General features: G+C 55.9%; 52 protein-coding genes and 1 other RNA gene (2 of these 53 cut by a window edge). 28 read left to right on the forward strand and 25 right to left on the reverse strand.

Annotated features, from left to right (window positions below; genetic code table 11):
• Positions 1–599, forward strand: partial view of a molecular chaperone DnaJ gene (locus A4308_RS03825; protein ID WP_023331343.1) — the 3' portion only. Its footprint begins 571 nt before the window's first position; 599 of the gene's 1,170 nt are visible here — the last part of the coding sequence; its start codon lies beyond the left edge, outside the window; it ends in the stop codon at positions 597–599.
• On the opposite strand, the gene A4308_RS03830 is transcribed toward A4308_RS03825, so the two are convergent.
• Positions 600–1,364 (reverse strand): siderophore-interacting protein, encoded by a 765-nt coding sequence (locus tag A4308_RS03830; protein ID WP_023331344.1) that lies wholly within the window; start codon positions 1,362–1,364, stop codon positions 600–602. It abuts the gene before it with no gap.
• Between the two features lie 147 nt (positions 1,365–1,511).
• Here A4308_RS03830 and A4308_RS03835 point away from each other — a divergent pair, with 147 nt between their 5' ends.
• Positions 1,512–2,006 carry a PadR family transcriptional regulator gene (locus A4308_RS03835; RefSeq protein WP_014885300.1) on the forward strand — a complete coding sequence of 165 codons (495 nt, stop codon included), beginning with the start codon at positions 1,512–1,514 and terminating at the stop codon, positions 2,004–2,006.
• Here the strand turns inward: A4308_RS03835 and A4308_RS03840 are convergent.
• Both A4308_RS03840 and A4308_RS03845 read right to left on the reverse strand, forming a co-directional pair.
• Positions 2,003–3,562: a methyl-accepting chemotaxis protein gene (locus tag A4308_RS03840; protein WP_014885301.1), complete on the reverse strand. Its 1,560-nt coding sequence runs from the start codon at positions 3,560–3,562 to the stop codon at positions 2,003–2,005. The genes A4308_RS03835 and A4308_RS03840 overlap by 4 nt on opposite strands.
• Positions 3,563–3,898: 336 nt before the next feature.
• A complete protein-coding gene (locus A4308_RS03845) occupies positions 3,899–5,419 on the reverse strand; it encodes a methyl-accepting chemotaxis protein (RefSeq protein ID WP_014885302.1) in 1,521 nt (506 codons plus the stop codon).
• A gap of 435 nt (positions 5,420–5,854) precedes the next feature.
• On the opposite strand from A4308_RS03845, the gene ygjG reads away from it, so the two are divergent.
• Positions 5,855–7,234, forward strand: a complete 1,380-nt coding sequence (gene ygjG / locus A4308_RS03850; RefSeq protein ID WP_049010849.1) for a putrescine aminotransferase — start codon at positions 5,855–5,857, stop codon at positions 7,232–7,234.
• 72 nt (positions 7,235–7,306) lie between these two features.
• Here the strand turns inward: ygjG and A4308_RS03855 are convergent, their stop codons facing one another.
• Positions 7,307–7,909 (reverse strand): helix-turn-helix domain-containing protein, encoded by a 603-nt coding sequence (locus A4308_RS03855; protein WP_014885304.1) that lies wholly within the window; start codon positions 7,907–7,909, stop codon positions 7,307–7,309.
• A gap of 42 nt (positions 7,910–7,951) precedes the next feature.
• Between A4308_RS03855 and A4308_RS03860 the strand changes: the two genes are divergently transcribed.
• From A4308_RS03860 to A4308_RS03870, 3 genes are all read left to right on the forward strand, one after another.
• Entirely contained in the window at positions 7,952–8,638 is a 687-nt protein-coding gene (locus A4308_RS03860) for a B3/B4 domain-containing protein (RefSeq protein ID WP_023331348.1), read from the forward strand.
• Positions 8,639–8,650: 12 nt separating this feature from the next.
• Positions 8,651–9,499: a dihydrodipicolinate synthase family protein gene (locus tag A4308_RS03865; protein WP_045281423.1), complete on the forward strand. Its 849-nt coding sequence runs from the start codon at positions 8,651–8,653 to the stop codon at positions 9,497–9,499.
• Positions 9,500–9,649: 150 nt separating this feature from the next.
• Positions 9,650–10,621: a hypothetical protein gene (locus A4308_RS03870; protein ID WP_045134799.1), complete on the forward strand. Its 972-nt coding sequence runs from the start codon at positions 9,650–9,652 to the stop codon at positions 10,619–10,621.
• A 41-nt stretch (positions 10,622–10,662) separates the two neighbouring features.
• On the opposite strand, the gene lsrG is transcribed toward A4308_RS03870, so the two are convergent.
• From lsrG to lsrA, 6 genes are read right to left on the reverse strand one after another with little or no spacing between them, the layout of a single operon-like run.
• On the reverse strand, positions 10,663–10,956 hold the full coding sequence (lsrG, locus tag A4308_RS03875; protein WP_023331350.1) for a (4S)-4-hydroxy-5-phosphonooxypentane-2,3-dione isomerase: 294 nt from the start codon (positions 10,954–10,956) through the stop codon (positions 10,663–10,665).
• Positions 10,953–11,840: a 3-hydroxy-5-phosphonooxypentane-2,4-dione thiolase gene (lsrF, locus tag A4308_RS03880; RefSeq protein WP_014885309.1), complete on the reverse strand. Its 888-nt coding sequence runs from the start codon at positions 11,838–11,840 to the stop codon at positions 10,953–10,955. Before lsrF ends, lsrG begins: the two co-directional genes overlap by 4 nt.
• Before the next feature lie 11 nt (positions 11,841–11,851).
• Complete coding sequence (lsrB, locus tag A4308_RS03885; protein ID WP_014885310.1) at positions 11,852–12,853, reverse strand: autoinducer 2 ABC transporter substrate-binding protein LsrB; 1,002 nt, start codon at positions 12,851–12,853, stop codon at positions 11,852–11,854.
• Between the two features lie 2 nt (positions 12,854–12,855).
• Positions 12,856–13,833, reverse strand: coding sequence for an autoinducer 2 ABC transporter permease LsrD (gene lsrD, locus A4308_RS03890; RefSeq protein ID WP_063308472.1), 978 nt, complete (start codon positions 13,831–13,833; stop codon positions 12,856–12,858).
• Positions 13,834–14,865 carry an autoinducer 2 ABC transporter permease LsrC gene (lsrC, locus tag A4308_RS03895; RefSeq protein WP_023338805.1) on the reverse strand — a complete coding sequence of 344 codons (1,032 nt, stop codon included), beginning with the start codon at positions 14,863–14,865 and terminating at the stop codon, positions 13,834–13,836.
• Positions 14,862–16,349 (reverse strand): autoinducer 2 ABC transporter ATP-binding protein LsrA, encoded by a 1,488-nt coding sequence (gene lsrA, locus A4308_RS03900; protein WP_023331353.1) that lies wholly within the window; start codon positions 16,347–16,349, stop codon positions 14,862–14,864. The genes lsrC and lsrA overlap by 4 nt, the downstream gene beginning before the upstream one ends.
• A 215-nt stretch (positions 16,350–16,564) precedes the next feature.
• Here lsrA and lsrR point away from each other — a divergent pair, with 215 nt between their 5' ends.
• From lsrR to A4308_RS03915, 3 genes are all read left to right on the forward strand, one after another.
• Positions 16,565–17,533: a transcriptional regulator LsrR gene (lsrR, locus tag A4308_RS03905; RefSeq protein WP_063308473.1), complete on the forward strand. Its 969-nt coding sequence runs from the start codon at positions 16,565–16,567 to the stop codon at positions 17,531–17,533.
• 34 nt (positions 17,534–17,567) lie between these two features.
• Complete coding sequence (gene lsrK / locus A4308_RS03910) at positions 17,568–19,148, forward strand: autoinducer-2 kinase (RefSeq protein WP_045281422.1); 1,581 nt, start codon at positions 17,568–17,570, stop codon at positions 19,146–19,148.
• A 185-nt stretch (positions 19,149–19,333) separates the two neighbouring features.
• A complete protein-coding gene (locus A4308_RS03915) occupies positions 19,334–21,355 on the forward strand; it encodes an NADPH-dependent 2,4-dienoyl-CoA reductase (protein ID WP_023338808.1) in 2,022 nt (673 codons plus the stop codon).
• Positions 21,356–21,437: 82 nt separating this feature from the next.
• Here the strand turns inward: A4308_RS03915 and rlmG are convergent, their stop codons facing one another.
• Entirely contained in the window at positions 21,438–22,574 is a 1,137-nt protein-coding gene (gene rlmG, locus A4308_RS03920; protein ID WP_014885317.1) for a 23S rRNA (guanine(1835)-N(2))-methyltransferase RlmG, read from the reverse strand.
• Between the two features lie 83 nt (positions 22,575–22,657).
• Between rlmG and A4308_RS03925 the strand changes: the two genes are divergently transcribed.
• The 4 genes from A4308_RS03925 to sstT all read left to right on the forward strand — a co-directional run bounded on the left by A4308_RS03925 (position 22,658) and on the right by sstT (position 26,900).
• A complete protein-coding gene (locus tag A4308_RS03925; RefSeq protein WP_014885318.1) occupies positions 22,658–23,161 on the forward strand; it encodes a YgjP-like metallopeptidase domain-containing protein in 504 nt (167 codons plus the stop codon).
• A 70-nt stretch (positions 23,162–23,231) separates the two neighbouring features.
• Complete coding sequence (locus tag A4308_RS03930; RefSeq protein WP_014885319.1) at positions 23,232–24,230, forward strand: Gfo/Idh/MocA family protein; 999 nt, start codon at positions 23,232–23,234, stop codon at positions 24,228–24,230.
• 251 nt (positions 24,231–24,481) lie between these two features.
• Complete coding sequence (locus tag A4308_RS03935) at positions 24,482–25,447, forward strand: TerC family protein (protein ID WP_045281421.1); 966 nt, start codon at positions 24,482–24,484, stop codon at positions 25,445–25,447.
• Positions 25,448–25,658: 211 nt separating this feature from the next.
• Entirely contained in the window at positions 25,659–26,900 is a 1,242-nt protein-coding gene (gene sstT, locus A4308_RS03940; protein ID WP_023331360.1) for a serine/threonine transporter SstT, read from the forward strand.
• Positions 26,901–26,993: 93 nt separating this feature from the next.
• On the opposite strand, the gene A4308_RS03945 is transcribed toward sstT, so the two are convergent.
• Both A4308_RS03945 and uxaC read right to left on the reverse strand, forming a co-directional pair.
• Positions 26,994–28,481, reverse strand: coding sequence for a UxaA family hydrolase (locus A4308_RS03945; RefSeq protein ID WP_045281420.1), 1,488 nt, complete (start codon positions 28,479–28,481; stop codon positions 26,994–26,996).
• Between the two features lie 17 nt (positions 28,482–28,498).
• A complete protein-coding gene (gene uxaC / locus A4308_RS03950; protein ID WP_014885323.1) occupies positions 28,499–29,911 on the reverse strand; it encodes a glucuronate isomerase in 1,413 nt (470 codons plus the stop codon).
• 474 nt (positions 29,912–30,385) lie between these two features.
• Between uxaC and A4308_RS03955 the strand changes: the two genes are divergently transcribed.
• The 11 genes from A4308_RS03955 (at position 30,386) to A4308_RS04005 (ending at position 37,778) form a co-directional block, all read left to right on the forward strand.
• Entirely contained in the window at positions 30,386–31,684 is a 1,299-nt protein-coding gene (locus tag A4308_RS03955) for an MFS transporter (protein WP_014885324.1), read from the forward strand.
• Positions 31,685–31,865: 181 nt separating this feature from the next.
• A complete protein-coding gene (gene exuR / locus A4308_RS03960; protein WP_014885325.1) occupies positions 31,866–32,642 on the forward strand; it encodes a transcriptional regulator ExuR in 777 nt (258 codons plus the stop codon).
• A 343-nt stretch (positions 32,643–32,985) separates the two neighbouring features.
• Complete coding sequence (gene yqjA / locus A4308_RS03965) at positions 32,986–33,648, forward strand: DedA family general envelope maintenance protein YqjA (RefSeq protein WP_014885326.1); 663 nt, start codon at positions 32,986–32,988, stop codon at positions 33,646–33,648.
• 2 nt (positions 33,649–33,650) lie between these two features.
• Positions 33,651–34,034: an EnvZ/OmpR regulon moderator MzrA gene (gene mzrA, locus A4308_RS03970; RefSeq protein ID WP_014885327.1), complete on the forward strand. Its 384-nt coding sequence runs from the start codon at positions 33,651–33,653 to the stop codon at positions 34,032–34,034.
• A 143-nt stretch (positions 34,035–34,177) separates the two neighbouring features.
• Positions 34,178–34,546: a DUF1090 domain-containing protein gene (locus A4308_RS03975; RefSeq protein ID WP_014885328.1), complete on the forward strand. Its 369-nt coding sequence runs from the start codon at positions 34,178–34,180 to the stop codon at positions 34,544–34,546.
• A gap of 29 nt (positions 34,547–34,575) precedes the next feature.
• Entirely contained in the window at positions 34,576–34,881 is a 306-nt protein-coding gene (locus tag A4308_RS03980) for a DUF883 family protein (RefSeq protein WP_008503141.1), read from the forward strand.
• A gap of 1 nt (position 34,882) precedes the next feature.
• A complete protein-coding gene (locus tag A4308_RS03985; protein ID WP_014885329.1) occupies positions 34,883–35,281 on the forward strand; it encodes a phage holin family protein in 399 nt (132 codons plus the stop codon).
• Positions 35,278–35,574 (forward strand): YqjK-like family protein, encoded by a 297-nt coding sequence (locus tag A4308_RS03990; RefSeq protein WP_063308474.1) that lies wholly within the window; start codon positions 35,278–35,280, stop codon positions 35,572–35,574. Before A4308_RS03985 ends, A4308_RS03990 begins: the two co-directional genes overlap by 4 nt.
• 280 nt (positions 35,575–35,854) lie before the next feature.
• On the forward strand, positions 35,855–36,247 hold the full coding sequence (locus A4308_RS03995) for a DoxX family protein (protein WP_023338810.1): 393 nt from the start codon (positions 35,855–35,857) through the stop codon (positions 36,245–36,247).
• A 71-nt stretch (positions 36,248–36,318) separates the two neighbouring features.
• A complete protein-coding gene (locus tag A4308_RS04000) occupies positions 36,319–37,305 on the forward strand; it encodes a glutathione S-transferase family protein (protein WP_014885332.1) in 987 nt (328 codons plus the stop codon).
• 107 nt (positions 37,306–37,412) lie between these two features.
• Positions 37,413–37,778 carry a DUF805 domain-containing protein gene (locus A4308_RS04005; RefSeq protein WP_014885333.1) on the forward strand — a complete coding sequence of 122 codons (366 nt, stop codon included), beginning with the start codon at positions 37,413–37,415 and terminating at the stop codon, positions 37,776–37,778.
• Positions 37,779–37,819: 41 nt separating this feature from the next.
• On the opposite strand, the gene A4308_RS04010 is transcribed toward A4308_RS04005, so the two are convergent.
• Positions 37,820–38,722 carry a LysR family transcriptional regulator gene (locus tag A4308_RS04010; RefSeq protein ID WP_014885334.1) on the reverse strand — a complete coding sequence of 301 codons (903 nt, stop codon included), beginning with the start codon at positions 38,720–38,722 and terminating at the stop codon, positions 37,820–37,822.
• A 104-nt stretch (positions 38,723–38,826) separates the two neighbouring features.
• On the opposite strand from A4308_RS04010, the gene A4308_RS04015 reads away from it, so the two are divergent.
• Complete coding sequence (locus tag A4308_RS04015) at positions 38,827–39,528, forward strand: pirin family protein (protein WP_014885335.1); 702 nt, start codon at positions 38,827–38,829, stop codon at positions 39,526–39,528.
• 39 nt (positions 39,529–39,567) lie between these two features.
• On the opposite strand, the gene A4308_RS04020 is transcribed toward A4308_RS04015, so the two are convergent.
• The gene (locus A4308_RS04020; RefSeq protein WP_023338811.1) at positions 39,568–40,869 is read right to left on the reverse strand and encodes an L-cysteine desulfidase family protein; all 1,302 of its coding nucleotides are present in this window, start codon (positions 40,867–40,869) and stop codon (positions 39,568–39,570) included.
• 20 nt (positions 40,870–40,889) lie between these two features.
• Complete coding sequence (locus A4308_RS04025; RefSeq protein WP_014885337.1) at positions 40,890–42,221, reverse strand: amino acid permease; 1,332 nt, start codon at positions 42,219–42,221, stop codon at positions 40,890–40,892.
• Between the two features lie 345 nt (positions 42,222–42,566).
• Between A4308_RS04025 and A4308_RS04030 the strand changes: the two genes are divergently transcribed.
• On the forward strand, positions 42,567–43,724 hold the full coding sequence (locus tag A4308_RS04030) for a DDE-type integrase/transposase/recombinase (protein WP_045282386.1): 1,158 nt from the start codon (positions 42,567–42,569) through the stop codon (positions 43,722–43,724).
• Between the two features lie 55 nt (positions 43,725–43,779).
• On the opposite strand, the gene A4308_RS04035 is transcribed toward A4308_RS04030, so the two are convergent.
• The 9 genes from A4308_RS04035 to garL all read right to left on the reverse strand — a co-directional run bounded on the left by A4308_RS04035 (position 43,780) and on the right by garL (position 54,059).
• Positions 43,780–44,190: a Spy/CpxP family protein refolding chaperone gene (locus A4308_RS04035; protein ID WP_023338812.1), complete on the reverse strand. Its 411-nt coding sequence runs from the start codon at positions 44,188–44,190 to the stop codon at positions 43,780–43,782.
• Between the two features lie 149 nt (positions 44,191–44,339).
• Complete coding sequence (gene pflB / locus A4308_RS04040; protein WP_045281419.1) at positions 44,340–46,634, reverse strand: formate C-acetyltransferase; 2,295 nt, start codon at positions 46,632–46,634, stop codon at positions 44,340–44,342.
• Between the two features lie 15 nt (positions 46,635–46,649).
• Positions 46,650–47,858, reverse strand: coding sequence for a propionate kinase (gene tdcD, locus A4308_RS04045; RefSeq protein ID WP_045281450.1), 1,209 nt, complete (start codon positions 47,856–47,858; stop codon positions 46,650–46,652).
• Positions 47,859–47,888: 30 nt separating this feature from the next.
• A complete protein-coding gene (tdcC, locus tag A4308_RS04050; RefSeq protein ID WP_045281418.1) occupies positions 47,889–49,220 on the reverse strand; it encodes a threonine/serine transporter TdcC in 1,332 nt (443 codons plus the stop codon).
• A gap of 9 nt (positions 49,221–49,229) precedes the next feature.
• Positions 49,230–50,219 carry a bifunctional threonine ammonia-lyase/L-serine ammonia-lyase TdcB gene (gene tdcB, locus A4308_RS04055; protein WP_023331369.1) on the reverse strand — a complete coding sequence of 330 codons (990 nt, stop codon included), beginning with the start codon at positions 50,217–50,219 and terminating at the stop codon, positions 49,230–49,232.
• 114 nt (positions 50,220–50,333) lie between these two features.
• Positions 50,334–51,254: a transcriptional regulator TdcA gene (gene tdcA, locus A4308_RS04060; protein WP_014885345.1), complete on the reverse strand. Its 921-nt coding sequence runs from the start codon at positions 51,252–51,254 to the stop codon at positions 50,334–50,336.
• A gap of 687 nt (positions 51,255–51,941) precedes the next feature.
• Positions 51,942–52,318, reverse strand: an RNA gene (rnpB, locus tag A4308_RS04065) — RNase P RNA component class A.
• Positions 52,319–52,377: 59 nt separating this feature from the next.
• Positions 52,378–53,268, reverse strand: coding sequence for a 2-hydroxy-3-oxopropionate reductase (gene garR, locus A4308_RS04070; protein ID WP_045281417.1), 891 nt, complete (start codon positions 53,266–53,268; stop codon positions 52,378–52,380).
• 20 nt (positions 53,269–53,288) lie between these two features.
• A complete protein-coding gene (gene garL, locus A4308_RS04075; RefSeq protein WP_045281416.1) occupies positions 53,289–54,059 on the reverse strand; it encodes a 2-dehydro-3-deoxyglucarate aldolase in 771 nt (256 codons plus the stop codon).
• 359 nt (positions 54,060–54,418) lie between these two features.
• On the opposite strand from garL, the gene garD reads away from it, so the two are divergent.
• Both garD and A4308_RS04085 read left to right on the forward strand, forming a co-directional pair.
• Positions 54,419–55,990: a galactarate dehydratase gene (gene garD, locus A4308_RS04080; RefSeq protein ID WP_045281415.1), complete on the forward strand. Its 1,572-nt coding sequence runs from the start codon at positions 54,419–54,421 to the stop codon at positions 55,988–55,990.
• Positions 55,991–56,166: 176 nt separating this feature from the next.
• Positions 56,167–56,978: the 5' portion of a tagatose bisphosphate family class II aldolase gene (locus A4308_RS04085; RefSeq protein ID WP_014885349.1), read on the forward strand. 43 nt of this gene lie beyond the right edge of the window; 812 of the gene's 855 nt are visible here — the first part of the coding sequence; its start codon is at positions 56,167–56,169; its stop codon lies beyond the right edge, outside the window.

Below are 56,978 nucleotides of genomic sequence, written 5' to 3' on the forward strand. Positions count from 1 at the left end.
ATCTGATTGCTAATCTGCTGGCCGAGGCGCTGGAGCTGGAGAGCGGCTTAACGCGCGAAGAGGAGCCTGCTCGCCAGGCGCGTGACGAAGCCAACGAAGAGTACGAGAAGTATCGCGAGCAACATCACGATGTCGAAATGCGGCTGCGCAAAGGGAAGCACCTCTCTGAAGAAGATCAGAACGAACTCAAGCGTCTCTGGCGACAGGCGAGCAAACTCTGTCATCCGGACCTGGTGGCGGACGACCTGAAAGAGGAAGCCAACGCGATGATGGTGCAGCTCAACCAGGCCAAACAGCGTGGCGACGTCAAGGCTATTCGCTCGCTGGTCGCCCGCCTGCAGCAGGGCTTCGAGCCGCTGATGGCCAGCGACAGGCTGAACGATCTGGAACGTATCCGCAAAAAAATGGCGCAGGTACGCGAGCAAATCGACACCTTAGTGAACGAGCTGGCGGAGCTGGAGAAAGAAGAGTCCTGGCTGCTGGTGTCGTCGCTGAGCAATATGGAGGCGTACTTTGCTCAGCAGGAGAAAGCCCTGCACGAGGTTCGCGCCTCGCTCGAACACCAGGTGAACGAAGCGCAAATGGATTCAGCAGCCTGATTATTTAGCGTGCCAGTAGGCGCTGGCACGCACCAACTGTTGATCAATCGCGTCAGTGTCAAACTGACGGCTCAGGCTTTTTACTACCTTTCCTTCCCCGGTCAGCCAGATAAAGTACTCTTCCGCCGGAACGGTCAACGCCGCCAGACGATCCGCCACCGCCTGCTCGCTGTGGCCCACTACCCAGGTGATGTCGACGTCGCTCAGGTGCGCCAGATAGTCCTTATATGCGTCGTTCCCGACCGTTACTACCGCGTGAATTTCCGGGCGAACCGGCAGTTTAGCAAGACTCTCTAAGCGTCGACGTAGCGCAGGCATACCGGATTCATCACACACGTACAGTTGCCAGGCGTAATCTTCCGGCACCACCAGCGAACCGCGCGGCCCACCAATGGTCAACGTGTCCCCCGCTTTCGCCTCAACCGCCCAGTTGCTGGCAATGCCGCCGTCATGAATGAAGAAATCGAGCACCAGTTCATGGCGAGACTCATCATACAGCGGCGTATAGTCGCGCGTCTGCGGACGCACGCCGTCGCCCCAGTCGATGCCTTCATCAGTCACCACGGGCGGCACAAACACCGCCCCCGGTGCCGGGAAAAAGACTTTGGTGTGGTCGTCGAAGCCGCGGGAGCTAAACCCCTCCAGCGCCTCGCCACCTAATACAACGCGCTGGAAACCCGCGCTCACGCGTTCCACGCGGAGCACCGTCAGCTCGCGAAAACGCAGGTCATTACGAACACGCTGTGGGTAACGGGTAGATGCCATTTTTAGCCCCTTCTCTGATGAATACGATATATCTAAATTAATTTTTAAATGATAATGATTACTAATCAGTAAAAAAGCAAGATCTTTTAGATTGCATCTGAATATATCTTAGATATAGTTTAGATATATCAAATTGAAGGAATTACTATGCGACACGAACATGATGGCGGCGGACGCCGACCGCGCTTTTTCGGCCACGGCGATCTGCGGCTGGTGATTCTGGATATCCTGACCCGCAATGCGAGCCACGGCTATGAGCTGATCAAAGAGATTGAGAACCTGACCCAGGGTAATTACACCCCGAGCCCTGGGGTGATCTACCCGACGCTGGATTATCTGCAGGATCAGACCTTTATCACCATTACGGAAGAAGAGAACGGCAGAAAGCGAATTGCGATTACCGTGACGGGCCAGCAGTGGCTGGATGAGAACCAGGAACAGCTTGAGCACATACAGGCACGCATCAAAGCGCGTTCTGTCGGCTTCCAGCTGCGCAAAAACCCGCAGATGAAGCGGGCGCTGGATAACTTTAAAGCGGTGTTAGACCTGAAGGTGAATCAGGGAGAGCTCAGCGACGCGCAGCTTAAGCAGATTATCGGCGTCATTGACCGCGCGGCGCTCGAGATCTCCCAGCTGGATTAAGCCGGAGCGTGTTCGCTCACGCGGAAGACGCGTACCAGCTCTTTCAGGTGCATCGCCTGTTCGTTAAGCGATGCCGCCGCGGCGACGGACTCCTCCACCAGCGCGGAGTTCTGCTGGGTGGTGGCATCAATCAGGCCAATCGCGCTGTTAATCTGCGAGATCCCTTCCGTCTGCTCATGGCTGGCCTGGCGGATCTCACGCAGGATGACGTCCATCTCTTCCACGTTGCCCACCATCCCGTTGATCAGCGCGCTCGCTTTTTCCACCAGGTTCATGCCGTCCTGGGTCTGACTGGTGGAGCTCTCAATAAGCTCACGGATTTCGCTGGCCGACGACGCGCTCTTCTGGGCAAGCTGGCGCACCTCACCGGCCACCACCGCAAAGCCACGACCGTGCTCACCGGCGCGCGCTGCTTCCACGGCCGCGTTCAGCGCCAGAATGTTGGTCTGGAAAGCAATGGCGTCGATCAGGTCGATAATGTCGGACATCCGGTTCGACGTCTCGTTAATCAGGCGCATTTTGCTGGTCACCTGCTTCATCATCTCACCGTTGTTTTTGACCACCGTGGCAGCATCTGCCGAGAGGTTGGTCGCTTCGCCAGTGTGCGAGGCGGTGTTTTTCACCGTCGCGGTGATCTGCTCCATCGAGGCTGCTGTCTGTTCAACGGAACTTGCCTGCTCTTCCGTGCGCGCGGCGAGATCCTGGTTACCCGCAACGATCTGCGCGGCTGCGCTGGAGATATTCTCCGAGCCGGTTTGCACCTGCTGCACAATGTCCAGCAGACGGTTTTTCATCTCCATCAACGCATGCAGCAGTAAGCCCGTTTCGTCTTTGCCGTGCGGCGTGATGCTGCCCGTCAGATCGCCCTCTGAAATGGCCTTCGCAAAATTCACCGCCTCGCCGAGCGGACGGGTGATAGCGCGCACGATAAACCAGCCGATCAGGCTGCCTGCCGCGACGCTAAAGAGGGTGATGAGGATCAGCAGCAGTCGGTTAGACCTGAAATCCCCTTCTACCTGCGCGCCTGCACTCTGCATCTCGCTGTTTTGAATGGCAATCAGCTCCTTCACCTTCGCTTTATAAGCCTGCTGCACGGCAAGGGTGGTGGTCATCATCTCTTGAATGGCACCCGCACGATTGTTGTTCTGCACCGCCTGCAGGATGCGATAGCGCGAGTCCAGATACTGCTGGCGCACACTACGGATATCCGCCAGCACCTGCTGAGACTTTTCATCCTGCAACGCGTTGTTCAGCTCGCCCAGGATCACCGTGATGTGCTCGCTGATCTCTTTCAGGTGCTGCTGAGATTGCCCCGTGTAAGTCCCCTGCTCGTCCAGCAGCATCAGCTGTTGAGTGCTAATAAATTCCTGGAAGTTATCGATTAACTGGTTCGCTTTTACCGTGGTCGGATAATCACGGGTAATAATGGATTGCATCCCATTATTTGCCCGGTTCAGACTCAGCAGAGACAGGCTCGCGCTGATTGCCATCAGGACAATAAAGAACCCAAACGCCAGAAATAATTTCGTGCCGATCTTTACGTCATGTAAGAACATATTTACTCCATCGATGTGATTATTTCTCAGACGATCGCTGTTATCGGTAACGAATTCGCTAACTTTATGACTTTGATCGTTTTTTTATTTCATAACCATCACAATGGATAGGCAGAGACTATTAATTTCGTCTCATCGATCGTTACCAGACCACCAGAAGCGTGTTTTGCAAAACAGCATCATGGGAAACTGACTTAGGCAGGAATAAATAACTGAGGTACTTTTTTTAGTTATTTAATATTATATTAACAATAAAGCACATTAATAGTCACAAGCAGCCATAAAAAAGCCGTTTATTCCTTACGGAATAAACGGCTTTTCCGGAACTTTACTGACTCAATGGAGCACGGTTACCGCATCCTTCAGACGCCCGGCACGGTGTTTCACCATGGCAGAAATGTGCGCGCTCTCCTCGACCAGGTCGGCATTTTTCTGCGTGATGCTGTCCAGCTCGGCCACCGCACGGGTTAATTCTGAGAGCCCGGTGGCCTGCTCGGAGGTGGAGTGACTGATCTGAGCGATAAGCTGCGTCACGTTTTTCACCTGCTCGACAATGTCATCCATCGTGCGGCCGGCGGCGTGCACCTGCTCGGAGCCGGACTGCACTTTGCTGGCGCTGGCATCGATGAGTTTACGTATATCGTTAGCCGCACTGGCGCTGCGGCTGGCGAGATGGCGGACTTCGCCCGCGACCACGGCAAACCCTTTCCCCTGCTCACCCGCCCGTGCCGCTTCAACTGCCGCATTGAGCGCCAGGATATTGGTCTGGAAAGCGATGTCGTTTATCAGGGAGGTAATCGAGCCAATTCGCTGCGTGCTGTCGGCGATGTCATCCATGGTTTTGACCACGGTCTGCATCGCATTGCCGCCCTTCGTCGCCGCACTGCTCGCAGCAACGGAGAGTTTATCCACCTCGGCGGCAGTTTCAGAGTTGCTCTGCACGGACGCGGCCATCTGGTTCATCGTTGCGACGGTCTGCTGCACATTCGCTACCGTCTGACGCGTACGATCGTTCAGATCTTCATTACCCCGGGCCAGCCTGTCGCTGCCGTCACGCACGCTCACCACCTGGCTCGAGACGTCGTTGATCAACCAGCGGCACATCAGCCCAAGCTGGCCTATCGCGCGCAGGGTCAGCCCCAGCTCGTCACTGCGGTTCAGATGCTGCACGCTGTTGCGCTCCCCGGTAGCCACCCTCAGGGCCTGTCGCGCCACGTTTTCGACCGGACGCACAATCTGTTGCTCAAACAGCAGCGTCCCCAGCAGCATGACCACCGCAGCCGCAACGAGCGGCATCCACCCTGCGGAGGTGGCGATCAGCGTGGCGGCGAGGACGGCAAAAAGCACCGCCATTACGCTACGCACCCGCCAGCGCAGCGGCATGGCCGGCAGTTTACCCAGCCAGCCCTTTCCCACCACCAGCCCTTTATGAATACGTTTCTTACAGCTGCCGTCATTCAGCGCGCGGTAAAGCGGCTCCACGGTGGCTATCTCTTCCGCCGTGGCTTTGGTGCGGATCGACATATAGCCCGTCACCTTCCCGTGACGCACCATTGGCACCGCATTCGCGCGCACCCAGTAGTGGTCACCGTTTTTGCGCCGATTTTTGACAATCCCGCTCCACGGTTCCCCCTGTTGCAGGGTGTACCACATATCGGCAAAGGCGGCTTTTGGCATATCAGGGTGGCGCACCATATTGTGCGGCTGGCCCGTCAGCTCATCAAGCGGGTAACCGCTCACCTGCACAAACGTGTCGTTGGCGTGAGTAATGTAGCTGTGGATGTCTGTGGTAGACATTAAGGTGGTGTCATCGTCCAGAGGATATTCATTCTGGGTGACATAGGTTGGAGAGGACATTGTGAGCATCCCTTGCAGGTTATTTGAATGTTAAATTTGTGGGTAATTGTTTTTTCGGCGGTAACCAATTTATCTTTAGTTGTTAAACTTGATGGAGATCGCAGATTTCACTTAAACCGCACTTTTTGTGAGAATTTATAATTCATTGATTTGAAATACTTTCTCTTTGAAATTACCTGCAAAGCATGACCTGTTAACGCCCGCTTAAGTGGCATGCAGTGCACTCCTTTCGTGCAATTGCGCTTTTATGCCCCGTCCTGCACGTGCTGTGCCTTATCGCTAAATCCCGTTTCGGTTGTATCGGCATGATTAAATATTGTGCAACATTATTTTAACCTGGCGTTTATCCCGATTTTCGTTAAGTCCTCTGAAGTGGCGTAATCCCTGCAATACTTAAACCAGTATCATGTGATACGCGATCCCCGGGAGCATATTTTGAACAGGTTACCTTCCAGCGCCTCGGCTCTTGCCTGTACCGCGCACGCATTGAATCTCATAGAGAAGCAAACGCTTGATCATGAGGAGATGAAACAACTTAACCGAGAGGTCATCGATTACTTTAAAGAGCACGTCAATCCAGGATTTCTGGAGTATCGCAAATCTGTTACCGCCGGCGGGGATTACGGAGCCGTAGAGTGGCAAGCGGGAAGTCTGAACACGCTTGTCGACACCCAGGGACAGGAGTTTATCGATTGCCTTGGTGGTTTTGGTATCTTCAACGTGGGGCACCGTAATCCAGTTGTGGTTTCCGCCGTACAGAATCAACTTGCGAAACAACCTCTCCATAGCCAGGAACTGCTCGACCCGCTTCGCGCCATGCTCGCGAAAACGCTGGCGGCCTTAACGCCCGGCAAACTGAAATACAGCTTCTTTAGTAACAGCGGCACGGAATCGGTCGAAGCGGCGATTAAACTCGCCAAAGCGTACCAGTCGCCGCGTGGGAAATTCACCTTCATTGCCACCAGCGGCGCGTTCCACGGTAAATCCCTGGGCGCACTGTCGGCGACCGCTAAATCCACCTTCCGCAAGCCGTTTATGCCGCTGCTGCCGGGCTTCCGCCACGTGCCGTTCGGCGACATTAACGCCATGCGCACCGCGCTGAATGAATGCCGTAAAACCGGCGATGACGTGGCGGCGGTGATCCTGGAGCCGATTCAGGGCGAAGGCGGCGTGATCCTGCCTCCGCAGGGCTATTTGCCTGCCGTGCGTCAGCTGTGCGATGAGTTTGGCGCCCTGCTGATCCTCGACGAAGTCCAGACCGGGATGGGACGCACCGGCAAGATGTTTGCCTGCGAGCACGAGAACGTTCAGCCAGACATTCTGTGTCTGGCGAAAGCGCTCGGCGGCGGCGTGATGCCGATTGGTGCTACGGTAGCCACCGAGGAGGTATTCTCGGTGCTGTTCGACAACCCGTTCCTGCATACCACGACCTTTGGCGGTAACCCGCTGGCCTGTGCGGCCGCGCTGGCGACCATCAACGTGCTGCTGGAACAAAACCTGCCTGCGCAGGCGGAGCAGAAAGGCGACATGCTGCTGGATGGCTTCCGCCAGCTGGGCCGGGAATATCCGGATCTGGTGCAGGATGCACGCGGCAGAGGGTTATTGATGGCGATTGAGTTTGTCGACAACGAAATCGGCTATAGCTTCGCGAGCGAGATGTTCCGCCAGCGGGTACTGGTGGCCGGAACGCTCAACAACTCGAAAACCATCCGTATTGAACCGCCGCTGACGCTGACGATTGAGCAGTGCGAGCAGGTGCTGAAAGCGGCACGTAAAGCGCTGGCAGCACTGCGTGTGAGCGTGGAAGAGGCGTAAAAAGCGCCGGGTGACGCTACGCTTACCCGGCCTAAGCAAGCCCGGTAAGCGTTAGCGCCACCGGGCAGTTTTTTACCGGTGAAACTCCGCCACCGTCATGGTGAAGCGAAGCACGGTATCGCCTTCGTTCCCATAGCCGTGCGCCATTTCTGTTTTGGCGACCGCCGACGCGCCAGCCTCAACCTGCGTCACCGTCTCGCCCACCGTCAGCGACAATACCCCCTCGTTCACGTGTAGCAGTTCACATGTGCCTGCCGGGTGCCCCGGTGAAGAGAAGTGTTCCCCCGGCTGCATCTCCCACTGCCACAGTTCAATCATGTCCGGGCCAGCGGTACCCGCCAGTAATCTGGCAGAACCGCCCTTTGCGCCCTGCCACAGAACCGGGATGGCCTGTTTTTCAATAACATGCACGACTGGTTCGCTGGAGACGTTAACAATATCCGCCACGGAAACGCCCAGCGCGGCAGCCAGTTTGCACAGGATAGCGATACTGGGATTGGCGGCCCCCTTTTCGATTTCCACCAGCATGCCTTTGCTGACGCTGGCGCGGCGGGATAGCTCATCCAGCGACAATTTTTTATCTTTACGCCAGTTGCGGATGCGGTTCGCCACGGCCAGGCTTACCTGGGCAACATCGGCCCCCTGCTCAGTCATTATATTGACTTTATCAGTCATTGGTCACTACCATGGTATAAAACAGTCAATACAGGATTATTTATGTCTCTCGTTACGCCGTCAATAGACCCGCGTCTTGCCGGGATTGCCCCGGGCTTTCGGGCGCTGAGCATTCTGGTTGAAGCCGCACAGATTACCCATCCAGAAGTTGCCCCCGCCGCGCTGACGCAGGCTTGCCAGCAGGTGTTGAATGATGATGTACCGTGGGCACAAGCGCATCTCGCTGCCTGGGATGAGGTATTTAAAAACTTTGGCGCGAAGCCAAAACGTACCCCCTGCTCGGCCTCCGCACTGCGAAAGCGGGTGCTTAAAGACGGTTCGCTACCTTCACTCGACCCGGTGGTGGACATCTATAATGCGGTCAGTATTCGCTACGCCATTCCGGTAGGGGGCGAGAATCTCGCGGCCTATTCCGGTGCGCCGCGCCTGACGCTGGCCGAGGGCAATGAACCCTTTGACACCCTGAAAGAGGGCCAGCCGGTGGTGGAATACCCGGATGCTGGCGAGGTCATCTGGCGCGACGATATGGGCGTCACCTGTCGTCGCTGGAACTGGCGACAAGGAATACGTACCCGTCTTGATAGCCAGGCGCAGACCATGTGGTTTATTCTCGAAAGTCTGCCAACGATGCCGTCAGGTGCGCTCGAAGAAGCGGGCGAGGAGCTGGTCAGCAATCTGCAACGATTAATGCCAGGCGCAACGGCTCAGGTTCAACTGCTGGAACTGTAAGAGGACAACACGATGTTTCACGGGTTAAGTGCGTTTCCGTTAACGCCCCTGAAAGAGGGGAAGTTTGACGAGCAGGCCTTTATCAACCTGCTGCGCCCCCTGATCGACGCGGGGGTGGATTCGCTGGGTATTCTGGGTTCAACGGGCAGCTATGCCTACCTCACCGTTGAGGAGCGCACGCACATTACCCGCTGCGCGGTAGAACATGCCAATGACATTCCGGTCATGGTCAGTATTGGCGCACTGAGACTGGATGACATTCTGCGTCTGGCTGAGCACGCGCAGAAGGCAGGTGCATCCAGCGTGCTGATGGCACCGGTGTCGTACCAGCGTTTGACGACGGACGAGGTCTATTCGCTGTATGAGACGGTAACTCGCCAGCTCTCCGTCCCGCTGTGCGTTTATGATAATCCCGCCACCACCGGGTTTGAGTTTAGCGACGAGCTGATGTTTGCCGTGGCGGCGCTGCCCAATATTGGCTCGGTGAAAATGGGCCACATGCCGGAGGATGTGTCGCAGGTGCGGGCGCGTCTTCCGAAGACGGTCACGCTGGGGATAAGCGGCGACTGGCGGGCAGGATCCGCCCTGCAGGCCGGGTTTGACGTCTGGTATTCCGTCGTCGGCGGGCTGTTCCCTCAGGCGGCACTGGCAATTGCGCACTCGAAGGACAGCATGGAATCAGAACGTCTGGAGCCACTGTGGGCGCTGTTCCGCCGTTACGGCAGCTTGCGGGTGATGGCGGCGGCAGCCGAGATGATGGGAAAAGTGGAGGCACCGGCGCTCCCCTTCCCACTGCAGGCGATTCAGGGTGAGCCGCGCGAGGCGCTTGCTGCGATCCTGGCGGACCTTAAGCTGGCCTGAAAAATGCCGGGTGGCGCTAGCGCTTACCCGGCCTACAAAACTTCATCAATCTGTTGCGTCCCCGATCAAACGTGGAATCTCGCAATAATGATTCCTTTTCCAGTATGAGATATCATTTCCCGATAATCGGCCAGCCACCTCTGAGGGACCATGCGCTATTTTTTTCTGGAATGGGTCAATCCTTTCGAAATCATGATGCTTAATTCGCTTGCTCAGGATCATCCCGTTAAGCAAATTAATCGCATTATGCGACGTTATAAATCAATCAATGCCCTGTTACCAGGCAACGCATTAAAAAAATGGCATAAACGCACCCACTGTGCTGTGAAATTATCAGCAATCAAGCCCGATGATATTGCGATTTGCAATGGATACAGCGTCTTTCCATTCCTGGATTATGTCGCCAGTATGCCTTGTAAAAAAGTGCTGATTCTCCGCGACTCCGTTGAAGCCCTGACACGGAAACGACGTCACCTTGGGCAACTGGCTCAGGATCAAGATTACATCGAGACCGTTCGCCCGGTCTTTGATGCTATTTATAGCTTTGATCCCGCCGATTGCGAACGTTATAACCTGCGTGCGATTGAGCAGTTTTTGCCCTTTAGCTGGAAAGAAATCGAGCAGTTTCAAAAACAAAATCCAACTGAAAATAAAAGCTGTTTTTTTGTCGGTGGCTATGAACCCATTCGCGCAAATGTTGTGCGCACATTGACGCCGGTACTCGAAAATTGCGGCTACAAGACAGATTTCTACCTGCTGGATAAGTACGATAACCAGGGTAACTATCCCGATAATTGTCAAAATAAAAAACTGAGTTATCAGGAAAATATTGAAAAAGCCAAACGCTGCTCTGTCATGCTGGAAATAAACAAACCTGAGCAACAGGGATTAACTCTCCGCGCTCTGGAAGCCCTGATTCTGAATAAGAAGCTGATCACCACAAACGCGTCGATTAAAAACATGGCGCTTTACCATCCCGACCGTATTTTCATTTTTAACGGTGTAAATACCGAGAGTCTGGAAGCGTTTCTTCACAGCGACCTGCCTGAAAGAGATGAAAAACTCCTCAGACAATATTGTGCAGACAGCCTGCTCACAACGTTACAAAAGCATCATCCCTGATCGATGCTTGCCCGGCAGACCGGTCTACCGGGCAAAAAAAACTACTCCGGCAACAACCCCACAAAACTGCGTTTTTTGCGCGGCTCCGACATCAGGTCCTCAAGCTTATCCACGCACGCCAGATAGTGCGGCGTCTGCTTATGCGCCAGCACCGCCGCTTCGTCTTTATAGGCTTCGTAGATAAAGAACCGGGTTTTCACCCTCGGATCCTGCAGGACGTCAAAACGCAGGTTTCCCGGCTCCTTAATCGCCCCTTCATGGTTGGCGCGAAACACCGTCAGAAACTCGTCCACCCGCTCGGGTTTGATGTTGATCTCCACTAACGTCACGTTCATTTTGCTTCTCCCTGTTTCTCTTCCTGCCAGAACTGGAACGCTTCACGGGCGCTCATGTTCTCGTGAACCACTTTTTTCACTGCCTTCAGCATGGCGAGCGGCGCGCTGGACTGGAAGATATTGCGCCCCATGTCCACACCGGATGCGCCCTGGTCAATCGCGCGCCAGCACATCTCCAGCGCCTCGTGCTCCGGCAGCTTTTTGCCGCCGGCGATGACGATCGGCACCGGGCAGCTGGCGGTGACTTTTTCAAAGCCCTCATCCACATAATAGGTTTTGACGAACTGCGCCCCCATTTCGGCGGCAATGCGGCTGGCAAGTGAGAAATACCGCGCGTCGCGCGCCATCTCTTTCCCCACCCCTGTCACCGCGAGGGTTGGCATGCCGTAGCGGGCACCGGCGTCGACAAGCTTGATGATGTTGTTGATCGACTGATGCTCGAACTCGCTGCCAATGTAGACCTGTGCTGCGACCGCGCAGACGTTCAGCCGGAGCGCATCTTCCATTGCCACCGCCACGCACTCGTTGGACAATTCGCCCAGAATTGAGTTACCGCCGGAGGCGCGCAGCACAACCGGTTTGTTGGTGGCCGCAGGCACGGTGCTCCGCAGGATACCGCGGGTACACATCAGCACATCGGTTTCGCCAAACAGCGGCGCAATGGAGAGATCGATACGCTCAAGGCCGGTGGTCGGCCCCTGGAAATAACCGTGGTCAAAGGCCAGCATCACCGTGCGGTTGCTTTGCGGGTTGAAGATGCGCGAAAGCCTGGACTGCATCCCCCAGTCCAGCGAACCACAGCCCTTCAGGGTAAACGGCACATTTTGCTGTGGCGTGCCGATGCCAAAATCCTTCCCGTCTTTGATGTCGTCTAAATCAGCCATTTGTTCCCCCGTCAGAAATCGTATTTGTTGATGTTCTCTTTAGTGAACACCACGCGTTCCGGCAGCAGCACGATGCCGTTACCTTTCGCCTCATACTGGTAGCCCTGCACGCTGTTCGGTTCGACCTTCAGCGTACCGATCTCTTTCACGTCCACGCTGTCGCCAACGTTAAGATCGCCTTTTTTCAGTAAACGATCGGCGACATTGACCGCAATTTTGCCCTGTTGCACCACGTCCCACAGGCCGAAGGCTTTTACCGTGCCGCGCTCCACGTATGGACGCATGACGTTTGGCGTGCTGAACCCGACAATCGCCACCCCTTCCCGCTTCAGGTTTTCTGCTGCCTGCGCAGCGGCTGGCAGGGCGTTGGCATCCGGGGCGATGATCGCATCCAGATCCGGATACGCTTTTAAGATCCCCTCGGCGGTTTGCAGGGATTTGGTGGCATCGTTATAGCCAAACTGAGTGGTCACGATCTGCCACTGAGGATGATCTTTCTCGATTTTAGCCTTCGCCTCTTTCACCCACTGGTTCTGGTCGGTGACCGTTGGGCTGGAGTAGAAGAATGCCACTTTGGCATTCGGTTTGGTGACCTGCTTGCCCGCCATCTCCACCAGCAGGCCGCCGAGCTGTTCCGGCGTCCCCTGGTTGATATATATGCTGCGGCACTCCGGTTTGGTGTCGGAATCCCAGGTCAGCACTTTGACGCCGCGCTGCATCGCGCGTTTTAAGGCCGGGCAGAGGCCGTCCGGCGACACGGCAGAGACGATAATCGCGTTGTAGCCCTGGTTAACGAAGTTGTTGATGAGCTGCACCTGGCCGGAAACGCTCGGCTCGGTTGGACCGTCATAGGTGACGTCCACGCCGAGGTCTTTCCCCGCCTCTTTCGCACCGTTGCCGCCGCTGGTGAAGAAGCCAACCCCCACCAGTTTCGGGATAAAGGCAATCCGATCCGCCGCCTGCGCCGAGGCGAAGCTGAGGGCCATTGCCAGGACTATCAGTTTTGTTTTCATCTTTACGCTCCGGAAAGTTTTCTAAAGAGAGAACGCACCCATTCGCGGTGCAGACTCAGCGAACGACCCATCACCACCACAACCAGCAGCGCTTCTGAAAGCGCGCTCGATACCTGGTTGGGGATGCCGACCATCTGTAAACCCTGTTGCAGGTACCCCACCAGCAGCGCTGCCAGCGCCGTACCGACAACCGAACCTGACCCGCCGTAGATATTCGCCCCGCCGAGTACGGCGGCGGTGAGCGCAGGCATCAGCAAATCGCGCCCCAGATCTGACCGCGCGGAACCGAAATAGGAGACCATGACCAGTGCGGCAATGGCCGAGGCCACGCCCACCAGACCATACAGCGCGTAGGGCATACCGTTAACCGACAGCGCCGCATAGCGTGCCGCACGCGGGTTCTGGCCAATCAAAAACAGATGACGGCCAAAGCGCCCGCGGTGGGTAATCAGCCAGAAGAAAACGGTAATCACAGCGAACAGCACCAGCGGGAGCGGCAGGCCAACGACCGTGAGATTCGCGAACGCGGTAAAGCTGTCCGGGAAGCCGCCGATGCCCTCATAGCCCGTCGCCCCCGCCATGCCGGAAAGCAGCAACGCCCCGCCACCGTAGAGATAGAGCGTGCCGAGGGTAATCACCAGTGGACTGATGCCGGTGTAGTGGATCAGCGCCGCATTCACCAACCCGCACAGCAGGCCGAGCAGCAGCGTCAGCGGAATGGCCACCGCCATCGGCCACCCGGCCTGCATCATCACCCCCAGCGCGATGGCGCACAGGCCGATGGTCGAACCCAGCGAGATGTCGATCCCGCCGCTGATAATGACAAGCGTGAGCGGCAGCGCCACGATACCGATACAGATGAAGTCGCTGGTGCTGAACAGCAGCATATTGATGTCGAGCATGCGCGGGTTAATGGCGCCAAAGAGCAGGATCTCCAGCACCAGCAAAACCAGCAGCGCGCTTTCCCAGTTAAGCTTCATTTACGCCACCTCTTTTTTGCGTTTGGGAAAGGGAGTGACGTGCTTTCCCCCTCTGTGACCTGGCTGGAAGCGGCCGTATTTCAGCGCCCGCTGATGGCGCGCCAGCGCCTGACGCAGCCGCCCGTCGAGCACCAGTACGCCCAGCAGCACCAGCCCGGCGATAAAGTCATTCCACCAGGCTGGCAGCCTGAACAGCACCAGTACGGTGTCGATTTGGGTGAGGAAGAAAGCCCCAAGCAAGGCACCGATCAGCGTGCCGGTGCCGCCCAGCAGAGAGATCCCCCCGAGCACGCAGGCGGCGATGGCCTTCATCTCCAGCCCGCTGCCGGTCTGGTTGGGGACAAAACCAATTTGCGCGGCAAAGACAATCCCTGCGCAGGCCGCCAGCATGCCGTTCAGGGTAAAGGCGAGCATGCGGGTGCGGTTCACCGCTACGCCCAGCTGACGCGCGGCGGCGAGGTTATCCCCCACCGCGTAGAAATCACGGCCGAACGCGGTACGCGACAGCGTCCACGCGCCCGCGGCTGCGATAATTAACACCACCATACCGAGTGGCGACATGCCGATGGCAAGCGGTTCAGAGAGAGATTTCAGCCCCGGCGGCAACCCTTCAATCCACTTCCCGCCCGTCCAGAGCAGCATCGCCCCGCGATACAGCCCCAACGTGCCGAGGGTGGCGACAATCGCCGGGATGCGCAGCCCCACCACCAGCACGCCGTTGAACGCCCCGGCCAGTGCGCCAATCGACAGTGCGAAGAGGATGGAAACGGGCAGGCTGTAGCCGCCATTGAGCGCCACGCCGACGGCGATTGCCGACAGCCCAACGGTCGAGCCCACCGAGACGTCAATATTGCGGGTCAGCATGACCAGCGCGGCACCGATGGCCAGCAGGATCAGGATCTGGGCACTGGCGAAGATCATCCCCAGCGTTTGCAGGCTGAAGTAAGACGGGTTCAGCGCCACCAGCACGGCAAACAGTGCCAGAATGGCGAGAAACGCGCTCAACTCACGGTTCTTTAATAAGGTCTTCATGATTGCCCTCCGAACGCCAGCGCCATCATCCTGTCGAGGCTAACGGCATGGCGCGGCAGCTCGCCGCTGAGTACGCCCTGATGCATCACCAGTACGCGATCGGCAAGGCCCGGGAACTCATCGAGATCGCTTGAGATCATCAGTACCGCGACGTTCTGCGCGGCTACGCTTTTGATGAGCTGGTAGATATCGGCGCGCGCGGAGACGTCCACGCCACGCGTCGGTTCATCGACAATAAGAAGTAAAGGATTGGCCTCCAGACAGCGCGCCAGCAGTACCTTCTGCTGGTTGCCGCCGGAGAGCGTACGCACGGTTTGATCCGCATGGTTGAGCTTAATCCCGAGTGCACGGTGATAGCGCTCTACCACCGCCGACTCCCGCTTGCGCTGCTGCCAGAAAGACGGCTCGTTCAGCACCACGGTGTTCCAGCGGATCGGCGCGTCGAGGAACAGGCCGGAAACCTGCCTGTCTTCCGGCAGGTAAACCAGCCCTTTTTCCAGACGTGAACCAGGCGGCTCGGCAGTGATTTCCTGATTCTCCAGCCAGACGCGCCCCCCGCGCACCGGACGCAGGCCGTAAAGCGTTTCGGCAAACTCGGTGCGCCCGGATCCCACCAGCCCGGCCAGGCCGACGATCTCACCGGCGAAGATCTCAAGACTCAGATCGATAAACCCCTCCCCGGTGAGATCCTCCACGCGCAGCACCGGGAAATCCTGCGGCTGGGTGCGGCGGTTGCCCGGCAACGCCAGCCACAGCTTTTGCGTCTCGCTCAGAGATTTTTCCCGACTCACTGGCGTCATGGCGGCAATCAGGGCGTTATCGTCAAACTGCGCGGTTTCACCGCTCAGCACCACTGCACCGTCGCGCATCACCGAGATGTGGCTCGAAAGCAGGCGAATTTCCGGCAGCTTATGCGAGATAAAAACAATGCCGACGCCAAGCGCCTGCAACGCACGGATCTGGCGGAACAGGCGTTCGGTTTCGCCGGGCGTGAGCGAGGCGGTGGGTTCGTCGAGGATCAGGATCCTGGCGTTGCGCATTAATCCGCGGAGGATCTCTACCATCTGCTGATCCGCCACTTCCAGAGTGCTGGCGGTGGCATCAAGGTTAAGCTGGCATTGCAGCTGCTGGAGCTTATCGGCCAGGCGCGGTTCCAGATCCCGTTCACGGGGCAGGCGAAAGAGGATGTTTTCCCGCACCGTCAGGTTGGGGAACAGCAGCGGCTCCTGCGGTACCAGATAAATGCCGAGCTTATGCGCCTGCGCTGGCGTAAGCCGTGCAAAAGACTCCCCCGCAACCGAAAGTTCACCGCTGTCGGGCGTTTCAACTCCGGCGATGATCTTCATCAGCGTCGATTTTCCCGCGCCGTTCCCGCCCATCAGGGCGTGTACCTGGCCCGCGAGCAGCGTGAAATCAATGCCTTTTAACACCGGCACGCCCGAGAACTGCTTGCTGATCCCCCGCGCTTCAATAAGTGGTGTCATCATCGCTCCGCTATTGAACAAATGATTTTTAGATTTAATAATGTTCAAAAGCGTAGACGGTGAACTATATTTACAACCGTGCAGGGATCACAGTTTTATTGATTAAGATCCAGATAAAACAGAAACCCGCTTAAAGATCCGTTTTGTCGCGTGGCTCACATTTTCCCTTCGCGTCATCACGAACATATGATCTAAATTTTTATAAGAGTTCAATTATGAGCGATAAACGCACTGCGGAAGAAGGACGGTTTGCCGGGCTGGCGCTGGCGGAAGAGGAGCTGGTGGCGCGCGTGGCCTGGTGCTATTACCACGACGGGCTGACCCAGAACGACATCGGTGAGCGACTCGGGCTGCCGCGTTTGAAGATCTCCCGTCTGCTGGAGAAAGGCCGCCAGTCCGGGGTGATCCGCGTGCAGATCAACTCCCGTTACGAGGGCTGTCTGGCGCTGGAAACCGAACTACAGCAGCGCTTTGGGCTGAAGCTGGTGCGCGTGATGCCCGCCCTGAATACGCCGCCGATGAACGTGCGGCTGGGCATTGGCGCGGCGCAGTCGCTAATGGGCGTGCTGGAGCCCGGCCAGCTGTTGGCGGTGGGATTTGGTGAAACGACCATGAGCAGCCTGCAGCACCTGAGCGGCTTTATCAGCTCGCAGCAGATCCGCCTGGTGACGCTCTCCGGCGGCGTCGGGCCGTATATGACCGGTATCGGCCAGCTGGACGCGGCCTGCAGCGTCAGCATGATCCCCGCCCCGCTGCGCGTGTCATCCGCCTCCGTTGCCGGGATCTTAAAACGTGAAACCAGCGTGCGGGACGTGATCCTCGCCGCCACCGCCGCCGACGTGGCGGTGGTTGGCATTGGTTCGGTGAACCAGCGCCGTGACGCCACGATACTGCGCTCCGGCTATATCAGCGAAGGTGAACAGCTGATGTACGCCCGCAAAGGCGCAGTCGGCGACATTCTCGGTTATTTCCTTAATGCCGAGGGGGAATACGTTGAGGAGCTGGAGATCCATAAAGAATTACTCGGCGTCACGCTCGATGAACTGGCGCAACTGCCCACCATCGTTGGCGTGGCCGGCGGGGAAGAGAAAGCCGATGCGATTTATGCCGCACTTAAGGGTCGCCGTATCAATGGCCTGGTGACGGAGGAGACGACAGCCCGCGCGGTGCTGGCCCTGACGTAACGGGGATGCCCTGCGCTAACAACGAGGCAAGCTCATGAGTTACCTTTTAGCGTTAGATGCAGGGACCGGCAGCGTTCGCGCCGTGATTTTCGATTTACAGGGCAACCAGATTGCCGTCGGCCAGGCCGAGTGGAAGCACCTGAGCGTGGAGAACGTGCCGGGGTCGATGGAGTTCGATCTCGACACCAACTGGCGCCTGACCTGCCGGTGCATTCATCAGGCGCTGGAACGCGCGCACCTGGGCGCGGCGGATATTCAGTCCGTCTCCTGCTGCTCGATGCGCGAAGGGATTGTGCTGTACGACCGCAACGGCGAGGCCATCTGGGCCTGTGCCAACGTTGACGCCCGCGCCAGCCGCGAGGTGGCGGAACTCAAAGAGATCCACGACAACCGCTTTGAATCCGAAGTGTATGACGTCTCCGGGCAAACTCTCGCCCTGAGCGCCATGCCTCGCCTGCTGTGGCTGGCGCACCATCGCCCAGACATCTACCGCAAAGCCGCGACCATCACCATGATCAGCGACTGGCTGGCGGCGAAACTTTCCGGCGAGCTGGCGGTGGATCCCTCCAATGCGGGCACCACCGGCATGCTGGACCTCTTCTCCCGCGACTGGCGTCCGGCGCTGCTGGACATGGCCGGGCTGCGCGCCGACATTCTCTCCCCGGTGAAAGAGACCGGCACCGTGCTGGGGGCCATTACCCGTGAAGCCGCACAGCAAAGCGGCCTGCGCGAGGGCACACCGGTAGTGATGGGCGGCGGCGACGTGCAGCTGGGCTGTCTGGGGCTGGGCGTGGTCCGCGCCGGACAAACGGCGGTGCTGGGCGGCACCTTCTGGCAGCAGGTGGTGAACCTGCCGCAGGTGCGCACCGACCCCGATATGAATATCCGCGTGAACCCGCACGTCATCCCCGGCATGGCCCAGGCGGAGTCGATCAGCTTTTTCACCGGGCTGACCATGCGCTGGTTCCGCGACGCCTTTTGCGCAGAAGAAAAGCTGATTGCCGGGCGGATGGGAGTGGACACCTATACTCTGCTGGAAGAGATGGCGAGCCGCGTGCCGGCAGGCTCCCACGGGGTGATGCCGATCTTCTCCGACGCGATGCATTTCAAGCAGTGGTACCACGCCGCGCCGTCGTTTATTAACCTCTCTATCGACCCGGAAAAGTGCAACAAAGCGACGCTGTTCCGTGCCCTGGAAGAGAATGCGGCAATCGTTTCGGCCTGCAACCTGGCGCAGATTTCGCGCTTCTCCGGCGTGACGTTTGAAAGTTTAGTTTTTGCGGGCGGAGGAGCAAAAGGCGCCCTGTGGAGTCAGATCTTAAGCGACGTCACCGGGTTGCCGGTACGCGTGCCGGAAGTGAAAGAGGCGACAGCGCTCGGCTGCGCGATTGCGGCAGGCGCAGGCGCGGGATTATTTGCAGATATGGCCTCAACGGGCGAGCGGCTGGTGAAGTGGAGCCGCGAGTTCACGCCAAATCCCCAGCATCGTGAGCTGTATGACGGCATGATGCAAAAATGGCAGGCGGTGTATGCCGACCAGCTTGGGCTGGTGGATAGCGGGCTGACCACATCGATGTGGCAGGCCCCGGGATTGGTACGGGCAGCGGCGCCGTAAAATACGCCGGATGGCGCTGCGCTTATTCGGCCTACGGTTTTGTAGCCCCGGTAAGCGCAGCGCCACCGGGGAAGTTCTTTGAGATCTATCACAATCATTCGATCCCGCTTTTACCTTTCCGCTGCCGCTGGCTAAATTAGTAACTCATCCGACCACATAACAATAATTTTACACTGGAAGAGACTATGAGCCGCTACCCGTCGTTGTTCGCCCCCCTGGATCTGGGGTTCACCACCCTTAAAAACCGCGTGTTAATGGGCTCGATGCACACTGGGCTGGAAGAGCGTCCGGACGGTGCCGAGCGTCTGGCGGCCTTCTACGCCGAGCGCGCGCGGCATGGCGTGGCGCTGATTGTCACCGGTGGCGTAGCACCTGCGTCTTCAGGCGTGACGATGGAAGGTGGCGCGGTGTTGAACGATGCGAGCCAGCTTGCACATCACCGTATCGTTACCGACGCGGTTCACAAAGAGGGCGGCAAAATCGCCCTGCAAATCCTGCACACCGGGCGCTACAGCTATCAGCCGAAACTGGTCGCGCCGTCGGCCATTCAGGCGCCGATTAACCGCTTCACACCGCATGCCCTCAGCCACGACGAGATCATAGCGCTGATTGACGACTTCGCCCGCTGCGCGGCGCTGGCGCGTGAAGCAGGTTATGACGGCGTCGAAGTTATGGGCTCAGAAGGTTATCTGATCAACGAATTCCTTGCCGCCCGCACTAACCAGCGCGAGGACGAATGGGGCGGCGACTATGTCCGCCGCATGCGCTTTGCCGTTGAAGTTGTGCGCGCGGTGCGCGAACGAACAGGAACAGATTTTATTATCATCTTCCGCCTGTCGATGCTCGACCTGGTGGAGGGAGGCGGGACGTTCGACGAAACCGTGCAGCTGGCGCAGGCGATTGAAGCCGCTGGTGCCACCCTCATTAACACCGGGATTGGCTGGCACGAAGCCCGTATTCCGACCATCGCCACACCGGTGCCGCGCGCGGCATTCAGCTGGGTGACGCGTAAGCTGAAAGGCAAAGTGTCTGTTCCGCTGGTCACCACCAACCGCATTAACGACCCGCAGGTGGCGGACGATGTGATATCGCGCGGCGATGCCGACATGGTGTCGATGGCGCGGCCGTTCCTTGCGGATGCCGAGCTGCTGTCCAAAGCGCAAAGCGGACGCGCGGATGAGATCAACACCTGCATCGGCTGTAACCAGGCCTGCCTGGATCAGATCTTCGTCGGCAAGGTGACCTCCTGCCTCGTCAACCCGCGAGCCTGCCACGAAACTAAAATGCCGGTCGTTCCGGCGGCCAGCATAAAACGCCTGGCCGTCGTGGGCGCAGGCCCGGCGGGCCTGGCGTTTGCAGTGAATGCCGCCTCGCGCGGCCACAGCGTGACGCTTTTTGACGCCGCAGGCGAGATTGGCGGGCAGTTTAATATCGCCAAACAGATCCCCGGCAAAGAGGAGTTCTACGAGACCCTGCGCTACTACCGCCGGATGATCGACCTGACGGGCGTCGAGCTCCGGCTCAATCAGTTTGTCAGCGCGGCGGATCTGATCGGTTTTGATGAGGTGATCCTGGCAAGCGGGATCGTACCGCGAACGCCTGCGATCGCAGGTATCGATCATCCAAAAGTGCTGAGCTATCTCGACGTATTGCGTGACAAAGTGCCGGTCGGGAAAAGCGTAGCGATTATCGGCTGCGGCGGAATTGGCTTTGATACCGCCATGTACTTAAGCCAGCCGGGTGAGGCTACCAGCCAGAACATTGCCGAGTTTTGCGTGGAATGGGGTATCGACACCAGCCTGAGCCAGTCCGGCGGCCTGCGTCCGGAAGGACCGCAATTGCCGAAAAGCCCGCGTCAGATTGTGATGCTGCAGCGTAAAGCCAGCAAGCCGGGCGAAGGACTGGGTAAAACCACGGGCTGGATCCACCGGGCAACCCTGCTTTCACGCGGGGTGAAGATGATCCCGGCGGTGAGCTACGAAAAGATCGACGACGAGGGTCTGCACGTTACGATCGGCGGTGAACCGCAGCTGTTGCGCGTGGATCATGTGATTTTGTGTGCCGGGCAGGAGCCGAGAAGGGATCTGGCGGATCCGCTGCGCGAAGCCGGAAGAACGGTGCATTTGATTGGCGGATGCGATGTGGCGATGGAGCTGGACGCACGGCGGGCGATTGCACAGGGGACGAAGCTGGCATTAGCGATTTGATTTCTTGCCCGGTGGCGCTGCGCTTACCGGGCCTACAAAACCGTAGGCCTGTGCAAGCGCAGCGCCGCCAGGCAAAACAACCTTAACGACGACGCCCCAGCTTCACCGCCTTCAGCACCACAAACTTGTTGTTCGTCGCGATGGTGACGCAGTTGCCGAAAATTTTCTTCAGCTTGTGGAAGTAGTCCAGGTGGCGGTTCGCCACGATGTACAGCTCGCCGTTGATTTTCAGACAGCGGCGCGCGTGGTGGAACATCTCCCAGGCGACGTTATCCGTCAGGGCATGCTTCTGATGGAACGGCGGGTTACAGAACACGGCGTTGAAGCGGAACGGCTCCACGCCGGAGAGCGCGTTGTTGATCATAAACTCGCAGCGATCCAGCGCCTCTGGCAGGTTAGTTTCCACGTTCAGACGGCTGGAGGCCACCGCCATTGGCGATTCGTCGCTAAACACCACGCTGGCGTCCGGGTTTTTCGCCAGCAGCGTCAGGCCAATCACACCGTTCCCGCAGCCCAGGTCGACGATCTCCCCTTCCAGATTTTCCGGCAGATGTTCCATAAAGAAGCGTGCGCCGATATCCAGGCCGGTACGGGAGAAGACGTTTGCATGGTTGTGGATGGTCCAGTCGGTGCCTTCCAGCTTCCAGCTCAGCGTCTCTGGCGCGTCGGCCAGCTCCGGTGCGCTAAACGTACAGTTGATCAGGCGCGCTTTTTTCCAGGCAAGCGTAGTGGTGGTTGGACCGAGGACTTTCTCGAACAGCTCCAGCGTCGACGTGTGGATATCGCGTGCCTTGGCACCCGCGATAATACGGGTTTCTGGCGTGACGACTTTTCGCAGCGCGCGCAGCTGCTGCTCCAGCAGCGCCATGGTTTTTGGCACTTTGATCAGCACTACACCCGGCGCCTGCGGGTACTCCGCGGTGCTGTCGAGGAACTTCACGCTGGATTCGTCGATTTCGTTATGGCGCAGGTTTTCACGCGTCGCCAGCTCGCTTAAGTAAGAATCGCCGATGCTGTAAGGTTTGTGCTCCGCCAGGGCGCAGCCCAGCGCGCCGAATGCATCATTCAGGATCAGAACCGGCCCGAGGATTTCGGTATCATCCAACTGCTGCAGCAGATACTCATCCGCCGCTTCCCACGCCTGAAGCGGGTTAACGTCGTCCGTTTCCGGGAAACGTTTAAGGTTGAGTGAACGGAAACCGTTGTCTAAGTGGCTCATCGGCCCTCCTGAATGGTAAAATTTGGCGTATCCCTGAAAAGGGTGCGTGAGTATACCCGTTTTATTGTCGATTTGGGGCGTTGATGAACCAACTTACTTATCTCCAGGGCTACCCGGAGCATTTACTTTCTCAGGTTCGCAGCCTGATTGCCGAGCAGAAGCTGGGCGCGGTGCTGGAAAAACGCTACCCCGGTACGCACGATTTCACGACCGATAAAGCCCTCTGGCAGTATACGCAGGATCTAAAAAGCCGGTATCTGAAGAGCGCGCCGCCGATCAACAAGGTGATGTACGACAACAAAATCCACGTTCTGAAAAACGCGCTCGGCCTGCACACCGCTATCTCCCGCGTGCAGGGCGGCAAGCTGAAAGCCAAAGCCGAGATCCGCGTGGCGACGGTTTTCCGTAACGCACCGGAAGCCTTTCTGCGGATGATCGTGGTCCATGAGCTGGCGCACCTGAAAGAGAAAGAGCACGACAAAGCGTTCTATTCCCTGTGCTGCCACATGGAGCCGCAGTACCACCAGCTAGAGTTTGATACCCGGCTGTGGCTGACGCATTTATCGTTAAAGAGTAATGCGCAGTAACGCACGCGAATTGTCATGATGACGTGCTACAGTGGTTAAAGGTTCCCCGCTACGGAGTACGTAAACGTTTATGATACGTTTCGCAGTCATTGGAACGAACTGGATCACGCGCCAGTTCGTCGACGCCGCCCACGAAACCGGCAAACTTAAACTCACCGCAGTCTATTCCCGCAGCCTTGAGCAGGCGCAGAGTTTTGCGAATGATTACCTCGTCGAGCATCTCTTCACCTCTCTCGACGAGATGGCGCAAAGCGACGCCATAGACGCGGTGTATATCGCCAGCCCGAATTCCCTGCACTTCCCCCAAACGAAGCTGTTTCTCAGCCATAAAAAGCATGTGATTTGCGAGAAGCCGCTGGCGTCGAATATCCAGGAAGTGGAAGCCGCCATCGCGCTTGCCCGCGAAAACCAGGTGGTGCTGTTCGAAGCGTTCAAAACGGCCAGCCTGCCGAATTTCCTGCTATTGCAGCAGTCGCTGCCGAAAATAGGCAAAGTGCGTAAAGCCTTCATCAACTACTGCCAGTACTCGTCGCGCTATCAGCGTTATCTGGACGGCGAGAACCCCAATACCTTTAACCCGGCCTTCTCTAACGGCTCGATTATGGATATCGGTTTTTACTGTCTGGCCTCTGCAATCGCGCTGTGGGGCGAGCCGCACGGCGTCACGGCCACGGCCAGCCTGCTGGAAAGCGGTGTGGATGCGCACGGGGTCGTGGTGCTGGATTACGGCGATTTCAGCGTCACGCTGCAGCACTCTAAAGTCAGTGATTCTGTGCTGCCGAGCGAAATTCAGGGCGAAGCCGGGTCGCTGGTGATTGAGAAGATTTCCGAGTGTCAGAAAGTGAGCTTTGTGCCGCGCGGCGGTAAAGCGCAGGAGCTGACGCAGCCTCAGCACATTAACACTATGCTCTATGAGGCAGAGGTCTTCGCCCGTCTCGTGGAAGACAACGAAGTGAATCACCCGGGCCTCGCGGTGAGCCGCACCACGGCGAAGCTGCAAACGGAGATCCGCCGTCAGACCGGCGTGGTGTTCCCGGCAGACGGCGTGGGCGCAGAAGCTATCGCGTAAAGCTGTGTAATGAAAAGGCGCAGACCATTGACGAAACCGATGGTCTGACATATTTTGTTACCTGCAAAGGGGAGTAACTTCTTCGCCGGTGGATCGTCATTACGATGCGTGCAAAATCGCATCCGGTCGCCGGGCAACCTTCGTGGTTGTAAGTGAGACCTTGCCGGAAGGCGAGGTCTATGCATAAAAAGCTAACGGCTATCGTCTTCTGACCTTAGCCGTTTTTGTTTTTTATGTGTAAGGAAAATAGTATGCATTCTGTCGGCACTCCAATGTTGTGGGGCGGATTCGCGGTTGTCGTGCTCATCATGCTGGCGATCGACCTCTTTTTGCAGGGGCGTCGCGGCGAGCACGGCATGTCCATAAAGCAGGCCGCCGTCTGGTCCCTGGTGTGGGTCACCCTCTCTCTGCTCTTCTGTGCTGCCTTCTGGTGGTACCTGGCCTCAACCGAAGGCCGTGCGGTGGCCGATCCTCAGGCGCTCGCCTTCCTCACCGGCTATCTGATTGAAAAAGCCCTCGCGGTCGATAACGTCTTCGTCTGGCTGATGCTGTTCAGTTACTTTGCCGTGCCTGCGTCGCTGCAGCGCCGTGTGCTGGTCTATGGCGTGCTGGGTGCGATTATCCTGCGTACGATCATGATCTTCGCCGGTAGCTGGCTGATTACCCAGTTCGAATGGCTGCTGTACGTCTTCGGCGCGTTCCTGCTGTTTACCGGTGTCAAAATGGCGCTGGCGAAAGAAGACGGCTCCGCGATTGGCGATCGCCCTCTGGTGAAGTGGATCCGCAGCCACCTGCGCATGACGGATAAGATCGAGAGCGAGCACTTCTTCGTGCGCAAGAACGGTCTGCTGTTTGCCACCCCGCTGCTGCTGGTGCTGATTCTGGTTGAGCTGAGCGACGTGATTTTCGCCGTAGACAGCATTCCGGCCATCTTTGCGGTGACGACAGATCCGTTCATCGTCCTGACCTCTAACCTGTTCGCGATCCTTGGCCTGCGCGCCATGTACTTCCTGCTGGCAGGTGCCGCAGAGCGCTTCTCGATGCTGAAGTATGGCCTGTCGGTGATCCTCGTGTTCATCGGTATCAAGATGCTGATCGTCGATTTCTACCATATCCCGATCGCTATCTCGCTCGGCGTGGTGTTCGGCATTCTGATCGTGACGCTGATTATCAATACCTGGGTTAACCGCCAGCACGATAAGAAGCAGCAGGTTTAGTGCGTTTTGCCGGGTAAGCTCAGCGCCACCCGGCATTTCCGTTAACCAATAGTTAAAAAACATGACGCAACACGTAAAATCCAGCATTTTACTCTTCCGCCTTGCCCTGCTTTCCCTGATACTCAACCAGGCAAACAAATACTTACATCCGGACATAAATGTGACTTAGAGCACATACAGGATGGAACGCAATTTCACTCAGGAATAACGTATGAGCACACAATCAAGCGGTCTGTTCGCGCGCCTGGCGCAGGGCAGCCTCGTTAAACAAATTCTCGTCGGGTTGGTACTGGGCATTCTGCTGGCAATGGTGTCAAAACCCGCTGCAGAAGCCACCGGGCTTCTCGGCACCCTCTTTGTTGGCGCCCTGAAGGCCGTCGCACCGGTTCTGGTTCTGATGCTGGTCATGGCCTCCATTGCCAACCACCAGCACGGACAAAAAACCAACATTCGCCCTATTCTGTTCCTGTATCTTCTGGGAACCTTCTCCGCTGCCTTAACGGCCGTGGTATTTAGCTTCCTGTTCCCGTCTACGCTGCACCTGACCAGCGCGGCCGGTGACATCACACCGCCGTCCGGCATTGTGGAAGTGCTGCGCGGTCTGCTGATGAGCATGGTATCCAACCCCATCACGGCGCTGATGAACGCGAACTACATCGGCATCCTGGTCTGGGCGATTGGTCTGGGCTTCGCGCTGCGTCACGGCAACGAGACCACGAAAAATCTGGTCAACGATTTATCGAATGCCGTCACCTTTATGGTGAAACTGGTGATTCGTTTTGCGCCAATCGGTATTTTCGGGCTGGTCTCCTCCACGCTGGCCACCACCGGTTTCGACGCGCTGTGGGGCTACGCGCAGCTGCTGGTTGTTCTGGTCGGCTGTATGCTGCTGGTGGCGCTGGTGATCAACCCGCTGCTGGTGTTCTGGCAGATCCGCCGCAACCCGTATCCACTGGTGCTAACCTGCCTGCGTGAGAGCGGGGTGTATGCCTTCTTCACCCGCAGCTCTGCGGCAAATATCCCGGTTAACATGGCGCTGGCGGAGAAGCTGAATCTGGACCGCGATACCTATTCCGTGTCGATCCCGCTGGGTGCGACCGTGAACATGGCGGGCGCGGCAATCACCATCACCGTGCTGACCCTGGCAGCGGTGCATACCTTAGGTGTTCCGGTCGATCTACCAACGGCGCTGCTGCTGAGCGTGGTGGCTTCTCTGTGTGCCTGTGGCGCGTCCGGCGTGGCGGGTGGCTCGCTGCTGCTGATCCCACTGGCATGTAACATGTTCGGTATCCCGAACGAGATCGCCATGCAGGTTGTGGCCGTCGGCTTTATCATCGGCGTATTGCAGGACTCCTGCGAAACGGCGCTGAACTCCTCAACCGATGTGCTGTTCACCGCAGCGGCCTGTCAGGCGGAAGACGCGCGTTTAGCGAAGAACGCTCTGCGAGGTTAACAGCAAAGCGGCAACCTCTGGTTGCCGCTTTTAATGTTTTCACCCTCTCCCCGTGGGAGAGGGCCGGGGTGAGGGCACCAGCGCGCACTCAACCTAAAGCGTCACACCACTCTTAAAGATCGCCAGCTCGCGAAAATCGTTCTTCTCATTGCAGGTCTGTCTGCCGCTGGCAAACGCCACGATGGCGTCCACGAACTCCGTCAGCAGCTGAGGCATCGCTTTGCCGTGAATCAGCTGGCCTGCGTCGAAATCAATCCAATGCTTTTTCTTCGCCGCCAGCTCGCTGTTAGTCGCAATTTTGACCGTCGGCACAAAGCCACCGTACGGCGTGCCGCGACCGGTACTGAACAGCACCATGTGGCAGCCAGCCCCCGCCAGCGCGCTGGTGGCGACCGCATCGTTACCCGGTGCGCTCAGCAGGTTCAGACCGTGGGTTTTCAGGCGCTCGCCGTAACGCAGGACGTCCACGACCTGGCTTGCCCCCGCTTTCTGGGTACAGCCGAGGGATTTCTCTTCAAGCGTCGTGATCCCGCCCGCTTTGTTACCCGGCGACGGGTTCTCATAAATCGGCTGATTATGGGCGATGAAGTACTGTTTGAAGTCGTTCACCATGGTGACGGTCTTCTCAAACGTCTCTTCGTCGCGGCAGTGGCTCATCAGAATGCGCTCTGCGCCGAACATTTCCGGCACCTCGGTCAGCACCGTTGTGCCGCCGTTAGCGATCACGTAATCCGAGAAGCGGCCCAGCATCGGGTTCGCCGTGATGCCGGACAGGCCATCGGACCCGCCGCACTCCAGACCAAACTTCAGCTCGCTTAGCTTGCCCGGCTGGCGTTTATCGTGACGCATCACCTCGTACAGCTGGTGCAGATGTTCCACGCCCGCCTCCACTTCGTCATCCTGGTGCTGACACACCATAAAATGAACGCGCGCCGGGTCAAATTCGCCCAGCGTGTCGCGGAAGGCATCGACCTGGTTGTTTTCACAGCCGAGGCCAATCACCAGCACCGCTCCCGCGTTAGGGTGGCGCACCATGTTTTGCAGCATGGTGCGGGTGTTGATATGGTCGTCGCCGAGCTGCGAACAGCCGTAGGTATGGCTGAAGAGATGTACGCCGTCGGTACCCTCGGCATCGTGTGTCTCTTTCAGAAAACGCGTCTGGATCTGGCGTGCGATGCCGTTCACGCAGCCGACGGTTGGAAGGATCCACAGCTCGTTGCGGATCCCCACCTCACCGTTCGCACGACGGTAGATCTGCACGTCCCGATCCGCCGCCTGCTCTTCTTCCGACTGAAAATCAGGTTGATAGCTGTACTCGTCAAGATCGCTCAGATTTGTGCGGGTGTTGTGGGAATGAATATATTCACCCGGCGCAATATCCGCCAGTGCATGACCGATGGGCAAGCCGTACTTCACCACGTTCTCCCCTTTCGTAATGGGGATCAGGGCAAACTTGTGTCCACGCCCAACGGCCTGGCGTAACGTCAGCGACTGGTTGTTGAAGGTCACTTCCGTCCCTTCGGTCAAATCTGCCAGCGCGACGGCAACGTTATCCAGCGAATGGATTTTGATGTATTGCATATCAACCTCAGACGGCCTTAGTTCAGTTCAATGGCGAAGTAGTCACGCGCATTGTTAAAGCAGATGTTTTTCACCATGTCGCCCAGCAGCTGGATATCGGCTGGCGCTTCGCCTGCGTGAACCCAACGGCCAATCATCTGGCACAAAATGCGGCGGAAATATTCATGGCGCGTATAGGACAGGAAGCTGCGGCTGTCAGTCAGCATGCCGACAAAGCGGCTCAGCAGGCCAAGCTGTGCCAGCTGCGTCATCTGACGCTCCATGCCATCTTTCTGGTCGTTGAACCACCAGCCGGAACCGAACTGCATCTTGCCCGGCATCCCTTCGCCCTGGAAGTTGCCAATCATGGTGCCCAGCACTTCGTTATCGCGCGGGTTCAGGCAGTACAGGATGGTTTTGGGCAGCAGGTTTTGTTCGTTCTGTTTGCTCAGCAGTTTAGATAACTCTTCCGCCAGCGGGCGATCGTTGATGGAGTCGAAGCCCACGTCAGCACCGAGCAGTTTGAACTGACGCTGGTTGTTGTTGCGCAGCGCGCCGATGTGGTACTGCTGTACCCAGCCGCGACGGGCGTATTCCGCACCGAGGAACACCAGCACCGCCGTTTTAAACTGCGCCACGTCGTGCTCGTTAAGCGTTTCACCCGAGAGACGACGCGCCAGAATGCTGTCCAGCTCGGCTTCGCTGGCGTCCGCAAACAGCACCACGTCAAGCGCATGGTCAGAGACTTTACAGCCATGTGCCGCAAAGTGATCCAGACGTTTGGTCAGCGCGGTTTGCAGATCGGCGAAACGGCGGATATCGGTATCGGACACCTCGGCCAGCTTCGCCATGTAATCGTTGAAGGTGGCCTGTTCGATGTTGAAAGCTTTGTCCGGGCGCCAGCTTGGCAACACTTTAATATCGAAAGAGGTATCTTTCGCCACGACAGCGTGATGTTCCAGGGAGTCAATGGGATCGTCGGTGGTACCCACCATCTTCACGTTCATCTGCTTCATGATACCGCGTGCGGAGAAATTATCCTGCGCCAGCAGTTCGTTGCACTGGTCCCAGATTTCATCCGCAGTGGCAGGTGAAAGCAGTTTTCCGGTGATGCCAAACGGACGGCGCAGTTCCAGATGGGTCCAGTGAAAGAGCGGGTTGCCGATCGTGTGTGGAACTGTCGCGGCCCAGGCGTCAAACTTCTCGCGGTCGCTGGCGTCGCCGGTACACAGGCGCTCAGCCACACCGTTGGTGCGCATCGCACGCCATTTATAGTGGTCACCCTTCAGCCAGATGTCATACAGGTTTTTGAAACGGTAATTTTCAGCAACCTGCTGCGGCGGCAAGTGGCAGTGGTAGTCGAAAATCGGCTGGTCTTTGGCATAGTCATGGTACAGACGGCGAGCAAATTCGGTATCTAGCAGAAAATCGTCAGTCATAAACGGCGTCATTATCGTCATCCTCATTACGGGAGCGTCAGAAAGCGTATGTTCATATGCTGCAAAGTTATCACACCAATTTCCATCGGCAGACGTTTTTTTCGTGAGTAAGATCAATAAACGCCAACAAATAAATCCCCCTGAATGACGTAAACTCTTCTCCACCCCGCGCCAGTACTGGCTTCATCCGCAAAGCAGAATGCCCACACAAATAATCATACATTTGTGATGTCACTCACCTTTTAAAGTTGTATGACAAGTTATCTTTTCGCCGTCGCAAACCATAAGCCGACGGAATGCATTGCCGGTGTGAAACATCGGATTTAACGGTACGGATACCGACTGAAAGACGCTTACTGATGGCAAAGTTCGGGCCGTTCCGGAAACACCTTCCGGCTACGCCCCTCCCGTTACACAGCTGCTCCCGGAAACGGTTGAGAGGTTGCCGTGCTCTGGCACGGAAATAACATAACGATGAGGTTTTAGATGCGTAAAATTAAAGGGTTACGTTGGTATATGATCGCACTGGTGACGCTGGGCACCGTGCTGGGCTACCTGACGCGTAACACCATAGCGGCGGCGGCGCCTACGCTAATGGAAGAGCTGCACATTTCAACCCAGCAATATTCCTACATCATTGCGGCCTACTCCGCGGCTTATACCATTATGCAGCCGGTTGCTGGCTATGTTCTGGATATTTTAGGCACCAAAATCGGCTATGCCTTCTTCGCCGTCACCTGGGCCATTTTCTGTGGCGCAACGGCGCTGGCAGGCAGCTGGGGCGGGCTCGCGCTGGCGCGTGGTGCAGTAGGTGCCGCCGAAGCGGCAATGATCCCGGCAGGGCTGAAAGCCAGCTCCGAATGGTTCCCGGCGAAAGAGCGTTCCATTGCTGTCGGATACTTCAACGTGGGGTCGTCGATTGGCGCGATGATTGCACCGCCGCTGGTGGTGTGGGCTATCGTGATGCACAGCTGGCAGCTGGCGTTCATTATCTCAGGCGTGCTGAGCTTCGCATGGGCAATGGCGTGGCTGATTTTCTACAAGCATCCGCGCGACCAGAAAAAACTCTCCGAAGAAGAACGCGAATACATTATTGGCGGTCAGGAAGCGCAGCATCAGGTCAACAACGGCAAGAAACTGTCCGTCTGGCAGATCCTGGGCACCCGTCAGTTCTGGGGTATTGCCCTGCCGCGCTTCCTCGCTGAGCCTGCCTGGGGGACGTTCAACGCGTGGATCCCGCTGTTCATGTTTAAAGTCTACGGCTTTAACCTGAAAGAGATCGCGATGTTCGCCTGGATGCCGATGCTGTTCGCCGATCTGGGCTGTATCGTGGGTGGCTACCTGCCCCCGCTGTTCCAGCGCTGGTTTGGTGTGAACCTGATTGTCTCCCGTAAAATGGTCGTGACCATGGGCGCGCTGCTGATGATTGGACCGGGGATGATTGGCCTGTTCACCAGCCCTTACGTGGCTATCGCGCTGCTGTGCGTTGGCGGTTTTGCTCACCAGTCACTTTCCGGCGCGCTGATTACGCTCTCGTCTGACGTCTTCGGCCGTAATGAAGTCGCCACCGCTAACGGCCTGACCGGGATGGCGGCATGGACTGCAAGTACGCTGTTTGCGCTGGTAGTGGGTGCCCTGGCAGACACCATCGGCTTTAGCCCGCTGTTCGCCGTGCTGGCCGTCTTCGACCTGATGGGTGCGGTAGTGATCTGGACGGTACTGAAAAACAAATCCGCCGAGGATCTGCAGAAAGAGACGCTCGGGAAACCGGCTACGCAGAGTTAGCATCGCTGTGCCGGGTGGCGGCTTCGCCTTACCCGGCCTACAAAACCCGTAGGCCCGTGCAAGCGAAGCGCCGCCGGGTATTAAAGGCCGCTCCGTAGCGGCTTTTTTCATGTCAAAATCTGGAGAGTGGCACGCAGAAGTGGTATAACAAATCATCTGCCGTACCCTGCCTGGAGCGCATATGGACATCACCGAACCACGTCGTTTATATCAACAACTTGCTGCGGAGCTGAAAGATCGCATCGAGCAAGGCGTCTATCTTGTCGGTGATAAACTTCCCGCCGAGCGTTTCATTGCCGATGAAAAAAGCGTGAGCCGTACCGTCGTGCGTGAAGCCATTATCATGCTGGAAGTGGAAGGCTATGTTGAGGTCCGCAAAGGCTCCGGTATTCATGTGATTTCCAATCAGCCTAAACACTCTCCGGTAACGGATGAAAGTCTGGAATTCGCCAGCTATGGTCCGTTTGAGCTGCTCCAGGCTCGCCAGTTAATCGAAAGCAATATTGCCGAATTTGCCGCGACGCAGGTGACCAAGCAGGACATCATGAAGTTAATGGAAATCCAGGAGAACGCCCGCAAAGAAAAATGTTTCCGGGATTCTGAGTGGGACCTGCAGTTTCACGTCCAGGTTGCGCTGGCAACCCAGAATACGGCGTTGGCGGCAATCGTTGAGAAAATGTGGACTCAGCGCGTTCACAACCCTTACTGGAAAAAACTGCACGATCATATCGATTCCCGCACCGTCGACAACTGGTGTGACGATCATGATCAAATCCTTAAGGCGCTGATTCGTAAAGATCCTCACGCGGCAAAACTGGCGATGTGGCAACATCTGGAAAACACCAAGCAGATGCTGTTCAATGAAACCAGCGACGACTTCGAATTTAACGCAGACCGCTATCTTTTTGCTGATAATCCAGTGGTTCATCTTGATACGGCACCCAGTGCCGCAAAATAGATGACCTTTCTGCTGGCAGGCGCTTCGCTGCGCCTTCCAGCTTAAGTGGGTAAGCAAAACATATATAGTGTCAGCCTTTGTAAATCCCCTCGCTCACTTCCAGGGCTTACGCCAAAATCACCTCACCCTGCAAATTCTGTGACGCAGAACGTTGGGCTTTGTTACAATTGGATTCACTTCGTTATTTTGTAAGTTAGTGCTTGCTAACCAGCCAATTAACAGGGAACAGTGTTGGCCACACCGCAATGTGTCCGCGAGCGACCATAATGAAATCACAACAATGTCGCCGTACTGTTTGTCCCGGCTAACAGGCGTGACGTTAACCGATTTCCAGGAACACTGAATGGAACTTTTGACTCAACTACTGCAAGCCCTCTGGGCGCAGGATTTTGAAACGCTGGCCAACCCTTCCATGATTGGCATGCTCTATTTTGTCTTATTTATGATCCTGTTCCTGGAGAATGGTTTGCTGCCTGCGGCCTTCTTACCGGGTGACAGTTTGCTGGTGCTTGTCGGTGTGCTGTGTGCCAAAGGGGCAATGGCATTCCCGCAAACCGTTTTATTACTGACCATCGCGGCCAGCCTCGGCTGCTGGGTGAGTTATATCCAGGGAAGATGGCTGGGCAATACCCGGATCGTACAGAACTGGCTTTCTCATCTGCCGGCGCATTACCACCAGCGGGCGCATCACCTTTTCCATAAGCACGGGCTTTCCGCACTGCTGATGGGCCGCTTTATTGCCTTTGTGCGCACCCTGCTGCCCACCATTGCCGGGCTGTCCGGGTTGAGCAGCACGCGCTTCCAGTTCTTTAACTGGATGAGCGGCCTGCTGTGGGTGCTGATCCTGACGACGCTGGGCTATGCGCTGGGTAAAACGCCGGTCTTCATGAAATATGAAGATCAGCTGATGTCCTGTCTGATGCTGCTTCCAGTGGTTCTGCTGGTCTTCGGCCTGATTGGCTCGCTGGTCGTTCTGTGGAAGAAAAAGTACGGAGCGCGAGGTTAACGATGGTTATCTCTCCCCTCGCCCTGCGCCGTTCTGCCTGTGCATTCATTGTACTGATGTTCCTCTGCGCCCTTCTGCTGGCCTGGAGCGCGCTTTCACATGAGGAATCTACGCTGGCCATTCGTCCGGTTAATCAGGGCGCCAGCGTGCCCGACGGTTTCTCTGTCTGGCATCATCTGGACGCGAACGGGATCCGCTTTAAAAGCATTACGCCGAAAGACGATGTGCTACTGATCAAGTTTGACTCCCGCACGCAGAGCGCTGCGGCGAAAGCGGTTCTTGACCGTACGCTGCCGCGTGGGTATATCATTGCCCAGCAGGAAGATGACAACCAGCCAGCGGCGTGGCTGTCATTGATTCGCGATACGTCGCATCGGTTTGGATAATTACCAGGATTCCGAATCTTTTCACTCACTTTGGTGAATCCCCCGTTTACTTACTATGCTTAAGTACGCGGAGCACCCCTCGAATGTACTCCGCATCATTCTGGAAAGCGGCTTACGCCGCAACACAATGGAAGGTTTCGATAATGAAATTCCGCATGACTCTGGCTCTGGCCCTTTTTTCTTTAAGCACAGCGACCTTCGCCAACTCTCTCTGTCAGGAGAAAGAACAGGATATTCAGCGTGAGATCGGTTATGCCGAAAAGCATAACAATCAGCACCGTGTTGATGGTCTTAAAAAAGCGCTGAGCGAAGTGAAAGCAAACTGTACAGACAGCAAGCTACGTGCCGATCATCAGAAAAAAATCGCTGAACAGAAGGACGAGATAGCCGAGCGCCGTCAAGACCTGCAGGAAGCGAAAGAGAAAGGGGATGCGGAAAAAATTGCTAAGCGCGAGAAGAAGTTGAAAGAAGCGCAGGACGACCTGAAAGCGCTGGAAGCTCGCGATTATTGAGTTAACGGAAATCTCAACAGGAGAGAATCATGTCAAAAGATACGACGTCTGAACATCTGCGCGCTGAACTGAAATCCCTGGCCGATACCCTTGAAGAGGTGTTGAACTCTTCCGCCGACAAGTCGAAAGAAGAAGTGAGCAAGCTGCGTAGCAAAGCGGAGCAGGCGCTGAAAGAGAGCCGCTACCGCCTGGGTGAAACCGGTGATGCACTGGCAAAACAGACCCGTGAAGCGGCGGCTCGCGCGGACGAATATGTGCGCGATAATCCATGGACGGGGGTAGGTATTGGTGCCGCCGTCGGTGTGGTACTGGGTGTTCTTCTGACGCGTCGTTGATATGGAAGATCCTCGTCACGCACAAGGGCCTGCTAACAACGTCCTCGGCATCGGCCAGCGTATTTTAACCACGCTGGTCGGGATTGCCGAAACGCGCGTCCGGCTGGCAGTGGTCGAGCTGGAAGAGGAGAAAGCAAATCTCTTCCAGATGCTGCTGATGCTCGGCCTGACCATGCTCTTCGCCGCGTTTGGTCTGATGAGCCTGATGGTGTTAATCATCTGGGCCATTGATCCGCAGTATCGACTCAACGCGATGATTGCCACCACCGTCGTTTTGCTGGTCGCCGCGTTGATTGGCGGCATCTGGACGCTGCGCAAAGCACGCAAGTCGACTTTCCTGCGCCATACGCGTCAGGAGCTGGCTAACGATCGCGCCCTGCTGGAGGATGACAAGCCGTGAGCGATAAAGCCGAACGTCAGAAGCGCAAAGCCTACCTGTTGAGTCAGATCCAGCAGCAACGGCTGGATCTTTCTGCCAGCCGTCGCGACTGGATTGACGCGACGCGGCGGTTTGACCGTGGCTGGAATACCTTTCTGAGCCTGCGTTCATGGGCGCTGGTCGGCAGTAGCGTAATGGCTATCTGGACGGTTCGTCATCCAAATATGCTCATCCGCTGGGCACGCCGCGGTTTTGGTGCCTGGAGCGCCTGGCGTCTGATGAAAGCGACGTTGCGTCAGCAGCAGTTGAGGTAGCCTTCTCGCCGGGTGGCGGCTTCGAGGTAAAAGCAAAACGGTAACTCAGGTTACCGTTTTTTGTTTTTGCGCCCTCTCCCCGTGGGAGAGGGTTGGGGTGAGGGCACCAGCGCGCACTTCTTTTTACTCAATATCTTTGAAGAAGATTGACAGTTTTCCTTGCTAACAATTGTCACCCGCCCCGTTTATTATCCTCTCCATCGACAGCAAATCCGCGGTATCTACCCGGAATTGCACACAAATAAAGTTCAGCCGCTGATGTGGTTTCCTGGAGAGTAAAATGAAAAAATTAGAAGATGTTGGTGTACTGGTAGCGCGTATTCTGATGCCAATCTTGTTTATCGTAGCGGGTTGGGGAAAAATCACCGGTTATGCGGGTACCCAGCAGTACATGGAAGCCATGGGCGTGCCGGGGTTCCTGCTGCCTCTGACCATTCTGCTTGAGTTCGGCGGCGGTCTGGCGGTTCTGTTAGGTTTCCTGACCCGTACCACCGCGCTGTTTACCGCGGGCTTCACCGTGCTGACAGCGTTCATCTTCCACAGCAACTTTGCGGAAGGCGTGAACTCTCTGATGTTCATGAAAAACCTGACCATCGCGGGTGGCTTCCTGCTGCTGGCAGTCACTGGCCCGGGCGCATACAGCATCGACCGCCTTCTGAATAAGAAGTGGTAAGCACGCTATACTGAATAAACACAAAGCGAGGAGACATCTCCTCGCTTTTGCTATCTGACGGAGGAGAAAAAATGGGACAACTCGTAGACGGCGTCTGGCAGGATGTCTGGTATGACACAAAATCCACCGGAGGACGCTTTAAGCGCTCTGTTTCGGCCTTCCGTAACTGGCTGACCGCCGATGGCGCACCTGGCCCGAGCGGTGAAGGCGGCTTCGCGGCCGAGAAAGATCGTTATCATCTTTATGTTTCTCTGGCCTGCCCGTGGGCACACCGCACGCTGATTGTGCGCAAACTTAAAGGCCTTGAATCCCTCATTCCGGTTTCGGTGGTCAACCCGCTGATGCTGGAAAACGGCTGGACGTTTGACAGTGATTTCCCCGCCGCGACCGGCGACGATCTTTACCACCACGATTTCCTCTACCAGCTTTATTTGCGCGCCGATCCGCACTACACCGGACGCGTTACTGTCCCGGTACTGTGGGACAAGAAAAACCAGACGATTGTCAGCAACGAATCTGCGGAAATCATCCGCATGTTTAATACCGCGTTTGATGCACACGGCGCCCGCGCCGGGGACTACTACCCGGTTGAGCTGCGCGATAAAATTGACGAGCTGAACAGCTGGATCTACGACAACGTCAACAACGGTGTCTATAAAGCCGGGTTTGCGACCAGCCAGGAAGCCTATGACGACGCGGTCGGGAAAGTGTTTGAATCGCTGGAGCGTCTGGAGCAGATCCTCGGCCAGCATCGCTATCTGACAGGCGACCGCCTGACGGAAGCCGATATTCGTCTGTGGACCACGCTGGTGCGCTTTGATCCGGTCTATGTCACTCACTTTAAGTGCGACAAGCATCGTATCAGTGACTATCTGAACCTGTATGGTTTCCTGCGCGACATCTACCAGATGCCGGGCATTGCCGAAACGGTCGACTTCGACCATATCCGCACCCACTATTTCCGCAGCCACAAGACCATTAATCCGACGGGCATTATCTCCATCGGCCCGTGGCAGGATCTGGATGAGCCGCACGGTCGCGACGTGCGTTTTGGATAAATATCAAGGGCATCACCAGATGCCCTTTTTTAATTCACAATCTCCATCTATCCTTATCTCGATCGCTTAAAAAACAAGTGATTGACCGATTATTGAGGCAAGGAAAAATGGACTGGTATTTAAACGTACTGCGCAACTATATTGGATTTGGTGGCCGCGCCCGCCGCAAAGAGTACTGGATGTTCATTCTGGTGAACTTCATCTTCGCGCTGGTGCTAAGCATCGTGGATAAAATTCTGGGCTGGGAGTGGGCGAGCGGGGAAGGCGTTCTCACCTCAATTTACGGCTTATTTATTCTGTTGCCTTCCTGGGCCGTGCAGTTTCGACGTCTCCACGATACCGATCGTTCGGCGTGGTGGCTGTTGCTGCTGCTGATCCCGATCGTGGGATGGATTGTGATTTTGATCTTCAACTGCCAGTCCGGTACGCCGGGCGAAAACCGCTTTGGTCCGGATCCTAAGATCGCTGCGTAAATTATTGCCCGGTGGCGCTTACGCTTACCGGGCCTACACGCTTATTTGTTGTGGTGCGCAAAGAGTTTGGGTATTTCGCGCAGGCACCACGATTTGGCTTCGCCCATGCTGTCGCGGCGCCAGGCCATAATAATGTCCACTTCGCTGGTGTACTCCGGGCTCACAACGCGCAGACGCCCTTCCGCAATATCTTTTTCCACAAACGGATACGGCATGGTTGCCACGCCAAGCCCGGCCAGCAGCGCCTGTCGTTTGTCTTCCAGTGAAGTGACCGTCAGACGAGGCTGTTTATCCAGCAACTGCACCGTCAGCACCGGACGTTCACGCGCGGTATCAGCGACCGCCACGCCGCGATACTTCACGCGCGTCACCTCAGAGAGCGGCTCTGGCTCCTGGTGAATCGGGTGATTGGGTGCGGCAACGTAAACGTTCATCACGCTGTAGAGCTTGCGCGAGTTGATTTCCGACGACGAGCGGAAGTGCATATCCGGCGCAATAACGATATCCGCCCTGCCCGTCTCCAGGCGCTCCCACGCGCCTGCCAGCACTTCGGTAATGATCGACAGCTGCGTGTTCGCTTTATCAGCCAGACGGTCAACCAGCGGGAACAGCGCTTCAGTAGGCACCAGCGCTTCGGTCACTAACGTCAGATGGGTTTCCCAACCGCGCGCCAGCGCTTCGGCATCGGTCGTTAACTTATCCGCCGCTTCCAGCAACACGCGACCGCGCTCCAGCAGCATTCGGCCCACGTTGGTGAATTTTGTTCGATGACCGGAGCGGTCAAACAGCACCACGTCCAGCTCCTCTTCCAGCTTCTGCATGGTGTAACTCAGCGCCGACGGAACGCGCCCCAGTTCATCAGCGGCTGCCGCAAAACTGCCGCGCCGGTCAATCGCGTCCATGACGCGAAGCGCCTCAAGCGTCAAAGCTCTCTCTTTAGCCATCTCGTTCTCATTCAGGAAATTTGAACATACCGGGCAGAATATCTGGCTAACAATGCAGCGTCCATACCTTTACCATTGTTTTAGTGTAAAGAGAGGTCAAGTTTATGATTACGACAAGAACAGCTAAACAGTGCGGACAAGCCGATTTCGGCTGGCTGCAGGCCCGCTACACCTTTTCTTTTGGACACTACTTTGACCCTAAACTCCTCGGTTACGCTTCATTACGCGTGTTGAACCAGGAAGTGCTCGCCCCTGGCGCGTCCTTCCAGCCGCGTACGTACCCGAAAGTCGATATCCTGAACCTGATCCTGGAAGGCGAGGCAGAATACCGCGATAGCGAGGGCAATCATGTCCAGGCAAAGGCTGGCGAAGCGTTGTTAATTTCCACGCAGCCGGGCATCAGTTACAGCGAGCATAACCTCAGCAAAGATAAAACGCTGACCCGTATGCAGTTGTGGCTGGACGCCTGCCCTGAGCGGGAAAATCCGCTGGTACAAAAGGTAGATTTAACGGGCGATAAGCAGCAGCTGATTGCGTCGCCTGATGGCAGCAAAGGCAGCCTGCAGCTGCGTCAGCAGGTATGGCTGCATCATATCGAACTGAAGAAAGGTGAGCAGGCGAGCTTCCAGCTTCATGGACCGCGTGCGTATTTACAGTCCATCCACGGTACGGTGCATGCCGTAACGCATACGGAAGAGAAAGAGGCGCTCACCTGTGGTGACGGGGCGTTTATTCGTGATGAAGCGAATATTACCCTGGAGGCCGATACGGCATTGCGGGCGCTACTGATTGATTTACCGGTGTAATTAACCTTACCCCTCTCCCAAACGGGAGAGGGGTATTCTTTACACCTTACTCGCCATAATCTCGATAATCTGCCGATCCGTTGCCTGCATCGAGCGGCACGCCAGTGCGCACAGGTTGGAAATAGACTGTTCCACATCGTGCGCCACAATCCCCTCATTGCCCGTTACGGCAGAATCGTCCAGCGCCATCATGACTGCTTTCCAGGCACTGTTGACGCTGGTGGAGACTTTCATCGCGCAGCTATTGGAGGCGCCATCACAGATCATCCCACTGACATCCCCGATCATACTGCCGATTGCCATCGCAACCGTCTTGTAGCTTCCGTCCATCAGCCACGCCATACCTGCCGCTGCGCCCATTGCCGCCGTCGTTGCTGCACACAATGCGGACAAGCGCGGAAGCTGGTAGTGGATATAAATGGCCGACAGATGTGAAAGCATCAGCGCCCGCGCCAGCCGCTCGTCGTCAGCCTGAACGTGTTCAGCCACAACAACAACCGGCATAGTCGCGGTGATCCCCTGGTTTCCTGACCCGGAATTACTCATCGCTGGCAGTGTCGCACCGCCCATGCGGGCATCCGAGGCCGCGCTGGTGCGGATAACAATATCTGAACCCAGATCCTGTGCCATCCATCCGCGGGTGCGCTGTTTATCGAGCGTCGCACCAATGTGCAATCCCCATTGCCCGCTGAGCCCTTCGCGTGAGAGCGCATCGTTCAAACGCCCGGCATCAAGGATAAACCGGATCGCATCGAACGGGACCTGCTCGACAAACTCCAGGATCTGCGAAAGCGTCGTGGTTGACAGCACCGCCAGGGGGGCACTCCCTGCCTCTGCCTGTTGATCGTCCAGCCTGAAGCGCGTTTCGCCCTGACACACCACTTCCACCACACGGGTATGCCCGCCCGCGATAGTCACCATCGCCGAGGCGTCACCGGCGTATACACAGGCTCGTGAGTAGAGAATCTCTTCGCACGGTACCTGAAGTTTCACCTGCACCTGACCGGCATTCAGCAGCGCTTTAGCCCGTACCAGCGCATCCGCGCTGGCATCTTTCAGTACCTCCAGCCCCGCCTGCGCATTACCACCGATGGCGCCCAGCGCCGCCGCAATCGGCAACCCGACCATTCCGGTACCCGGCACCGTTACGCCCAGCCCGTTCTTCATCAGGTTCGGCGATACCCACGCCTCAATATGTGTTACGTCGCCTGACAGGTGCTCTGCGGCAATTGCACAAGCCAGCGCCAGAGAAACGGGTTCGGTGCACCCCAGTGCAGGTTTAACTTCTTCCTGCACCACGCGAATAAATTGATTCCATAAAGGATGAGTTTGCTCAGACATCGTTACGACCTTAATTACCCTCAGGAGAATGCGAGGAAAGGAGAAACACAAAGCAGCAGCCCGGTGATAACAATAATCACCAGCGACACGCCTTTATATTTATGCAGTGCTGGCACTTTATAGACCAGCCATGCAGGGATCAGGCAGCCCACCATGCCGAAGATAGGGCTACAAATGGAGGTGAAGCTCAATACCGGCGCGTTTAAGACAATCGCGCTCCAGGCCAGCAGAATGGCGAATAACATGATGCCGCGCTGGACGGTGCTTTCATTGATTTTCTCTGTTGGCATTTTGCGGCGCAGGACGTTCATCACGATCCCCTGCGTGGCCTCACGAAAGCCCAGATAGACGCCGAAGAACGCCGTCATCACGGCAAAGATATTGAGAATTACGCTGACGATTTTGACCCAGCCCGCACCGTCGCCGCTGATAAATTGCGCCGCGATCGCCAGGGCAGAGATATTCTGCTCGTAGGCTTTGACCGCTTCGTCGTGTCCCATTGCCAGGGTGAAAGAGACTGCGTAAAAGAAGACCGTCACAAACAGTACGCCAAAAGCGATATTCATTGCCCGCAATGCTTTGTGTCGCGCCACTTCAACGGACTTTTCCCGTGAGCGGTACGAGATAACCATCGGGCTTAAAGTCTGAATAAACAGAATGGAGGTTAACGTAAAGGGCAACGTAATAATGGCGTTTTTAATCAGCAGACCCACCGGTGGCAGCATGCCCACATTGGCTAAATGCCAGAGGCCAATCATCGACAGCCCCAGCGCGGCAACCACGAATAGTTTGGTCAGCACCATCAGGCTGGAGACCTTAAACAGCAGCTTTTCACCGCGTGAAGAAATGGCGACCAGAATGCAGATCAGGAATAAACCGTAGAAGGGATTGTCAGACAGCAACCCGTCGGTCACACCGAAAGTATGCAAATACGATGCGCTGTCGTTGGTGATGGCAGTGGAATAAACAAACATCCAGATCACCAGCATCACGAAATAGAGCGCACCTAATAGGATGCCCCAGTTTTTACCTAAGTAACCACTAATTACGCTTGGGTAGTCTTTGCATTCCGGAGACTCCGCCAGCGTATTAATAAACAAACGCTGGAACAGATACATGGCCGGATAACCAATAATCGACGAGAGCAAAAAGACCCACAATCCCATTAATCCAACCTGCACAGGGAGAAAAACAATCCCCGCGCCGATGGCCATCCCGATACTCATGATGACCCACCCCGTGTCGGTGCTGTCGAATTTAATCGCTTCTCGCCACTCGCTTTCACTCATTCCCGCCCGCCTTGCCGCAGGGGAATCATTCACAATCACACTGCTGTTTGTTGCCGTATCCATTGGGTACTCGCTTATTTTGTAGGGTAAACAGTTGTTTTTATTAGATTCCGATCGCCAGCGATTGCGAGTCAGAGGGCAGCAGGTGCTTGTTATTGGTGTGGGAAGATCATATCCGGAGCGAGGGAGAAAAAAGTCACAAGTTTTATGAGGATTTTCAAGGACTGGAGGAAAAATTTCTTTTTTTAATTCTTTAAATGCATAACTTTTCTGAAAGTGACGACGATCAAGAAATAAAAACCCGCGCCGTGCGCGGGTAGGAAATCGGTATGAACCGGAAACATGGGTAACACTTTAGACCGGATACATGGGTAACAGTTATAACTGGCATAGAAGAGGAGACTCGCTATGCCCTGGACTGAGACCCGACCTATGCAACGCCTTGATTTTATCCGTGCCTGCCATGCAGGTACGGACTCCTTCTCCGCGCTTTGCCGTCTTTTTGGCATCAGCCGTAAAACCGGCTATAAATGGCTTCAGCGTTTTGACCCTTCTGACCTGTCATCTCTCTCGGACCGGTCGCGTGCGCCACGCTCCCACTCCCGGACGGTTCCTGATGATATCGCCGGACACCTGACTGCCCTGCGTCAAAAACACCCTGACTGGGGGCCAAAAAAACTGCGGATGTGGTTGCTCAATCATCACGTCGATTTTACCGTACCTGCCGCCAGCACTATCGGCGATATCCTCAAGCGCGAAGGCCTGGTTCCGGATAAAAAACGAAAACGCAGAACACCAGGCAATCGCCAGCCCCTGACCATCATCAGTGAGAACAATCAGGTCTGGAGCGCTGATTTTAAAGGCAAGTTCAGGCTGCTCAGCAGAGAGTACTGCCATCCTTTCACCCTGACCGATAATCACAGCCGGTATCTGCTCAGCTGCCGGGGAACACACCGTGAGAGTGAACCCTTTGTCAGAGAGTGCCTGACGGATGCGTTCCTGGAATATGGTCTGCCGGAAGTGCTTAGAACCGATAACGGCCAGCCCTTCGCGGGAACAGGAATAGCCGGATTAAGTCGTCTTGCCGTCTGGCTAATCAAGCTGGGCATCAGGCCGGAGCGTATCAGAAAGGGGCATCCGGAAGAAAATGGCCGCCATGAGCGAATGCACCGCTCCCTGAAAAGTGCGGTGAAACAGGGCAACACCTTCATGACGATGGAAGAACAACAGCGGTGGTTCAGTGACTACCGGAAAGAATTTAACTACGAAAGGCCGCATGAAGCACTGGCGGGAGCAACGCCCGGAACGGTATGGCAACCCTCAAACCGACACTGGGATGGCCGTGTTCCTGAATATGCTTATCCGGAAGGAGGTACAGTCTACAGGGTGAAATCGAGGGGGACCCTCTATATGGGAAAAAAGGGTACGGTGTTCCTGAGTGAAGCACTGACTGGGGAGTACATCATGCTGGAAGAACAAGATGATGGCCTTGAGGCCATCATCTTTAATGGGATAACGCTTGCGTACTACGACCGAAAAACCCAGAGTGTGCTCCGGATAGACTAAAAGTGTTACCTATGTTCCCGGTCTGATCTGTCACCTATGTATCCGGTCATACAAATCACTCAGCCAGCGCGTTAGCCATATCGGTTTTGACCTGCTTACGCTGCTCCGGCGTCAGCACCTGGCTGACGTCAAAGTAATATTTCACTCGGTAGTAGCGCGCCTGCTGCTCAATCTTACTGAAGGCAGAGAGCTGGCTTTTCACCGTGCTTTCGTCCCATTTACCCGCCTGGAACATGTCGATCAGCGCGCCGTCCTTCACGCCCGTCATTGGGATCTTGCTGACGTTTTGCTCCAGTTGCTGATGCAACTCTTTAATCTTATTAATCTGCTCATTGCTGAGCTTCAGGTGCTGTACCAGCGGATCCTGCGATGGAGACGGGGCTGCCTCAACGTTCGCGGCCTGCGCGGTAAAACTGCACACCGCCAACGACGCTGCAATCAAAGCAATACGGGTCATTTTCATCATCTTACTGTCCTTACATTTTGTTATTGGGAAAAGCAGGAACATTGTTTTTCAAGAGCGGATGAATATGTGTGAGTAATTATATAAACAATTTTGTATGTTTAGCGGGCAAAAAAATGCCCCCTGCGTTGAGGGGGCCTGAGAACACACTTTTAGATAGATTGAGTAAACGTCCTCGATATCACATCCTGCTGCTGCTCGCGCGTCAGGGCATTAAAGCGCACGGCATAGCCTGAAACACGAATGGTCAGATTCGGGTAATTTTCCGGATGCGCAATGGCGTCCAGCAGCATTTCCCGGTTCATTACGTTGACGTTCAGGTGCTGCCCGCCTTCAATGGCCGCTTCATGGTGGAAGTACCCGTCCAGCAGCCCCACCAGGTTGGTTTTGCGCACCAGCTCATCTTTGCCCAGCGCCTGCGGCACGATAGAGAAGGTGTAGGAGATCCCGTCCTTCGCATAGGTGAACGGCAGCTTGGCCACCGACGTCAGCGAGGCCACCGCCCCTTTTCTGTCACGGCCATGCATCGGGTTCGCGCCAGGGGCAAACGGCGTGCCGCCGCGGCGACCGTCCGGCGTATTCCCGGTCTTCTGACCGTAAACCACGTTGGAGGTAATGGTCAGAATAGACTGGGTCGGCACCGCATTGCGATAGGTCGGCAGCGCCTGAATTTTCTTCATAAAGCGCTCAACCAGGTCGCAGGCGATGCTGTCCACGCGGTCGTCGTTGTTGCCGTACTGCGGATAGTCACCTTCGATGACGAAATCAACCGCCAGACCGGTGTGGTCGCGCACCGGTTTCACCGTGGCGTATTTAATCGCGGAGAGAGAGTCCGCCGCGACCGACAGCCCGGCGATGCCGCATGCCATGGTGCGATAGACGTCACGGTCATGCAGCGCCATCAGTGAGGCTTCGTAGCTGTACTTATCGTGCATGTAGTGAATGAGATTCAGCGCGCTGATGTACTGCACCGCCAGCCAGTCCATAAAGTGATCGAGGCTGGCCATCACGGTGTCATAATCCAGCACCTCATCCAGCAATGGCGCGGTTTTCGGGCCGACCTGAATCTTCAGCTTCTCATCCACTCCGCCGTTGATGGCGTACAGCAGCGTTTTCGCGAGGTTGGCGCGGGCGCCAAAGAACTGCATCTGCTTGCCGATCACCATCGGGCTGACGCAGCAGGCAATGGCGTAGTCGTCGCTGTTGAAGTCGGCTCGCATCAGATCGTCGTTCTCGTACTGCAGTGAGGAGGTGACAATCGACACCTGCGCGGCGTATTTCTTAAACGCAATCGGCAGCTGTTCAGACCAGAGGATCGTCAGATTGGGCTCCGGCGCAGGCCCCATGGTGTGCAGGGTGTGCAAATAGCGGAAGCTGTTTTTGGTGACCAGCGTGCGGCCGTCCAGCCCCATTCCGCCAATCACTTCCGTCGCCCAGATCGGATCACCCGAGAAGAGCGTGTCGAACTCCGGCGTGCGCAGGAAGCGGACCATGCGGATCTTCATGATGAAGTGGTCGATCAGCTCCTGCGCCTGCACCTCATTTAGCCGTCCGGCCTGCATGTCGCGCTCAATGTAGATATCAAGGAACGACGCCGTGCGCCCCAGCGACATCGCCCCGCCGTTCTGGGATTTCACCGCTGCCAGGTAGGCAAAGTAGACCCACTGCACCGCTTCCTGCGCGTTCATCGCCGGACGCGCAATATCAAAGCCGTAGTTCGCCGCCATCTGCTGGATCTGGAGCAAAGCACGCTTGTGCTCCGCCAGCTCTTCACGCAGGCGGATCGTCGCTTCGAGATCGTCACCGCGTTCCAGTTTCGGCTGGAGATCCGCAAACTGCAGCTCACGCTCGCGCACCAGATAGGTGATGCCGTACAGCGCCACGCGTCGGTAGTCACCGATGATGCGCCCGCGTCCGTAACCGTCCGGCAGACCGGTCAGCACGCCGGATTTACGGCAGCGCATCATCTCCGGCGAGTAGACGTCAAACACACCCTGGTTATGGGTTTTACGCAGGTCGGTAAACAGGTATTCAAACTGCGGATCCATCTCGCGGCCATAGGCTTCAAACGAGCTGCGGATCATGTTGATCCCGCCATACGGATGCAGGGCACGCTTGAGCGGTTTATCGGTTTGCAGCCCGACGATCGTCTCCAGATCCTGATCGATATAACCCGGCCCGTGAGCGGTAATGGTGGTGGCAATGTTAGTATCAAAATCTACCGGGGCGTGGGTGGCATTCTCCTGACGAATGCCGACCATCACCTTCTGCCACAGCGCCGTCGTTGCTGGCGTCGCCTGCGCGAGGAAAGCTTCGTCGCCTTCATAAGGGGTGTAGTTATGCTGAATAAAATCGCGCACGTTGACGGCGTTTTTCCATTCTTCACCGCGAAAGCCAGCCCATGCGTCGCTGTAGGGCGCGACGCCTGTATCGATTGTTACGTTCATGTGTTTCTCGCTATATCAGGCGTAAGCCGCAGCCGGAGTGACCTTCCCAAGACGGAGGGCGTCCAGCGCGATCATTTTTTCTTCATTGGTAGGGACAACCGCGCAGACTACGCGGGAGGAATCGGTGCTGATGACGCGCTCGCCCGCGCTGCCCGGCAGGGCATTTTTAGCCTCGTCGAGGAGGATGCCGAAGACCTTCAGATGCTCCGCCACCAGCGCGCGGATCAGTTTCGAGTTTTCACCAATACCACCGGTAAAGATCACGCCATCCAGACGATGCAGCGATGCCGCGTGACCGGCGATATGCCGCGCAATCCGGTGGACAAAGGTGTGGATCGCCAGCTGCGCCCGTTGATTGCCTTCGTGCCAGGCTTTCTCCAGCGCGCGTAAATCGGAGGAGATGCCGGATATCCCCAACAACCCTGACTCTTTGTTAACCACGCGCTCCAGATCATCAAATGACTGGCCGGTTTGCCGGGCAATCCACGCCATCGCGCCAAAATCCACGTCGCCACAGCGCGTGCCCATCACCAGCCCTTCCAGCGGCGTCATGCCCATGGAGGTATCGACGCTCTCACCGTTGCGCACCGCGCAGATGGAGGCCCCGTTACCAAGATGAGCAATCACCAGCCCGCTGTCGTCGGGGGACAGCCCGAGAAGCGTATGCGCCTGTCCGGCCACGTAACGATGGGAAGTACCGTGAAAACCGTAACGCCGTACGCCCAGTGCTTCAAAATAGCGGTACGGCAAGCCGTACAGATACGCCTGAGGCGGCAGCGTCTGATGGAAGCTGGTATCGAATACCGCCACCTGCTGCACGCCCGGGAACAACCGCTCTGCGGCTTCCACGCCGCTTAAGTTGGCGTAGTTATGCAGCGGTGCCAGCGGGGAAACCTGACGGATCTGCTCAATCACCTCTTTCGTAATCAGGGTCGACTCGCTGAAGAGGTCGCCGCCGTGCGCAATACGGTGGCCAATTAAGGCCACGCTGCTCATCAGGTTGCGCTTCTCCAGCTCCAGGGCGATGGCTGCCAGCGCCCCTTCGTAGTCCTGGTGAGCCAGTTTGACTGGCTCACCCCCGTTCACGGAAATAAAGGCCTTTTCGGTGTTGATACCGTCCGCAATGCCCGTCATCAGGGCCTCACAGCTGCTGGCGTCGAGCACCGAAAACTTAACAGAGGACGAACCGCAGTTAATAACCAGTACTACCGGAAACTCAATCATCATATGACTCCGCTCTTCCTGAGCTATGGGTTAGAACAGTTTGTAAACAATATTCAGAATGGTCAGCAGGCCCACAACCGTGACGAAGATGTTCTCGGGTTTGCCCTTATATTTCGCCATGGCTGGCGCTTTGCGGATGGCGTACATCGGCAGCAGGCACAGCAGAGAGGCGATGATCGGTGCGCCCATGGCTTCGATAAGGTCGAGAATGTTCGGGTTGGCATAGGCCACAATCCAGGTGGAGCCCATGATGAAGACCATGCTGATGGTGTTCAGCTTGCCAACGGAAACCTTCTTCTTATCCCCCTTATAACCAAACTTGAGGATCAGGCCGTTCAGCCCTTCCAGCGTGCCCAGATAGTGCCCAAAGAAGGATTTAAAGATAGCGACCAGCGCGATGATGGACGCACCGTATTCCAGCACCGTGGCAAACGTCGATTTGGTTCCCGACATGGAGGCAAAGTGGTTCGCCAGATAAGAGAGCACCGGAATGTTCTGCGCTTTGGCATCCGCCATGTTCTGCGGAGAGAGCGTAAACAGGCAGCTAAAGGCGAAGAACATCACTACGGCGACCATCAGCATGCTGGCGCGACCGATGATTTTGGAACATTTCTGCTCGGTAAACGCTTTACCGAACTCGGGCTCGTACTCTTCACGCTTGGAGACCACAAATGAGGAGACGATGGGCGAGAAGTTGAAGGAGAAGACCATGATGGAGATCCCCAGCCACACCGTGACCAGAATGCCGTCATGACCGGTAAAGGAAATATCGCTCAGGTTGACCTGGTCGATCACCGCCGAGTTCCAGTATGGGATCAGCGACAGGGAAATCAGCACCAGGCTGGCGATGAACGGGAACACCAGGAAGCTCATCACCTTCACCATCAGATCTTTACCAAACCAGATCACAAAGGCCATCAGCAGCAGCAGGAACAGCGCCACTACACCACGGTTCAGCGCAGGCAGCTGGAGCTGGTTTTCCCAGAACGTCATAAAGGTGTTGGTAATGGTCACGCCGTAAATCCACAGCAGTGGGCAAATAGCAAAGAAGTAGAGGAAGGTGATGACCACCCCGCCGGTCTTGCCGAAGTGCTCTTCCACCGTTTCGGTAATGTTGCCGGAGACATTACTGCCGGACAGGCACAGACGCGCCAGCGCGCGGTGACAGTAAAATGCAATCGGGAACGCGAGGACCAGCATCAGCAGGATGGGGATCAACCCGCCAAAGCCTGCGCGAATAGGGAAGAACAGCACGCCTGCGCCAATGGCGGTTCCGAACAGGCCCAGCGTCCAGGTGGTATCAGACTTACGCCAGGAGGACGTTTTTGTCTGGCCAACGATAATGCTTTCTGTGTTGCTCATAGGTCACCTTTATGCGTCAACGAAGCCGGTAATTTGGGAAACACGGGAGAGATCGATATTGCCGCCGGAAATAATGCAGACGGTTTTTCGGCCCTGAATATAGTGGTCAAGTTTGCCGCTTAATAATGCCGCGCAGGCCAGCGCGCCAGCACCTTCCGTCACCACTTTATTTCGCTGAATAAGCGCAATCATGCTGTTGCGAATATCGTCTTCGCTCACCAGCACAATGTCATCAACCAGTTCGCGGACGATTTCGAAGGTTAATTTACCCGGACGAGATACGTCGCAACCGTCAGCTAATGTACCGGTGACGCGATGGTTGATGATTTCTCCGGCCTGGTATGATGCCGCCATCCCATGAACATTTTCAGACTGTACGCCAATAATATTAATGGTCGGGTTAATGGATTTAATGGCCGTTGCAATCCCGGCAATTAATCCGCCACCGCCGATGGGAACAATCACGTTATCCACATCATACAAATCTTCGAGAATTTCCAGGCCAATGGTGCCCTGTCCGGCGATCACTTTCGGATCGTCATACGGCGGGATAAAAATGCGCCCTTCCATCTCGACGATTTCACTCACTTTCGCGATGGTGTCATTGAAGTTCTCGCCGTGAAGCACCACTTCAGCCGAGTAGTCACGCGTCGCGGCTACTTTAGACTTTGGCGCGCCCATCGGCATTACCACTTTGCCGTCAATGCCGAGCATTGCACACGAGAGCGACACACCCTGCGCGTGGTTTCCCGCCGAGCAGGCGACGACGCCCTTACGCTTTTCAGCATCGGTCAGCGAGCTTAATTTATTAAACGCACCGCGAATTTTAAACGAGCCGGTACGCTGCATATTTTCAAACTTCAGGAATATTTCACCCTTACAGCGCTCGCTGAGATAATTCGAACGCGGCATGCCGGTTTTATAGATTTTACCCGCCAGGCGTTTTCTGGCGTCCTGAATATCTTCAATCGTTACCGGAAGGTCGTAGGTAATGTGCATAATATCCTCGTTATAATAATTCATTCTTTTCAGGCAAAGTCAGGGTATCAGAGCATAAAATTATCTCTGGGTGTTTTTTATAAAATGTTTATTGCTTCTAAGGAGATCAATATTTCATCGTCGTCTTTCACCGGTGAGTGAGGCATATTGTTTTGCCAGTTCAACCAATACTGACGCGGATTTTTTAATTCTGTAATTTTTCGACCACACGGCGGCATAACGCGCCACGGGTAATTCATCCTCTACCGGCAGAACAATAAATTGATCCGAGCCGAACGGAGCAATCATGTCGCGTGGAATCACCGTCAGATAATCGGCATTCAGGACAAGGTTATAAATGGTGACCACGGAATCGGTCTGGACGATGTTTTCAATACTGATGTGGTTATCTTGCAGAGTGGTCAGAAGTTCTTTGTAGTAGCCCATATCGGTTTGCGGCATCACCCACTGCTCATGCGTGAGCGATGCCAGTGTCGTCGGGCCGGTGCACGTTCGTGATTTACTGGCGACCAGCACAAATTCTGACTCAAACAAGGGCTCGACGTGCAGATCCTGCAGCAGCATCTCATCACTCAGCGTGCCGATGGCGAAATCCAGCCGACCATCGCGAATGGCTGGCAGGAAAGAGGAGAGCTGGGCTTCATACATAGATACGCGCGCTTTCGGGAACACTTCCTTGAATTTTTTGATCATTTCGGACAGGAAGGTGAAACCAATCAGTGATGGGTAGCCAAAGGAAACGTCCATCACGGTGCTGAAACTCAGGCTGTTGATCTCGCTCACCATGTTTTTCATTTCGCGGGTGATCGACTCTGAGTAGGAGAGCAGCACCTGGCCTGCGGCAGTCAGTTTTACGCCCGTGTTTTTACGCACCATGACTTCCACGCCGAAGTAGGATTCGATATCGCTGATGATTTTGCTGACGGCGGGTTGCGTCAGGCCCAGTTGTCTTGCAGCAGAACCTATGGAGCCACTTTTAATGACTTCCTGAAATACCACGAGGTGCTGTGTTTTCGGTAGAATAATAGTGTTCATAATATTCTGCGCTTATTTCCCTATGACGCAGCGGATTCTACCCAATATTGTTTCAGGGGGTATGTGCTGTTACTCACAATTTGCCTTCCCGCGTTATTCACCGGAACAACAAAAAACATAAAAAACCTTTATAATTAATCAGTTAAGCTTGTCAGATCACACCATTACGCTGACATCGATCAATAAAACTAACACTAATAAATTTATTTTATGGCGATAACCTGGATAAATTTTCCTGCGTTAATAAAATCAATAAAGACGATCTTTCAGGCAATTAAAGACCAATAAATAACCGTTATTCAGTTGAAACATTCTTTCAATTTATCAATTTTTACAGATGCTTTTAGGCTGGCTTTCGATAAAAAGAGGAATACGTCACACATTCGCAGGATGAATGTTTTTAAATGCAATATGTAGATATCAAACATGAAAACATATTGAATCATTAAGACAACAATCGCAACAAATTAACAACACCGTGGATTCACCCATTTTCAGCGCGAAATTTTGTGATAACGATCGCCTGTAGATTGCTTGAGGCCACTGAAGAGATAAAAACAGTGAAATGTGCTTAATGTCGCAAATATGAGAATTGATGTCGTTTGTGGGGTTGTCGGGTGGCGCAGCACTTAACCGACCTACAACCACCTGAAAGCAAAAACCCCGCCGAAGCGGGGTTTTTTAAGAAGTTGAAGCTGACCGATAAGCCGGGTTCTGTCGTGGACAGTCATTCATCTAGGCCAGCAATCGCTCACTGGCTCAAGCAGCCTACCCGGGTTCAGTACGGGCCGTACCATGTGAACCCCTATTTGGCCTTGCTCCGGGTGGAGTTTACCGTGCCACGGACTGTTACCAGCCGCGCGGTGCGCTCTTACCGCACCCTTTCACCCTTACCTGATCCCGCTTGCGCGGGCCATCGGCGGTTTGCTCTCTGTTGCACTGGTCGTGGGTTTCCCCCCCAGGCGTTACCTGGCACCCTGCCCTATGGAGCCCGGACTTTCCTCCCCTCCGCCCGTCTCCCCCGAAAGGGACGACGACGAAGCGGCGACTGTCTGGTCAGCTTCGGCGCGCAGTATAGAGGGTTTGCGCGCCGCTGTCACCTTCAGGCGCAGACAAGACGTAATTAACGCGCGACTTCTACCTTTGCCAGTTTTTCGTAGTAGCACACAATCGCGCTGTGATCGGCCGTGCCCAGACCATCTGCACGCAACGCCTGCATCATCTCCATCACCGCCGCGGTCAGCGGCAGCTGTGCGCCTACACCGTGGGACGTATCGAGCGCGTTCGCCAGATCTTTAATGTGCAGGTCGATACGGAATCCCGGCTTGAAGTTACGGTCCATCACCATCGGCGCTTTGGCATCCAGCACGGTACTTCCCGCCAGACCACCGCGAATCGCCTGATAGACCAGGTCCGGGTTAACGCCCGCTTTGCTTGCCAGCGTCAGCGCTTCAGACATCGCGGCGATGTTCAGCGCCACAATGACCTGGTTCGCCAGCTTGGTCACGTTGCCCGCGCCAATTTCACCCGTATGCACCACGGAGCCTGCCATCGCTTTCATCAGGTCATAGTATTTATCGAAAATAGCTTTATCCCCGCCGACCATCACCGACAGCGTGCCGTCGATCGCTTTCGGCTCACCGCCGCTGACCGGCGCGTCCAGCATATCCACGCCCTTCGCTTTTAGCGCCTCGCTGATTTCACGACTTGCAAGCGGTGCGATAGAGCTCATATCAATCAGCACCAGGCCAGGCTTTGCGCCCTCAATGATGCCGTTCTCCCCCAGCGCGACCTCTTTAACATGCGGGGAGTTTGGCAGCATGGTAATGATGACATCGCACTGCTCAGCAATCGCTTTGGCGGTGGAGGCGGTTTCTGCGCCAGCCGCCATCACCTCGGCCACAGATTGCGGATTATGATCGGAGACCACCAGTGAGTAACCCGCTTTGATGAGGTTCTTACTCATTGGTTTACCCATGATCCCCAGGCCAATAAAACCCACTTTCAGCGTCATAACTGTTTCCTCAATGATGGTTATTTTTTAAAAGCGTCCGCTAATTTCTGCGTCGCTGAGCGGAACACCCCGAGATCGCTGCCGACGGCAACAAAGGTGGCTCCCCACTCCAGATAACGTCGGGCGTCGGCTTCAACCGGCGCCAGTATGCCGCTCGGTTTACCGTGTGCTTTGGCGCGAGCAAATATGTGCTGGATCGCACGCTGCACGTCAGGGTGGCTGGCATTGCCCAGGTGGCCAAAGGCGGCAGCCAGATCGCTTGGGCCGACAAAGATACCGTCCACACCGTTTGTGGCTGCAATAGCGTCGAGGTTTTCAACCCCCTGCTGGCTCTCAATCTGCACCAGAACAGTGATGTTGCTATTGGACTGCGCGAAGTAGTCCGGCACGGTGCCGAACATGTTGGCGCGGTGTGAGACGGAGACGCCGCGGATCCCTTCCGGCGGGTAGCGCGTTGACGCCACAGCCAGCGCCGCTTGTTCCTGGGTTTCCACAAACGGGATGAGGAAATTGTAGAACCCGATATCCAGCAAACGTTTGACGATCACCGGGTCATTGGTTGGCACTCGCACCACCGGGGCGCTGGCGCTGCCTTTCAGGGCCATCAGTTGCGGAATAAAGGTGCTGATATCATTTGGCGCATGTTCGCCGTCGAGCACCAGCCAGTCAAAACCAGCAAGGCCCAGCACTTCAGTACTTATTGGGTTTGCCAGCGCAGACCAACAGCCAATCTGGATCTGGTGCGCCGCGAGGGCCGTTTTAAACGTATTCGGGAAGATATTGTTATTCATCACTTATACCTTTTTAATTCCGCAGTTTGAGCCGGGATTATTTATTGCGAAACATATTGTTTTTATATTTATTTCTCTGACTGAATGTTGGCAATATAAAATCGTCCTTCAGTATAATCGTCACTTCACAACAGCACATTGTTTTTATGCTCAAGTATTGCGCCTCCTTTCAACGCCATTTTGAGCATATGCCCAACGCTGTGGGCGCTAATGCACAGAATCAGGGATTAGTTAGCCTGACGCGATCGCGATCACATTTTTAACTGTCTTCTGCTGACATCCTTTATTTCCTCGAGAATAAAACGATTATCCAACGGGTTAAATTTACTATCTGACACTTTGCCGGAGAAATGTGAATAATGGCCGATATTGAAATGAGAGAGGCATCGCCGACGGCGTTTTATATAAAAGTTCACGATACGGATAACGTGGCGATTATTGTCAATGACAATGGCTTAAAAGCGGGAACACGCTTCCCGGACGGACTGACGTTAATTGAACATATTCCCCAGGGGCACAAAATCGCACTGGTCGATATTCCTGCCCATGGGGAGATCGTGCGTTACGGTGAAGTCATCGGCTATGCCGTTCGCGCAATTCCGCAGGGAAGCTGGATTGAGGAGTCGCTGGTTGAGCTGCCAAAAGCGCCACCGCTGAACACCCTGCCACTTGCCACCCGCGTACCGGAACCGCTTCCCCCACTGGAAGGCTATACCTTTGAAGGCTATCGCAATCCGGACGGCAGCGTCGGTACCAAAAATCTTCTTGGTCTCACCACCAGCGTACACTGCGTGGCGGGCGTAGTGGATTACGTGGTGAAAATCATCGAACGCGATCTGCTGCCGAAATACCCGAACGTCGATGGCGTGGTTGGCCTGAACCATCTCTATGGCTGTGGCGTAGCGATCAACGCGCCAGCGGCGGTCGTGCCGATCCGTACCATTCATAATATTGCCCTCAACCCGAATTTTGGCGGCGAGGTGATGGTGATTGGCCTGGGATGCGAAAAACTCCAGCCTGAGCGTCTGCTGCAGGGTACCGAAGACGTCAAAGCCATTCCGGCAGACGAGGCCAGCATTGTACGCCTGCAGGACGAACGCCACATTGGGTTCCGGTCTATGGTCGACGATATTCTGCAGGTTGCCGAGCGTCATCTCGATAAGCTCAACCGACGCCAGCGCGAAACCTGCCCCGTGTCTGACCTGGTGGTGGGAACCCAGTGCGGCGGCAGCGATGCGTTCTCTGGCGTGACGGCCAACCCGGCGGTGGGCTTCGCGTCCGACCTGCTTGTTCGTTGCGGTGCGACGGTGATGTTCTCTGAAGTGACCGAAGTCCGTGATGCCATCCATTTACTGACGCCGCGCGCCGTCAATGAAGACGTGGGCAAGCGCCTGCTTGAGGAGATGGCCTGGTACGATAACTATCTCGACATGGGTAAAACCGACCGTAGCGCGAATCCGTCTCCGGGAAACAAAAAAGGGGGCCTGGCGAACGTCGTGGAAAAAGCCCTGGGTTCGATTGCTAAATCCGGCCAAAGCGCAATTGTGGAAGTCCTCTCTCCGGGACAGCGGCCGACCAAACGCGGCCTGATCTACGCGGCAACGCCTGCCAGCGATTTTGTTTGCGGCACCCAGCAGGTGGCATCCGGCATTACGGTGCAGGTCTTTACCACAGGACGCGGCACGCCGTATGGCCTGATGGCAGTCCCGGTGATCAAAATGGCGACGCGCACCGAGCTGGCAAACCGCTGGTACGACTTAATGGATATCAACGCGGGAACCATCGCCACCGGAGAAGAGAGCATTGAGGACGTGGGCTGGAAGCTATTCCACTTCATTCTGGACGTGGCAAGCGGGCGGAAGAAAACGTTCTCGGACCAATGGGGATTACATAACCAGCTGGCGGTGTTTAACCCGGCACCAGTGACGTGAGTTCACTATAAACCTCTTTCAGCATGGCTTCGGCCATGCTTTTTTTTGCTTTCGTTTCTTTCGCATTCTTATCTTTCATTTCGAATCTTTCATTTCTAAGATACCAATCACAAAAAAACATTCCGAAACCCTATATTGTCTTTCGCACAAACAAAACGAAAGGTTTCGGAGGAAAGATGTATATCATCTCGTCAAAAGCGATGCTGATAAAGGCACAGCGTGAAGGTTACGCGGTCCCTGCATTTAATATTCATAATCTCGAAACACTGCAGGTAGTCGTCGAAACGGCCTCAGAGATGCGGTCTCCTCTGATTGTCGCGGGCACACCCGGTACGTTTAGCTATGCCGGAACCGGGAATGTGGTAGCCATTGCTGGCGATCTGGCCAAAACGTACAACCAGCCACTGGCGATCCACCTCGATCATCACGAAGATTTCGACGATATCGCGCAGAAAGTACGGAGCGGGATCCGCTCTGCAATGATCGACGGCTCTCATCATCCGTTCTCTGAAAACGTATTGCTCGTAAAGAAAGTGACGGACTACTGCCACCGCTACGACGTTAGCGTAGAGGCTGAACTTGGCCGTCTTGGCGGTCAGGAGGATGACCTTGTCGTCGACAGCAAAGATGCGCTCTACACCAATCCACAACAGGCTCGCGAGTATGTTGAGCTGACGGGTATCGACTCGCTGGCTGTAGCCATCGGCACCGCGCACGGCCTGTATAAAGCTACGCCAAGGCTGGATTTCGAACGCCTGGCAGAGATCCGTAATCTGGTTGATATCCCGCTGGTACTGCACGGTGCCTCAGGATTGTCGACAGAAGATATCCGTAAGGCTATTAGCCTCGGGATCTGCAAGGTCAATGTCGCCACAGAACTCAAAATCGCCTTCTCGAATGCGCTGAAAACCTATCTCGCTTCATATCCCGATGCCAGCGACCCCCGTCATTACATGGTACCCGCCAAAAGTGCCATGCAAGAGGTCGT

It is taken from the genome of Enterobacter sp. ODB01 (genome assembly GCF_001623605.1).
GTDB lineage: Bacteria > Pseudomonadota > Gammaproteobacteria > Enterobacterales > Enterobacteriaceae > Enterobacter > Enterobacter kobei.

What these genes read in the sequence shown, in the direction of transcription:
- A4308_RS04020 (WP_023338811.1), bottom strand. Translation starts at nt 40,869, where the DNA reads ATGTCTGAGCAAACTCATCCTTTATGGAATCAATTTATTCGCGTGGTG.
- A4308_RS03985 (WP_014885329.1), top strand. Translation starts at nt 34,883, where the DNA reads ATGGAAGATCCTCGTCACGCACAAGGGCCTGCTAACAACGTCCTCGGC.
- tdcC (WP_045281418.1), bottom strand. Translation starts at nt 49,220, where the DNA reads ATGAGCAACACAGAAAGCATTATCGTTGGCCAGACAAAAACGTCCTCC.
- A4308_RS03975 (WP_014885328.1), top strand. Translation starts at nt 34,178, where the DNA reads ATGAAATTCCGCATGACTCTGGCTCTGGCCCTTTTTTCTTTAAGCACA.
- pflB (WP_045281419.1), bottom strand. Translation starts at nt 46,634, where the DNA reads ATGAACGTAACAATCGATACAGGCGTCGCGCCCTACAGCGACGCATGG.
- lsrK (WP_045281422.1), top strand. Translation starts at nt 17,568, where the DNA reads ATGAGTTACCTTTTAGCGTTAGATGCAGGGACCGGCAGCGTTCGCGCC.
- A4308_RS04010 (WP_014885334.1), bottom strand. Translation starts at nt 38,722, where the DNA reads ATGGCTAAAGAGAGAGCTTTGACGCTTGAGGCGCTTCGCGTCATGGAC.
- rlmG (WP_014885317.1), bottom strand. Translation starts at nt 22,574, where the DNA reads ATGAGCCACTTAGACAACGGTTTCCGTTCACTCAACCTTAAACGTTTC.
- sstT (WP_023331360.1), top strand. Translation starts at nt 25,659, where the DNA reads ATGAGCACACAATCAAGCGGTCTGTTCGCGCGCCTGGCGCAGGGCAGC.
- A4308_RS03870 (WP_045134799.1), top strand. Translation starts at nt 9,650, where the DNA reads ATGCGCTATTTTTTTCTGGAATGGGTCAATCCTTTCGAAATCATGATG.
- lsrB (WP_014885310.1), bottom strand. Translation starts at nt 12,853, where the DNA reads ATGAAAACAAAACTGATAGTCCTGGCAATGGCCCTCAGCTTCGCCTCG.
- A4308_RS03830 (WP_023331344.1), bottom strand. Translation starts at nt 1,364, where the DNA reads ATGGCATCTACCCGTTACCCACAGCGTGTTCGTAATGACCTGCGTTTT.
- A4308_RS03995 (WP_023338810.1), top strand. Translation starts at nt 35,855, where the DNA reads ATGAAAAAATTAGAAGATGTTGGTGTACTGGTAGCGCGTATTCTGATG.
- A4308_RS03835 (WP_014885300.1), top strand. Translation starts at nt 1,512, where the DNA reads ATGCGACACGAACATGATGGCGGCGGACGCCGACCGCGCTTTTTCGGC.
- A4308_RS03860 (WP_023331348.1), top strand. Translation starts at nt 7,952, where the DNA reads ATGTCTCTCGTTACGCCGTCAATAGACCCGCGTCTTGCCGGGATTGCC.
- tdcB (WP_023331369.1), bottom strand. Translation starts at nt 50,219, where the DNA reads ATGCACATTACCTACGACCTTCCGGTAACGATTGAAGATATTCAGGAC.
- A4308_RS03840 (WP_014885301.1), bottom strand. Translation starts at nt 3,562, where the DNA reads ATGTTCTTACATGACGTAAAGATCGGCACGAAATTATTTCTGGCGTTT.
- A4308_RS04015 (WP_014885335.1), top strand. Translation starts at nt 38,827, where the DNA reads ATGATTACGACAAGAACAGCTAAACAGTGCGGACAAGCCGATTTCGGC.
- garL (WP_045281416.1), bottom strand. Translation starts at nt 54,059, where the DNA reads ATGAATAACAATATCTTCCCGAATACGTTTAAAACGGCCCTCGCGGCG.
- uxaC (WP_014885323.1), bottom strand. Translation starts at nt 29,911, where the DNA reads ATGACGCCGTTTATGACTGACGATTTTCTGCTAGATACCGAATTTGCT.
- A4308_RS03855 (WP_014885304.1), bottom strand. Translation starts at nt 7,909, where the DNA reads ATGACTGATAAAGTCAATATAATGACTGAGCAGGGGGCCGATGTTGCC.
- yqjA (WP_014885326.1), top strand. Translation starts at nt 32,986, where the DNA reads ATGGAACTTTTGACTCAACTACTGCAAGCCCTCTGGGCGCAGGATTTT.
- A4308_RS04005 (WP_014885333.1), top strand. Translation starts at nt 37,413, where the DNA reads ATGGACTGGTATTTAAACGTACTGCGCAACTATATTGGATTTGGTGGC.
- mzrA (WP_014885327.1), top strand. Translation starts at nt 33,651, where the DNA reads ATGGTTATCTCTCCCCTCGCCCTGCGCCGTTCTGCCTGTGCATTCATT.
- tdcD (WP_045281450.1), bottom strand. Translation starts at nt 47,858, where the DNA reads ATGATTGAGTTTCCGGTAGTACTGGTTATTAACTGCGGTTCGTCCTCT.
- lsrG (WP_023331350.1), bottom strand. Translation starts at nt 10,956, where the DNA reads ATGAACGTGACGTTAGTGGAGATCAACATCAAACCCGAGCGGGTGGAC.
- A4308_RS04035 (WP_023338812.1), bottom strand. Translation starts at nt 44,190, where the DNA reads ATGATGAAAATGACCCGTATTGCTTTGATTGCAGCGTCGTTGGCGGTG.
- A4308_RS03980 (WP_008503141.1), top strand. Translation starts at nt 34,576, where the DNA reads ATGTCAAAAGATACGACGTCTGAACATCTGCGCGCTGAACTGAAATCC.
- A4308_RS04030 (WP_045282386.1), top strand. Translation starts at nt 42,567, where the DNA reads ATGCCCTGGACTGAGACCCGACCTATGCAACGCCTTGATTTTATCCGT.
- A4308_RS04025 (WP_014885337.1), bottom strand. Translation starts at nt 42,221, where the DNA reads ATGGATACGGCAACAAACAGCAGTGTGATTGTGAATGATTCCCCTGCG.
- lsrR (WP_063308473.1), top strand. Translation starts at nt 16,565, where the DNA reads ATGAGCGATAAACGCACTGCGGAAGAAGGACGGTTTGCCGGGCTGGCG.
- garR (WP_045281417.1), bottom strand. Translation starts at nt 53,268, where the DNA reads ATGACGCTGAAAGTGGGTTTTATTGGCCTGGGGATCATGGGTAAACCA.
- exuR (WP_014885325.1), top strand. Translation starts at nt 31,866, where the DNA reads ATGGACATCACCGAACCACGTCGTTTATATCAACAACTTGCTGCGGAG.
- garD (WP_045281415.1), top strand. Translation starts at nt 54,419, where the DNA reads ATGGCCGATATTGAAATGAGAGAGGCATCGCCGACGGCGTTTTATATA.
- lsrC (WP_023338805.1), bottom strand. Translation starts at nt 14,865, where the DNA reads ATGAAGACCTTATTAAAGAACCGTGAGTTGAGCGCGTTTCTCGCCATT.
- A4308_RS03865 (WP_045281423.1), top strand. Translation starts at nt 8,651, where the DNA reads ATGTTTCACGGGTTAAGTGCGTTTCCGTTAACGCCCCTGAAAGAGGGG.
- lsrF (WP_014885309.1), bottom strand. Translation starts at nt 11,840, where the DNA reads ATGGCTGATTTAGACGACATCAAAGACGGGAAGGATTTTGGCATCGGC.
- lsrA (WP_023331353.1), bottom strand. Translation starts at nt 16,349, where the DNA reads ATGACACCACTTATTGAAGCGCGGGGGATCAGCAAGCAGTTCTCGGGC.
- A4308_RS03915 (WP_023338808.1), top strand. Translation starts at nt 19,334, where the DNA reads ATGAGCCGCTACCCGTCGTTGTTCGCCCCCCTGGATCTGGGGTTCACC.
- tdcA (WP_014885345.1), bottom strand. Translation starts at nt 51,254, where the DNA reads ATGAACACTATTATTCTACCGAAAACACAGCACCTCGTGGTATTTCAG.
- A4308_RS03935 (WP_045281421.1), top strand. Translation starts at nt 24,482, where the DNA reads ATGCATTCTGTCGGCACTCCAATGTTGTGGGGCGGATTCGCGGTTGTC.
- A4308_RS04000 (WP_014885332.1), top strand. Translation starts at nt 36,319, where the DNA reads ATGGGACAACTCGTAGACGGCGTCTGGCAGGATGTCTGGTATGACACA.
- A4308_RS03925 (WP_014885318.1), top strand. Translation starts at nt 22,658, where the DNA reads ATGAACCAACTTACTTATCTCCAGGGCTACCCGGAGCATTTACTTTCT.
- A4308_RS03930 (WP_014885319.1), top strand. Translation starts at nt 23,232, where the DNA reads ATGATACGTTTCGCAGTCATTGGAACGAACTGGATCACGCGCCAGTTC.
- A4308_RS03945 (WP_045281420.1), bottom strand. Translation starts at nt 28,481, where the DNA reads ATGCAATACATCAAAATCCATTCGCTGGATAACGTTGCCGTCGCGCTG.
- lsrD (WP_063308472.1), bottom strand. Translation starts at nt 13,833, where the DNA reads ATGAAGCTTAACTGGGAAAGCGCGCTGCTGGTTTTGCTGGTGCTGGAG.
- A4308_RS03845 (WP_014885302.1), bottom strand. Translation starts at nt 5,419, where the DNA reads ATGTCCTCTCCAACCTATGTCACCCAGAATGAATATCCTCTGGACGAT.
- A4308_RS03955 (WP_014885324.1), top strand. Translation starts at nt 30,386, where the DNA reads ATGCGTAAAATTAAAGGGTTACGTTGGTATATGATCGCACTGGTGACG.